The sequence below is a fragment of the Pseudomonas sp. ADAK7 genome, from assembly GCF_012935675.1.
In the GTDB taxonomy this organism is placed as follows: Bacteria; Pseudomonadota; Gammaproteobacteria; order Pseudomonadales; family Pseudomonadaceae; genus Aquipseudomonas.
The window spans coordinates 5549074-5606744 of sequence record NZ_CP052861.1 but is presented as its reverse complement, the minus strand read 5'-3'; the positions used below and the strand labels follow the sequence as shown (position 1 = coordinate 5606744).

General features: G+C 60.3%; 50 protein-coding genes, 2 tRNA genes and 3 pseudogenes (1 of these 55 running past the window's edge). 32 read left to right on the top strand and 23 right to left on the bottom strand.

The window, feature by feature from the left end; genetic code table 11:
- The 5 genes in view from HKK53_RS25790 to HKK53_RS25770 are tightly spaced (at most 53 nt apart) and all read left to right on the top strand, a layout consistent with a single transcriptional unit that may run on beyond the window.
- A protein-coding gene (locus HKK53_RS25790) for an NAD(P)/FAD-dependent oxidoreductase (protein WP_169373102.1) crosses the window boundary here: on the top strand, positions 1-727 show its 3' portion. Its footprint begins 521 nt before the window's first position; the window shows 727 of its 1248 coding nt (coding positions 522-1248); its start codon lies beyond the left edge, outside the window; its stop codon occupies positions 725-727.
- Positions 724-1539, top strand: a complete 816-nt coding sequence (locus HKK53_RS25785) for a DUF1365 domain-containing protein (protein ID WP_169373101.1) — start codon at positions 724-726, stop codon at positions 1537-1539. The genes HKK53_RS25790 and HKK53_RS25785 overlap by 4 nt, the downstream gene beginning before the upstream one ends.
- Entirely contained in the window at positions 1526-2797 is a 1272-nt protein-coding gene (locus HKK53_RS25780; protein ID WP_169373100.1) for an SAM-dependent methyltransferase, read from the top strand. The genes HKK53_RS25785 and HKK53_RS25780 overlap by 14 nt, the downstream gene beginning before the upstream one ends.
- Positions 2790-3293 (top strand): DUF2878 domain-containing protein, encoded by a 504-nt coding sequence (locus tag HKK53_RS25775; protein WP_169373099.1) that lies wholly within the window; start codon positions 2790-2792, stop codon positions 3291-3293. Before HKK53_RS25780 ends, HKK53_RS25775 begins: the two co-directional genes overlap by 8 nt.
- 53 nt (positions 3294-3346) lie before the next feature.
- On the top strand, positions 3347-3652 hold the full coding sequence (locus HKK53_RS25770) for a YkgJ family cysteine cluster protein (protein WP_169373098.1): 306 nt from the start codon (positions 3347-3349) through the stop codon (positions 3650-3652).
- 108 nt (positions 3653-3760) lie between these two features.
- On the opposite strand, the gene HKK53_RS25765 is transcribed toward HKK53_RS25770, so the two are convergent.
- The 6 genes from HKK53_RS25765 to hemA form a co-directional block, all read right to left on the bottom strand.
- Positions 3761-4279, bottom strand: a complete 519-nt coding sequence (locus HKK53_RS25765; protein ID WP_169373097.1) for an acyloxyacyl hydrolase — start codon at positions 4277-4279, stop codon at positions 3761-3763.
- A 122-nt stretch (positions 4280-4401) separates the two neighbouring features.
- Positions 4402-5193 carry a glutamate racemase gene (murI, locus tag HKK53_RS25760; RefSeq protein WP_169373096.1) on the bottom strand — a complete coding sequence of 264 codons (792 nt, stop codon included), beginning with the start codon at positions 5191-5193 and terminating at the stop codon, positions 4402-4404.
- Positions 5186-5941 carry a molybdopterin-synthase adenylyltransferase MoeB gene (locus tag HKK53_RS25755; protein WP_169373095.1) on the bottom strand — a complete coding sequence of 252 codons (756 nt, stop codon included), beginning with the start codon at positions 5939-5941 and terminating at the stop codon, positions 5186-5188. The genes murI and HKK53_RS25755 overlap by 8 nt, the downstream gene beginning before the upstream one ends.
- Positions 5935-6765 carry a peptide chain release factor N(5)-glutamine methyltransferase gene (gene prmC / locus HKK53_RS25750; protein WP_169373094.1) on the bottom strand — a complete coding sequence of 277 codons (831 nt, stop codon included), beginning with the start codon at positions 6763-6765 and terminating at the stop codon, positions 5935-5937. Before prmC ends, HKK53_RS25755 begins: the two co-directional genes overlap by 7 nt.
- Entirely contained in the window at positions 6766-7848 is a 1083-nt protein-coding gene (prfA, locus tag HKK53_RS25745; RefSeq protein ID WP_169373093.1) for a peptide chain release factor 1, read from the bottom strand. It lies immediately after the preceding gene.
- Positions 7845-9131, bottom strand: a complete 1287-nt coding sequence (gene hemA, locus HKK53_RS25740; protein WP_169373092.1) for a glutamyl-tRNA reductase — start codon at positions 9129-9131, stop codon at positions 7845-7847. The genes prfA and hemA overlap by 4 nt, the downstream gene beginning before the upstream one ends.
- A gap of 182 nt (positions 9132-9313) precedes the next feature.
- Between hemA and HKK53_RS25735 the strand changes: the two genes are divergently transcribed.
- The 9 genes from HKK53_RS25735 (at position 9314) to HKK53_RS25695 (ending at position 17569) form a co-directional block, all read left to right on the top strand.
- Positions 9314-11038, top strand: coding sequence for a tetratricopeptide repeat protein (locus HKK53_RS25735; RefSeq protein WP_169373091.1), 1725 nt, complete (start codon positions 9314-9316; stop codon positions 11036-11038).
- 4 nt (positions 11039-11042) lie between these two features.
- Positions 11043-11660 (top strand): lipoprotein insertase outer membrane protein LolB, encoded by a 618-nt coding sequence (gene lolB, locus HKK53_RS25730; RefSeq protein WP_169373090.1) that lies wholly within the window; start codon positions 11043-11045, stop codon positions 11658-11660.
- Positions 11661-11662: 2 nt separating this feature from the next.
- Entirely contained in the window at positions 11663-12514 is an 852-nt protein-coding gene (gene ispE / locus HKK53_RS25725; RefSeq protein WP_169374294.1) for a 4-(cytidine 5'-diphospho)-2-C-methyl-D-erythritol kinase, read from the top strand.
- A 36-nt stretch (positions 12515-12550) separates the two neighbouring features.
- Positions 12551-12625 (top strand) — tRNA-Gln (locus HKK53_RS25720).
- Between the two features lie 46 nt (positions 12626-12671).
- Positions 12672-13613 carry a ribose-phosphate pyrophosphokinase gene (locus HKK53_RS25715; RefSeq protein WP_003208392.1) on the top strand — a complete coding sequence of 314 codons (942 nt, stop codon included), beginning with the start codon at positions 12672-12674 and terminating at the stop codon, positions 13611-13613.
- 141 nt (positions 13614-13754) lie between these two features.
- Positions 13755-14357, top strand: a complete 603-nt coding sequence (locus HKK53_RS25710; RefSeq protein ID WP_169374293.1) for a 50S ribosomal protein L25/general stress protein Ctc — start codon at positions 13755-13757, stop codon at positions 14355-14357.
- 170 nt (positions 14358-14527) lie between these two features.
- Positions 14528-15112, top strand: a complete 585-nt coding sequence (gene pth, locus HKK53_RS25705) for an aminoacyl-tRNA hydrolase (RefSeq protein ID WP_008153430.1) — start codon at positions 14528-14530, stop codon at positions 15110-15112.
- 22 nt (positions 15113-15134) lie between these two features.
- Positions 15135-16235, top strand: coding sequence for a redox-regulated ATPase YchF (ychF, locus tag HKK53_RS25700; RefSeq protein WP_133840247.1), 1101 nt, complete (start codon positions 15135-15137; stop codon positions 16233-16235).
- 215 nt (positions 16236-16450) lie between these two features.
- Positions 16451-17569 carry a transketolase-like TK C-terminal-containing protein gene (locus HKK53_RS25695; protein ID WP_169373089.1) on the top strand — a complete coding sequence of 373 codons (1119 nt, stop codon included), beginning with the start codon at positions 16451-16453 and terminating at the stop codon, positions 17567-17569.
- 11 nt (positions 17570-17580) lie between these two features.
- Here HKK53_RS25695 and HKK53_RS25690 read toward each other — a convergent pair whose 3' ends face one another.
- Positions 17581-18033 (bottom strand): MarR family winged helix-turn-helix transcriptional regulator, encoded by a 453-nt coding sequence (locus tag HKK53_RS25690; RefSeq protein WP_169373088.1) that lies wholly within the window; start codon positions 18031-18033, stop codon positions 17581-17583.
- Between the two features lie 171 nt (positions 18034-18204).
- Here HKK53_RS25690 and aceE point away from each other — a divergent pair, with 171 nt between their 5' ends.
- Complete coding sequence (gene aceE / locus HKK53_RS25685; RefSeq protein ID WP_169373087.1) at positions 18205-20874, top strand: pyruvate dehydrogenase (acetyl-transferring), homodimeric type; 2670 nt, start codon at positions 18205-18207, stop codon at positions 20872-20874.
- A 75-nt stretch (positions 20875-20949) separates the two neighbouring features.
- Here the strand turns inward: aceE and HKK53_RS25680 are convergent, their stop codons facing one another.
- A complete protein-coding gene (locus HKK53_RS25680; protein ID WP_169373086.1) occupies positions 20950-22167 on the bottom strand; it encodes an MFS transporter in 1218 nt (405 codons plus the stop codon).
- 334 nt (positions 22168-22501) lie between these two features.
- Between HKK53_RS25680 and HKK53_RS25675 the strand changes: the two genes are divergently transcribed.
- Positions 22502-24559, top strand: a complete 2058-nt coding sequence (locus HKK53_RS25675; protein ID WP_169373085.1) for a methyl-accepting chemotaxis protein — start codon at positions 22502-22504, stop codon at positions 24557-24559.
- A gap of 116 nt (positions 24560-24675) precedes the next feature.
- Positions 24676-24752 (top strand) — tRNA-Met (locus HKK53_RS25670).
- Between the two features lie 66 nt (positions 24753-24818).
- Here HKK53_RS25670 and HKK53_RS25665 read toward each other — a convergent pair.
- A complete protein-coding gene (locus HKK53_RS25665; protein WP_169373084.1) occupies positions 24819-25928 on the bottom strand; it encodes a DUF2817 domain-containing protein in 1110 nt (369 codons plus the stop codon).
- 166 nt (positions 25929-26094) lie between these two features.
- Between HKK53_RS25665 and ggt the strand changes: the two genes are divergently transcribed.
- Positions 26095-27927, top strand: coding sequence for a gamma-glutamyltransferase (gene ggt / locus HKK53_RS25660; protein WP_169373083.1), 1833 nt, complete (start codon positions 26095-26097; stop codon positions 27925-27927).
- 140 nt (positions 27928-28067) lie between these two features.
- Here ggt and HKK53_RS25655 read toward each other — a convergent pair.
- Positions 28068-28252, bottom strand: a pseudogene (locus HKK53_RS25655) (gamma-glutamylcyclotransferase); the annotation flags it as partial.
- A gap of 26 nt (positions 28253-28278) precedes the next feature.
- Positions 28279-29373, bottom strand: coding sequence for a D-alanine--D-alanine ligase (ddlA, locus tag HKK53_RS25650; RefSeq protein WP_169373082.1), 1095 nt, complete (start codon positions 29371-29373; stop codon positions 28279-28281).
- Between the two features lie 108 nt (positions 29374-29481).
- Here ddlA and HKK53_RS25645 point away from each other — a divergent pair, with 108 nt between their 5' ends.
- Entirely contained in the window at positions 29482-30747 is a 1266-nt protein-coding gene (locus HKK53_RS25645) for an MFS transporter (RefSeq protein WP_442962273.1), read from the top strand.
- Here the strand turns inward: HKK53_RS25645 and HKK53_RS25640 are convergent, their stop codons facing one another.
- Complete coding sequence (locus tag HKK53_RS25640) at positions 30748-31389, bottom strand: LysE family translocator (protein WP_169373080.1); 642 nt, start codon at positions 31387-31389, stop codon at positions 30748-30750.
- 151 nt (positions 31390-31540) lie between these two features.
- Between HKK53_RS25640 and HKK53_RS25635 the strand changes: the two genes are divergently transcribed.
- The 3 genes from HKK53_RS25635 (at position 31541) to HKK53_RS25625 (ending at position 33435) form a co-directional block, all read left to right on the top strand.
- Positions 31541-32350, top strand: coding sequence for an AraC family transcriptional regulator (locus HKK53_RS25635; protein WP_169373079.1), 810 nt, complete (start codon positions 31541-31543; stop codon positions 32348-32350).
- Positions 32351-32426: 76 nt separating this feature from the next.
- Positions 32427-32795 carry a cupin domain-containing protein gene (locus tag HKK53_RS25630; RefSeq protein WP_169373078.1) on the top strand — a complete coding sequence of 123 codons (369 nt, stop codon included), beginning with the start codon at positions 32427-32429 and terminating at the stop codon, positions 32793-32795.
- A gap of 76 nt (positions 32796-32871) precedes the next feature.
- Entirely contained in the window at positions 32872-33435 is a 564-nt protein-coding gene (locus HKK53_RS25625; RefSeq protein ID WP_169373077.1) for a GNAT family N-acetyltransferase, read from the top strand.
- On the opposite strand, the gene HKK53_RS25620 is transcribed toward HKK53_RS25625, so the two are convergent.
- The 3 genes and pseudogenes from HKK53_RS25620 to HKK53_RS33060 all read right to left on the bottom strand — a co-directional run.
- On the bottom strand, positions 33432-34037 hold the full coding sequence (locus HKK53_RS25620; RefSeq protein ID WP_169373076.1) for a flavin reductase family protein: 606 nt from the start codon (positions 34035-34037) through the stop codon (positions 33432-33434). The two genes, HKK53_RS25625 and HKK53_RS25620, sit on opposite strands and share 4 nt — an antisense overlap.
- Before the next feature lie 54 nt (positions 34038-34091).
- Positions 34092-34520: pseudogene (locus HKK53_RS33065) on the bottom strand (methyl-accepting chemotaxis protein); the annotation flags it as partial.
- A 159-nt stretch (positions 34521-34679) separates the two neighbouring features.
- Positions 34680-35318 (bottom strand): annotated as a pseudogene (locus HKK53_RS33060) (PAS domain-containing protein); the annotation flags it as partial.
- 332 nt (positions 35319-35650) lie between these two features.
- On the opposite strand from HKK53_RS33060, the gene HKK53_RS25610 reads away from it, so the two are divergent.
- Positions 35651-37021: a GntT/GntP/DsdX family permease gene (locus HKK53_RS25610; RefSeq protein ID WP_169373074.1), complete on the top strand. Its 1371-nt coding sequence runs from the start codon at positions 35651-35653 to the stop codon at positions 37019-37021.
- 27 nt (positions 37022-37048) lie between these two features.
- Here HKK53_RS25610 and HKK53_RS25605 read toward each other — a convergent pair whose 3' ends face one another.
- Positions 37049-38362, bottom strand: a complete 1314-nt coding sequence (locus HKK53_RS25605) for an MFS transporter (RefSeq protein WP_169373073.1) — start codon at positions 38360-38362, stop codon at positions 37049-37051.
- A gap of 168 nt (positions 38363-38530) precedes the next feature.
- Here HKK53_RS25605 and panB point away from each other — a divergent pair, with 168 nt between their 5' ends.
- Entirely contained in the window at positions 38531-39349 is an 819-nt protein-coding gene (gene panB, locus HKK53_RS25600) for a 3-methyl-2-oxobutanoate hydroxymethyltransferase (RefSeq protein WP_169373072.1), read from the top strand.
- Here the strand turns inward: panB and HKK53_RS25595 are convergent.
- Positions 39334-40731 carry an aminotransferase-like domain-containing protein gene (locus HKK53_RS25595; protein WP_169373071.1) on the bottom strand — a complete coding sequence of 466 codons (1398 nt, stop codon included), beginning with the start codon at positions 40729-40731 and terminating at the stop codon, positions 39334-39336. The two genes, panB and HKK53_RS25595, sit on opposite strands and share 16 nt — an antisense overlap.
- Positions 40732-40913: 182 nt before the next feature.
- Here HKK53_RS25595 and HKK53_RS25590 point away from each other — a divergent pair, with 182 nt between their 5' ends.
- From HKK53_RS25590 to HKK53_RS25575, 4 genes are all read left to right on the top strand, one after another.
- Positions 40914-42332 (top strand): short-chain fatty acid transporter, encoded by a 1419-nt coding sequence (locus HKK53_RS25590; protein WP_169373070.1) that lies wholly within the window; start codon positions 40914-40916, stop codon positions 42330-42332.
- Between the two features lie 307 nt (positions 42333-42639).
- On the top strand, positions 42640-44337 hold the full coding sequence (locus HKK53_RS25585; RefSeq protein ID WP_169373069.1) for an acid phosphatase: 1698 nt from the start codon (positions 42640-42642) through the stop codon (positions 44335-44337).
- Positions 44338-44518: 181 nt separating this feature from the next.
- Positions 44519-45691, top strand: coding sequence for a hypothetical protein (locus HKK53_RS25580; RefSeq protein ID WP_169373068.1), 1173 nt, complete (start codon positions 44519-44521; stop codon positions 45689-45691).
- A gap of 181 nt (positions 45692-45872) precedes the next feature.
- The gene (locus tag HKK53_RS25575) at positions 45873-46397 is read left to right on the top strand and encodes an SET domain-containing protein-lysine N-methyltransferase (protein WP_169373067.1); all 525 of its coding nucleotides are present in this window, start codon (positions 45873-45875) and stop codon (positions 46395-46397) included.
- Between the two features lie 6 nt (positions 46398-46403).
- Here HKK53_RS25575 and can read toward each other — a convergent pair whose 3' ends face one another.
- Positions 46404-47048, bottom strand: coding sequence for a carbonate dehydratase (gene can / locus HKK53_RS25570; RefSeq protein ID WP_123514497.1), 645 nt, complete (start codon positions 47046-47048; stop codon positions 46404-46406).
- 152 nt (positions 47049-47200) lie between these two features.
- Here can and HKK53_RS25565 point away from each other — a divergent pair, with 152 nt between their 5' ends.
- Complete coding sequence (locus HKK53_RS25565) at positions 47201-47605, top strand: serine kinase/phosphatase (protein WP_169373066.1); 405 nt, start codon at positions 47201-47203, stop codon at positions 47603-47605.
- 125 nt (positions 47606-47730) lie between these two features.
- On the opposite strand, the gene rimI is transcribed toward HKK53_RS25565, so the two are convergent.
- Both rimI and HKK53_RS25555 read right to left on the bottom strand, forming a co-directional pair.
- Complete coding sequence (gene rimI / locus HKK53_RS25560) at positions 47731-48183, bottom strand: ribosomal protein S18-alanine N-acetyltransferase (protein ID WP_123410073.1); 453 nt, start codon at positions 48181-48183, stop codon at positions 47731-47733.
- Positions 48176-48916, bottom strand: coding sequence for an energy transducer TonB (locus HKK53_RS25555; protein ID WP_169374292.1), 741 nt, complete (start codon positions 48914-48916; stop codon positions 48176-48178). Before HKK53_RS25555 ends, rimI begins: the two co-directional genes overlap by 8 nt.
- Before the next feature lie 206 nt (positions 48917-49122).
- Here HKK53_RS25555 and mksB point away from each other — a divergent pair, with 206 nt between their 5' ends.
- The 3 genes from mksB to mksF are packed head-to-tail and all read left to right on the top strand — an operon-like array spanning position 49123 to position 53928.
- Entirely contained in the window at positions 49123-50400 is a 1278-nt protein-coding gene (gene mksB / locus HKK53_RS25550; RefSeq protein WP_169373065.1) for an Mks condensin complex protein MksB, read from the top strand.
- A complete protein-coding gene (gene mksE / locus HKK53_RS25545) occupies positions 50390-51091 on the top strand; it encodes an Mks condensin complex protein MksE (RefSeq protein ID WP_169373064.1) in 702 nt (233 codons plus the stop codon). The genes mksB and mksE overlap by 11 nt, the downstream gene beginning before the upstream one ends.
- A complete protein-coding gene (gene mksF / locus HKK53_RS25540) occupies positions 51088-53928 on the top strand; it encodes an Mks condensin complex protein MksF (protein ID WP_169373063.1) in 2841 nt (946 codons plus the stop codon). Before mksE ends, mksF begins: the two co-directional genes overlap by 4 nt.
- 71 nt (positions 53929-53999) lie before the next feature.
- Here mksF and HKK53_RS25535 read toward each other — a convergent pair whose 3' ends face one another.
- The 3 genes from HKK53_RS25535 to HKK53_RS25525 are packed head-to-tail and all read right to left on the bottom strand — an operon-like array spanning position 54000 to position 57565.
- Entirely contained in the window at positions 54000-56303 is a 2304-nt protein-coding gene (locus HKK53_RS25535; protein WP_169373062.1) for a PqiB family protein, read from the bottom strand.
- A complete protein-coding gene (locus HKK53_RS25530; protein ID WP_169373061.1) occupies positions 56296-56919 on the bottom strand; it encodes a paraquat-inducible protein A in 624 nt (207 codons plus the stop codon). The genes HKK53_RS25535 and HKK53_RS25530 overlap by 8 nt, the downstream gene beginning before the upstream one ends.
- A complete protein-coding gene (locus tag HKK53_RS25525; protein ID WP_169373060.1) occupies positions 56906-57565 on the bottom strand; it encodes a paraquat-inducible protein A in 660 nt (219 codons plus the stop codon). The genes HKK53_RS25530 and HKK53_RS25525 overlap by 14 nt, the downstream gene beginning before the upstream one ends.
- Between the last annotated feature and the right edge of the window lie 106 nt (positions 57566-57671).

The window sequence follows — 57671 nt, the reverse complement described above, 5'->3', positions numbered from 1 at the left end:
CATGGCCGACATGCTCGGTTTCCCGTTGCAGTTCTTCGTGCGGTTTTTCAAGCATCACGGGTTGTTGTCCGTCGGCAATCGTCCGCAGTGGTGTGTGATCGAGGGGGGTTCCAGCGCCTACATCGCGCCGCTGACCGCTTCCTTTAAAGAGAAGATTCGCCTCCAATGCCCAGTGACCCGCGTCGAACGCGAGGCCAACGGTGTGGTTATCCACAGCCCGGCCGGCAGCGAGCGCTTCGACAAAGTGGTGTTCGCCTGCCACAGCGATCAGGCCTTGAAGCTGTTGGCCGATCCCAGCGCTGCCGAACAGTCGATCCTCGGCGCCCTGCCCTACGCCGACAACGAAGTTGTGCTGCACACCGACACTCGCCTGCTGCCCAAGCAAAAACTCGCCTGGGCCAGTTGGAATTATCGACTCGGAAGCGCCGGGCACACGCGGGCCACCGTCACCTACGACATGAATATTCTGCAAGGCATCCAGAGCGAGACCACGTTCTGCGTCAGCCTCAACCAGAGCGCCGGCATCAGCCCGTTCAAGGTGCTCGCCAAATACACCTATGCCCATCCGCAATTCAGCCTCAAAGCCGTTGCCGCCCAGGAACGCTGGGAAGAGCTGAACGGTGCGCAGCACACGTATTATTGCGGCGCCTACTGGGCCAACGGCTTTCACGAAGACGGGGTGGTCAGTGCCTTGCGCGTTGCCCGGTCGCTGGGTGAAGCCTTGTGAACAGCGCCCTCTACAGCGGCTGGATCGCCCATCGGCGGTTTGCTCCGAGAGCCCATGAATTCCGCTACCGGATCGGCCTGCTGTACCTGGACCTCGACGAACAGCAAGCCGTGCTCGGTTTGTCACCGTTGTCGGGCAACAGCCGCTTCGCACCCTTTTCGTTTCGCGAAAGCGACTACCTGAAAGCCTTCACCGGCACCGGCCTGCGTTTAATCGACGCGGTGCGCCAGCAGGTCAGCCAGGTGATCGGCCATGAGCCCCAAGGCTCGATCTGCCTGCTGACCCAGGCCCGCAGTTGGGGCCTGGCGTTCAACCCGGTGAGTTTTTTCTATTGCCACGAAGCCGATGGCCAACTGGCGGCGATTCTCTGCGAAGTTACCAACACCCCGTGGCGCGAGCGTTATCACTACGTGTTGCCGGCCAAATCGGCCGAGGCGCGGCAAGGCCAACATCAGCATTTCGCCGTGGCCAAGGCGTTTCACGTGTCGCCGTTTCTGCCGCGGGACCTGGAATACCGCATGAGCTTCAGCCCCGCCGCGCACAAGCTGGGCGTGCACATGGCGGACTGGCAAGGCGAACTGAAACTGTTCGACGCCACGCTCAACCTGCAACGTGAATCGCTGGACCGCCACAGCCTGCACCGTTACTTGCGACGCTTCCCCTGGATGACCGCAAAAACCTGCCTGGCGATCTATTGGCAGGCCGTGCGACTGCTGCTCAAGCGCACACCCATTTTTGCTCATCAGGCTGCCGATGGCAGCTTCCAGACCGCCATCGATGTCCCTCAGGATCGCCGCCATGAAATCCTCTAGCGTTACGGCCAAAGCCAACCTGCTCAGCACCAACGGCTGGTCCGGCTCGCTGCTGCGCCGCGGCGTCTTGCGGCAACTGACGCACCTCAAACACGGGCAATTGGTGGTAATCGAGGATGGCGAACGGCAGGTCTTCGGCACGGCCGGCGGCCATCTACTGGGTGAGATTCATGTCCTTGATGCGGCGGTCTGGGGGCTGGTGGCGAGCAACGGTTCGATTGGTGCCGGCGAAGCATTCATCCACGGCTATTGGACCTCGCCAGACCTGACGGCAGTGGTCCGGGTGTTCGTCAGCAACCTTGAAGTGCTGGATGCACTGGAAGGTGGAATGGCCAAACTCGGCCGGCCGTTCGTGCAGGGCCTGCACTGGCTCAATCGCAATACGCGCAAGGGCTCGCAGAAGAATATCGCGGCTCATTACGACCTGGGCAATGACCTGTTCGAACAGTTTCTCGACCCGACGATGATGTATTCGGCGGCGCAATTTCTCAGCCCCGACGACACCCTGGAACAGGCGCAGCTGAACAAACTCGAACGGATTTGCCAGAAACTCGACCTCAAACCAAGCGATCACCTGCTGGAAATCGGCACCGGTTGGGGCAGCATGGCGCTCTACGCCGCGCAACATTACGGCTGCAAAGTCACCACCACCACGCTCTCAAAAGAGCAGTACGCCTTCACTGCACAACGGATCGAAGCCCTGGGTTTGCAAGATCAGGTGACGTTGCTGCTGTCGGATTACCGCGACCTCACCGGTCAGTACGACAAACTGGTTTCCATCGAGATGATCGAAGCGGTCGGCCATCGCTTCCTGCCGACCTATTTCAAGCAATGCGCACACCTGCTCAAAAGCAACGGCTTGATGCTGTTGCAGGCAATCACCATCCGCGAACAGCGCTACGAACAGGCCAAGACCAGTGTCGACTTTATCCAGCGCTACATCTTCCCCGGCGGTGCCTTGCCCTGTGTGCAGAAAATGCTGGAGATCGTCAGCCGCGACACTGACATGAACCTGCTGCACATGGAGGATTTCGGCCTGCACTACGCCCGGACCCTGCGCCTGTGGCATGAGAATTTTCGCCGCGCCCACGGTCGCTTGAGCGAATTGGGCTACGACGATTCATTCCTGCGGTTGTGGGAGTTTTACCTGTGCTACTGCGAGGGCGGCTTTCTGGAACGCACCATCGGCACCGCGCAATTGCTGCTCGCCAAGCCGGCGGCGATGCCGGCGCCCCTGCTCGGCCGATTCGATGCTTGAACGCCTGGCCAACGCTACGCTGTTTCAACTCGGCTGGTTCGCCTGCGTGGTGGGCGGCAACAGTCTGTGGCTGTTGGTGGCGTTGGCGGCGCTGGTGATTCATCTGCTGTGGATAAGTCGTTGGGCCGATGAAGGTCGGCTGATCCTCAGCGTGGTGTTGCTGGGCACCACGGTAGACAGTTCATTGCGCTGGCTGGGCGTGTTCGATTTCACCGACGTCGCACCGTTGATTCCGCTGTGGCTGATGCTGTTGTGGGCGCTACTGGCGACCACCTTGCGTCACTGCCTGATGTGGAGCGCCAACCCCTGGTGGTTGGCCAGCCTGTTGGGCGCGGTCGGCGGACCGCTGTCGTATTACGCCGGCAGCCGACTGGCCGGGGTGCATTTTCCCTACGGCCAACTGCCCACGTTGCTGGGCATCGGACTGCTCTGGGCGCTGCTGTTTCCTACGCTGCACTTCATGGCCCAGCGACTGGCGGCGGAACACCACGACTGAGCGTCCGTCAGGCCTTTCACACAGCAACGGCCCACTGCCTTACACTGCGCCCCATGAAAACCATACCCCACACGCAAATCGCCGATCCGGCGGTCACTTGCTCGACCTGCTCGGCCTGCTGCTGCCAGCTCGAAGTCATGCTGATCACCGAAACGGGCGTGCCCGAACGATTCATCGATACCGATGACTGGGGCGGGGAAGTCATGTTGCGTCTGGATGACGGCTGGTGCGCGGCGCTGGATCGCAACACGATGATGTGCACCATCTACGAAAAGCGTCCGCTGATTTGTCGGGAGTTCGAGACGGGCTCGCCGGAATGCATCGAAGAGCGGCAGGGGATTGTGTCGGTTTACCGGTAAAACTGTATTGACGCCATCGCGGGCAAGCCCCGCTCCTACAGGATTTCGTCGTTTTCATGATCGACACCAATCCTGTAGGAGCAAGGCTTGCCCGCGAAGCTTTTGACGTTACAACGGCATCGTGTAATGCAGCGCGTAGCTTTCCACGCCGTCGTTGTCACTGCTCAAACCGGCATTGGAATAGTGCGTCGCACGAATCCCGACTTCATGCCCGCCGGCAAAGCGCAGACCAAACCCGAAGCGGTCTTCGAATTGAAAAGCGCTGCCCAGTTTGTTGTCTTCAAGTTCGGTATGGGAAAACAGCGCCACACCAATCCCCGCCTCTATGTAAGGTTTGACGGTCTGGCCGGCAAACTCGTAAACAAACACCGGCGAGAACGACAGGCTGTTATTACTCGAGGTCTTGTCGCCTTCCCAATAGGTGTAGGCGCCACTCCAGTAACCGGTCAATCGACCGACGTCACTTTGCAGCCAGCTCTTGTCCCAATCGAATTGCATGCCCAACCGGTAGGTCATGGTCGAATCGCTGGTCTGACCGACCCCGAACTCCACGCCAGCCGCCTGTGCGGTCAAACTTTGCCCCATCAATGCGGCCGCAATCGCGGCCAAACAGAATAGTCGCTTCATTAGAAACATCCTTTTCCGAACGATTTCATGTGGTTTCTTTTTTGCTGCTCACAGACAGAGCTATAGAAGTCGACGTTTAATCAGAAGTTCACCCCAATTACTCGCTTGCCCCGGCTTTTTTTCTAGTACTTGAAGCTTTGCACAATGCCAGCCGAATTCCACAATACCGGCAGGATATTTCTGAAATGTTCCGGATCGGCACTCGTCCAGAATTGCGCGGCGCGAACAGGTCCATGGGCGAGCAATTCACGCTCGGCCAACAGACGTTGCAGTTGTCGCGCCACCGCGGCGCCCGTGTCGATCAGGCTGATATCCTCTGGGATCATCTGCCTAAGCAACGGCTTTAGAAAGGGGTAATGCGTGCAGCCGAGGATTATCGTATCGGCACCTGCGGCCAGCAGCGGCGCGACATAGCCGTGGAGCAGCTGGCGCAGGGTCGCGCTGTGCAGATCGCCGCTTTCAATCAGCTCCACCAGCCCGGGACAAGGCTGGGTGATCACCCGCACATCCGTGGCAAAGCGGTCGAGCAACGCGGCGAACTTGGCGCTCTGCAAGGTGCCGGTGGTGGCGAGGACGCCGACGACGCCACTGCGCGTAGCAGCGGCGGCCGGTTTGACCGCCGGCTCCATGCCGACGATGGGCCATTCGGGATAATCGCGGCGCAGATTGGCCACGCCGGCGACGGTGGCGGTGTTGCACGCCAGGACCAGGGCTTTGGCGCCCTGCTGCTGGAAAAAATCGGCGATGACACTGCAACGTTGCTGGATGAATTCCGGGGTTTTCTCGCCGTAGGGGATATTCCCGCAATCGGCGACGTACATCAGCGACTCGTTGGGCAGCAGACGCTGGATCTCGGCCAGCACCGAGAGCCCACCGACGCCGGAGTCGAACACGCCGATCGGCGCCTCACGCACGAGCAGTACCACAGACGCTGCAACCCGGATCACGCTTGACCCGCAATTCACGGAAGCGCGTGCCCAAGGCATCGATCAACAGCAAGCGCCCCACCAGCGGCTCGCCGAAACCGGCCAGCAACTTCAGGGCTTCGAGGGCTTGCAGGCTGCCGACCAGGCCCACCAGCGGGCCGATCACCCCGGCTTCGCTGCACGTCAGTTCGGCTTCGCTGCCGTGCCCGTACAAACAGTGGTAGCACGGGCTTTCCGGACGACGCGGGTCAAACACCGACAACTGCCCTTCCAGGCGAATTGCCGCGCCGCTGACCAGCGGTTTGCCAGCCACCACACACGCGGCGTTGACCGCTTCACGAGTGGAGAAATTGTCGGAGCAGTCCAGCACCAGATCCACCGCGGCCACCGCAGCAGCCAGGGAATCCTCGTCCAGCGCCGCACGATGGGCGACCAGTTGAATCTCGGGATTGATCGCGCTCAAACGGCGAATCGCCGAATCGACCTTGCTCACGCCGACGCTGTCGGTGTCGTGAATGATCTGGCGTTGCAGGTTGGTCAGGTCGACCGTGTCGAAGTCCGCCAGATGCAGCTCACCCACACCGGCCGCCGCCAGGTACAGCGCCACCGGCGAACCGAGGCCGCCGAGGCCGACGATCAGTACACGGCTTTGTTTGAGCCGCAATTGACCGTCGATGTCGACGTGCTGCAACAGAATCTGTCGGCTGTAGCGCAACAATTCCTGATCATTCAGCACGGCAGGCGCCCCAGGCTGATGCGTTCGTGACCGCCCAGGTCGGTGCGACTGTGGACTTGTTCAAAACCACGGGTCAGCAGCAAATCGCGCACCGCGTTGGCTTGATCGTAACCGTGTTCCAGCATCAACCAGCCACCGGCTTCAAGGTAATCCGGCGCCTGGGCGACGATCAAACGCAGGTCGTCGAGCCCATCGACACCGGCGACCAAGGCACTGGCCGGCTCGAAACGCACATCACCTTCCACCAGATGCGGATCGGCGGACGCGATGTACGGCGGGTTGCTGATGATCAGTTGAAAACGCTGGCCTTCCAGGGCGCTGAACCAATGGCTGCTCAGCACAGTGGCGTTGTTCAGGTGCAGACGCTGGCGATTGCGTTCGGCCAATGCCACGGCTTCGATCACGCGGTCCACCGCGGTGACTTTCCACGCCGGACGCTCACTGGCCAGGGCCAACGCAATCGCGCCGCTGCCGGTGCCGAGGTCGAGGACCTTGGCGGGTGTGGCAGGCAGCAATTCCAGTGCGGTTTCCACCAGCAACTCGGTGTCCGGTCGCGGAATCAGCGTGTGCGGTGCGACTTCCAGGTCAAGCTTCCAGAAACCTTGCTGGCCGAGGATGTAGGCCACCGGCTCACCACCGCGACGCCGTTGCAGGTAGCTGGCAAAGGTCAACGCCGCTTCGCTCGGCACGATGCGCTCGGGCCAGGTGTGCAGGAAGCTGCGGGACTTGCCCAAGGCAGCGGCCAGCAACAACTCGGCATCCAGGCGCGCCGTCGGCGAGTCGGGTAGATCGGCAGCACGCAACAAACTGGCAATGATCGTCATTTACTCACCTATCGCCGCCAATTGGTCGGCCTGGTATTCGGCCAACAACGGCTCGATCACGGCATCGACGCCCCCGGCGAGGATTTCGTCGAGGGAATACAGCGTCAGGTTGACCCGGTGGTCGGTGACCCGGCCCTGGGCAAAGTTGTAGGTGCGGATGCGCTCGGAGCGATCACCTGAACCCACCAGCAGTTTACGCTCGCTGGCGATGGCATTCGCCGCGGCAGTGGTCTGCTGGTCATTGAGCTTGGCCGACAGCCAGGACATCGCCCGGGCGCGGTTCTTGTGCTGGGAACGCTCTTCCTGGCACTCGACGACAATACCGGTCGGCAAGTGCGTGATGCGGATCGCCGAGTCGGTCTTGTTGACGTGCTGGCCGCCGGCCCCGGAGGACTTGTAGGTGTCGACGCGCAAGTCGGATGGGTTGATCTCGATGGCTTCCTGCTCGTCCGGCTCGGGCAACACGGCCACCGTGCACGCCGAGGTGTGGATGCGGCCCTGGGATTCGGTGGCCGGCACCCGTTGCACACGGTGCGCGCCGGATTCGAACTTCAGCTTGCCGTAGACACTGTCGCCTTCGACCCGAGCGATGACTTCTTTAAAGCCGCCGTGCTCGCCGATGTTCTCCGAGAGGATTTCCACCCGCCAGCCACGGCGCTCGGCGTAACGCGAATACATGCGAAACAGGTCGCCAGAGAAAATCGCCGCCTCGTCGCCGCCGGTGCCGGCACGGATTTCGAGGAACACGTTGCGTCCGTCGTTCGGATCCTTGGGCAGCAACATGCGTTGCAACCGGCCTTCGATTTCGATCAGCTGCTCTTTGGCTTCGCGCACTTCTTCCACGGCCATTTCGCGCATGTCCGGGTCGCTGTCCTTGAGCAGTGCCTGGGCGCCTTCGAGGTCGCCTTGCACTTTGAGCAGCTGTTTATAGGTTTCAACGATCGGTTCGACTTCCGCGTATTCCTTGGAATAGGCGCGGAATTTGGTCTGGTCGGAAATGACTTCGCCATCGCCAAGCAGAGCGGTCAATTCCTCGAAACGGTCCTGGAGGATGTCCAGCTTATTGAGCAGTGACGCTTTCATTGCGGTTTTTTATCCGAGCTATCCGACGAGCCCTCACCGAGGGCAAAGAGTTCCTGGGCCATGGCCAGCGCATCGAGGCGGCCTTCGGCAGTCAACTTTTTCAACTGCACGCTAGGGGCGTGCAGCAATTTGTTAGTCAGGCCGCGCGCCAGTTGCACCAGCACGTCTTCGGCGCTGCTGCCGTTGGCCAGCATACGCTGAGCCTTGAGCAATTCTTCGTCACGCATGCGTTCGCTTTGCTGACGATAGGCCTTGAGCACATCCACCGCCGCCAGTTCGCGCAGGCGCACCATGAAATCGTCGGCGCCGATCGCCACCATCTCTTCCGCCGCCTGGGCAGCGCCTTGGCGACTCTTGAGGTTTTCGGCGACCACTTCGTGGAGATCGTCGACGCTATAAAGGTAGACGTCGTCCAGCTCGCCGACTTCAGGCTCGATGTCCCGCGGGACGGCGATGTCGACCATGAAGATAGGTTTGTGCTTGCGCAACTTCAGGGCACTTTCCACCGCGCCTTTACCGAGGATCGGCAATTGGCTGGCGGTGGAGCTGATGACGATGTCGCTGCGCACCAGTTCGGCCGGGATGTCCGACAGTAATACCGCGTGGGCGCCGAACTGTTCGGCGAGGATGCTCGCGCGCTCCAGGGTGCGGTTGGCGACGACGATACGCTTTACACCCAACTCATGCAGATGGCGGGCGACCAGGGTGATGGTCTCGCCGGCGCCGATCAGCAAGGCCTGGCTGCGTTGCAAGTCACTGAAAATCTGCTTGGCCAGGCTGACGGCGGCAAACGCCACGGACACCGGGTTTTCGCCGATGGCGGTGTCGGTGCGCACCTGCTTGGCCGCGTTGAACGTCGCCTGGAACAACCGACCCAGCAGCGGACCGATGGTGCCGGCCTCACGCGCCACGGCGTAGGCCGACTTCATCTGGCCGAGAATCTGCGGTTCGCCCAACACCAGCGAATCGAGCCCGGAGGCGACGCGCATCATGTGACGAACTGCCGCATCATCTTCGTGCACATAAGCGCTCGCGCGCAGCTCTTCGAGGCTCAAATGATGATAATCGGCCAGCCAGCGCAGGATGATGTCCGCCGAAAGGTGGTCCTGCTCTATATAAAGCTCACTGCGATTGCAGGTGGAAAGGATCGCAGCTTCGCGGCTGTCGGTGAGTCGGCAGAGCTGTTGCAAGGCCTCCACCAACTGCTCAGGGGTAAAGGCCACGCGCTCGCGGACGTCTACTGAAGCAGTCTTGTGGTTAATACCGAGTGCAAGAAAGGCCATTCAAGGTCGCTGATGGTGACGTGAAGCCGGCAATTGTCCTACTTCGACACAGACAGAACAACTACCGCTGACTATTGTCCCAATCACTTGCCTCTATAAAGGCATCAATTGAGACTCGGTTATGTTTGGCCGAAGGCTTGTGTCATGATGATCCGACCGCAGGTTAGTCGTCCTTCTCCTATATGAATAGATCTTCCGCGTTGCTCCTCGCTTTTGTCTTCCTCAGCGGCTGCCAGGCTATGGCGCCCGTTTCGTCGGACGGCACGCCGCCGACTGAAGACAGCACTCCGGCCCCTGAAAAGCCCAAGGTCTACAGTTCCTTCAGCGAAGAAACCGTCTTCAGTCTGTTGAGTGCCGAACTGGCTGGCCAACGCAATCGTTTCGACATTGCGCTGGACAACTACGTGACCCAGGCCATCAACACCCAGGATCCGGGCATCTCCGAGCGGGCCTTCCGCATCGCCGAATACCTGGGCGCCGATCAGGCTGCCTTGGATACCGCGCTGATCTGGGCGAGAAACGCCCCGGACGACCTCGAAGCGCAACGGGCCGCCGCCGTGCAACTGGCGCGCGCAGGGCGTTATGACGACTCCATGGTCTATATGGAAAAAGTCCTGCTGGGCAAAGGCGACACGCATTTCGACTTTCTCGCCCTGTCTGCGGCTGACACCGATCAGGACACGCGCAACGGCCTGATGAAAAGTTTTGACCGTTTGTTGCAGCGTCATCCGAAGAACAGCCAGCTGATTTTCGGCAAGGCTTTGCTGATGCAACAGGACGGCGACTCGAAAGGCGCGCTGACCCTGCTGGAAGACAATCCGCCGGACGCCGGCGAAATCGCTCCGATCCTGCTGCGCGCGCGCCTGCTGCAAACGCTCAATCGTGGCGATGAAGCCCTGCCGCTGCTGCAAAAAAGCATCAAGAAATACCCGGACGACAAACGCCTGCGCCTGACTTACGCCCGCATGCTGGTCGAACAGGACCGCATGGATGATGCCAAGGTCGAGTTCTCCAGCCTGGTTCAGCAGTACCCGGAAGACGACGAGTTGCGTTATTCGTTGGCGCTGGTGTGCCTGGAAGCCAAGGCCTGGGACGAGGCCAAGGGTTACCTGGAAGACCTGATCGCCCGGGAAAGCCATGTCGACTCGGCGCACCTGAACCTCGGCCGGATCGCTGAAGAGCGCAACGACCCGCAAGGCGCACTGATCGAATACGCCCAGGTCGGCCCCGGCAACGATTACCTGCCGGCGCAATTGCGCCAGGCCGATATCCTGATGAACAACGGCAAGACCGCCGAGGCCCAGAGCAAACTGGTGGCCGAGCGCGACGCCCAACCTGACTACGCGATTCAGTTGTACCTGATCGAAGCCGAGACCCTGTCGGCCAACAACCAGGGCGACAAGGCCTGGGGTGTCCTGCAGAAAGCCTTGCTGCAATACCCGGACGATCTGAACCTGCTCTACACCCGGGCCATGCTCGCGGAAAAACGCAATGACCTGGCGCAGATGGAAAAAGACCTGCGCCTGATCATCAAGCGCGACCCGGACAATGCCATGGCGCTGAATGCCCTCGGCTATACCCTGTCCGACCGCACCACCCGTTATGAAGAAGCCAAGGCCCTGATCGAACACGCGCACAAGCTCAATCCGGAAGACCCGGCGGTCCTCGACAGCCTCGGCTGGGTGAATTTCCGCCTGGGCAATCTCGATGAAGCCGAGCGCTTGCTGCGCCAGGCCCTGGAGCGTTTCCCCGATCAGGAAGTCGCCGCTCACCTGGGCGAAGTCCTGTGGGCCAACGGCAAACAACGGGAAGCCAAGCAAATCTGGGGCAAGTTCCTCAAGGACCAACCCGACAGCCCTACCCTGCGCGGCACCATCAAGCGCCTGACCGGATCAGAGACTCTTTAAGATTATGTTTTTGCGCCACGTTATCGTTTTCAGCTTCATCGCCCTGCTCGCCGGTTGCGCGGGCTTCGGCGCTCGCGAGTCAGTCCAGGGCCAGGGCAACCCGGCTCAATGGAACGTGTACAAACAGCAGATGACCGCCCTCGACGGCTGGCAGATCAACGGCAAGATCGGCATTCGCGCGCCCAAGGATTCGGGGAGCGGCACGTTGTTCTGGCTGCAGCGACAGGATTACTACGACATCCGCCTCTCCGGCCCCCTGGGTCGCGGCGCTGCTCGCTTGACCGGTCGCCCGGGCAAAGTATCGCTGGAGGTCGCCAATCAGGGTCGCTACGACGCTACGACGCCAGAAGCACTGCTCGAAGAACAGCTGGGCTGGAAACTGCCGGTGTCCAATCTGGCCTGGTGGGTTCGCGGGCTCCCGGCCCCGGACAGCAAAAGTCGCCTGACTCTGGACGCCGACAGCCGCCTGGCCAATCTTGAACAGGATGGTTGGCAAGTCGAATACTTGAGTTATGCCGAAAAAAGCGGCTATTGGTTGCCCGAGCGGATCAAACTGCACGGCACCGACCTTGATGTCACGCTGGTGATCAAGGAATGGCAGCCACGCAAACTGGGGCAGTGAATATGACGGCTCCGCGCTTGACGCTGCCCTCGCCGGCCAAACTCAATCTGATGCTGCACATTCTGGGTCGCCGTGAAGACGGTTACCACGAGTTGCAGACGATTTTTCAGTTTCTCGATTATGGTGATGAAATCACCTTCGCCGTGCGCGATGACGGTGTGATTCGTTTGCACACTGAATTTGACGGCGTACCTCACGACAGCAATCTGATTGTTCGAGCGGCAAAAAAACTTCAGGAGCAATCCGGTTGTGCGCTCGGCATCGACATCTGGATCGAAAAAATACTGCCCATGGGTGGCGGCATTGGCGGCGGCAGTTCAAATGCCGCGACGACCTTGCTCGGCCTCAATCACCTGTGGCAGCTGGGCTGGGATGAGGATCGACTGGCCGTGCTGGGCCTGACGCTGGGCGCCGACGTCCCGGTTTTCGTCCGTGGCCACGCGGCTTTTGCCGAGGGTGTCGGGGAGAAACTGACCCCCGTAGACCCCGAAGAACCGTGGTATCTCGTGCTCGTACCGCAAGTATCTGTAAGTACAGCAGAAATTTTTTCAGATCCTTTGTTGACACGTAACTCTTCTCCCATTAAAGTGCGCCCCGTTCCCAAGGGAAACAGTCGAAATGACTGCTTGCCGGTAGTAGCAAGGCGTTATCCAGAGGTACGTAACGCATTGAATTTGTTAGGTAAATTTACCGAAGCAAAACTCACCGGCACTGGAAGTTGTGTGTTTGGGGGCTTCCCAAGCAAAGCTGAAGCTGATAAAGTCTCGGCCCTTCTTACAGAGACCCTTACAGGGTTTGTAGCAAAGGGAAGCAACGTTTCGATGTTGCATCGCAAGCTGCAAAAACTGCTCTAAAGGAATCGATTACTGGGTAATCGTTGCAACAGATACAGGGGCGTCGCCAAGCGGTAAGGCAGCAGGTTTTGATCCTGCCATGCGTTGGTTCGAATCCAGCCGCCCCTGCCATTTTCCTATACTCATCCAGGTTACCCTCAGCCTTCAGGTACTGCGCGTGTCCAAGATGATGGTCTTTACGGGGAACGCTAACCCCGATCTGGCTCGGCGTGTTGTACGTCAGCTGCATATCCCTCTCGGTGACATCTCTGTCGGTAAGTTTTCCGACGGCGAAATTACTGCCGAGATCAATGAAAACGTCCGCGGTAAAGATGTCTTCATTATTCAGCCGACTTGCGCTCCGACCAACGATAACCTGATGGAACTGGTAGTGATGGCTGATGCCTTCCGCCGCTCCTCGGCTACTCGTATCACTGCTGTTATTCCTTACTTTGGTTATGCCCGTCAGGATCGCCGTCCGCGTTCCGCACGTGTGGCTATCAGCGCGAAAGTCGTTGCTGACATGCTTACCGTAGTCGGCATCGATCGTGTTCTCACGGTTGATTTGCATGCTGACCAAATCCAGGGTTTCTTCGATATTCCGGTAGATAACATCTACGGCTCCCCGGTATTGGTGGATGACATTGAAGATCAGCGCTTCGAAAACCTGATGATCGTGTCCCCGGACATTGGTGGCGTCGTGCGTGCACGTGCTGTTGCCAAATCCTTGGGCGTGGATCTCGGGATCATCGACAAACGCCGTGAGAAAGCCAATCACTCTGAAGTGATGCATATCATCGGTGATGTCGAAGGGCGTACCTGTATTCTGGTCGATGACATGGTCGATACCGCCGGCACTTTGTGTCACGCGGCCAAGGCCCTGAAAGAGCATGGCGCTGCCAAGGTTTTCGCCTACTGCACACACCCTGTGCTGTCCGGTCGGGCGATCGAAAACATCGAAAATTCCATGCTGGACGAACTGGTGGTGACTAACACCATCCCGTTGTCCGCTGCTGCTCAAGCCTGCTCGCGTATCCGTCAACTGGATATCGCGCCGGTAGTTGCCGAGGCGGTCCGCCGCATCAGCAATGAAGAATCGATCAGCGCGATGTTCCGCTAAGGGCCCTGCCCTTCTCGAATGTCTCGTTGACGAAAAGCGCCCCGCCCCGGCATTCCTGTCGGGGCGGGGCTTTTTTGCCCATATCGCCTTTAGCGCTGGTCGCAACCGCTGGGGCGAATGTGGTTATTTTGGAGATACAACATGAACGATTTTACTCTGAATGCTGAAGTGCGTTCCGACCTGGGGAAAGGTGCGAGCCGCCGCCTGCGTCGTCTCGCAAGCCTGGTACCAGCTGTAGTTTACGGTGGCGAAAAAGCCCCTGAATCCATCAGCATGCTGGCTAAAGAAGTTGCCAAACTGCTCGAAAACGAAGCGGCTTACAGCCACATCATCGAGCTGAACGTTGGCGGCACCAAGCAAAACGTAATCATCAAAGCCCTGCAGCGTCACCCGGCCAAAGGCCACGTGTTGCACGCTGACTTCGTACGCGTCGTAGCTGGCCAGAAACTGACCGCTATCGTGCCTGTACACTTTGTTGGTGAAGAAGCTCCGATCAAGAAAGGCGGCGAAGTTTCGCACGTTGTTTCGGAAATCGAAGTGACCTGTCTGCCAAAAGACCTGCCTGAATTCATCGAAGTCGACCTGGCTGACGCCGAAATCGGCGCGATCATTCACTTGTCCGACCTCAAAGCCCCTAAAGGCGTTGAGTTTGTTGCTCTGGCACACGGCGATGACAAGGCTGTTGCCAACGTCCACGCTCCACGTGTTGCTCCAGAAGCTACCGAAGAAGGCGCAGCAGAGTAATTCACTCTGTGAAGCCGGAGTGATCAAGTAACATCGCGGACTGGAACGTAGCGAGAAAGCGGGCGAGAACGCGGAGTTTACATAATGGTAAATGAGCACTTGTCGTCCACTTTCGCCGCACTCCCTGATTGCGGCGATGTTATCCACCACTCCAAGGAAGGGCCCCTATCGTGACTGCCATCAAACTGATCGTTGGCCTGGGAAATCCAGGCGCTGAATACGAACAGACCCGGCATAACGCAGGGGCCCTTTTTGTTGAGCGCATCGCGAACGCGCAAGGCGTAAACCTTGTGGCCGATCGCAAATATTTCGGCCTGACCGGGCGTTATTCGCACCAGGGTCAGGATGTTCGTCTGCTGATTCCCACCACGTACATGAACCGTAGCGGCCAGGCCGTGGCGGCACTCGCCGGTTTCTTCCGCATCACGCCTGAAGAAATCCTCGTGGCGCATGACGAACTCGATTTGCCTCCGGGCGTTGCCAAGCTCAAGCAGGGCGGCGGCCATGGCGGTCACAACGGGTTGCGCGACATCATCGCGCAACTGGGCAATCAGAATACCTTTCATCGCTTGCGGCTTGGCATTGGCCACCCGGGCGTTGCCAGTATGGTTTCAAATTTCGTCCTGGGTCGTGCGCCACGCGCCGAACAGGAAAAACTCGATGCCAGCATCGACTTTGCCCTCGGCGTGCTGCCGGATATCCTCGCCGGGGAATGGAACCGCGCGATGAAAAACCTGCACAGCCAGAAGGCCTGACTCTAATCCGAGGGGATACACCATGGGATTCAATTGCGGCATCGTCGGCCTGCCTAACGTCGGCAAGTCCACCCTGTTCAACGCCTTGACCAAATCCGGGATCGCGGCCGAGAACTTCCCCTTCTGCACCATCGAGCCGAACACCGGTATCGTACCGATGCCGGATCCACGTCTGGAAGCCCTGGCAGCCATCGTCAATCCGAAGCGCATCCTGCCGACCACCATGGAATTCGTCGACATCGCAGGCCTGGTGGCTGGCGCGTCGAAAGGTGAAGGCCTGGGCAACAAGTTCCTCGCCAACATCCGTGAAACCGATGCCATCGCCCACGTGGTCCGCTGCTTCGAAGACGAGAACGTGATTCACGTCTCCAACAGCGTCGACCCGAAACGCGACATCGAGATCATCGACCTGGAACTGATCTTCGCTGACCTCGACAGCTGCGAGAAGCAACTGCAGAAAGTCGCGCGCAACGCCAAGGGCGGCGACAAGGATGCAGTGGTCCAGAAAGGCCTGCTGGAGCAGTTGATCGCTCACTTCACCCTCGGCAAGCCTGCGCGCACCTTGATGAAGACCATGAACGCCGACGACAAAGCGGTGATTCGCGGTTTCCACCTGCTGACCACCAAGCCGGTCATGTACATCGCCAACGTCGCTGAAGACGGTTTCGAGAACAACCCGCTGCTGGACATCGTCAAGGCCATCGCCGAAGAAGAAGGCGCCATGGTGGTTCCGGTCTGCAACAAGATCGAAGCCGAAATCGCCGAGCTGGACGACGGTGAAGAGAAAGACATGTTCCTCGAAGCCCTGGGCCTCGAAGAGCCTGGCCTGAACCGCGTGATCCGCGCCGGCTACGAGATGCTGCACCTGCAGACCTACTTCACCGCCGGTGTCGAAGAAGTCCGCGCCTGGACCGTGCGCGTCGGTGCCACCGCACCACAAGCCGCTGGCGTGATCCACACCGACTTCGAAAAAGGCTTCATCCGCGCCGAAGTCATCGCCTACGACGACTTCATCCAGTACAAGGGCGAAGCCGGCACCAAAGAAGCCGGGAAATGGCGTCTGGAAGGCAAGGACTACATCGTCAAAGATGGCGACGTGATGCACTTCCGTTTCAACGTTTAACGGTGACCGTGGTTTAACACGGACTCGATAGACTGAAAAATCCCCGTGATCATTCGATGACACGGGGATTTTTTTCGCCTGAAGATCGGCATTTCTCTCCGTAGCAACACGAAACCAGTGGCTCGATTGCCCACCTAAATGTCATTGCATTTGCAATCACATTGACGCGTGCAGTATGGTGCAACGACGACGGCCCGCACGGAGCGACTTGAAATATGATCGGTTTTTCCAGTTTCAGCACGACCCGGGAGACCGGCCTGGCCGCCCAGGCCTGCATCGAAAAAATTCAGGTGCTCGCCGATCAGTCCTATGCAGAATGCACTTCACCGCTCTACACCATGATCGACATTGCCGATCGCCTGGAAGGAGATCCGCATACGGCGAAGAATGTCTGGGTGGTGCGCGCCAACCAGACACTGGCGGCTGAAACAGCGCACACACGCATCAGCGCCTGGCCATTACGCTTCAGCCCACAGGCCTGCGCCAGCGAAAAACCTATGTTGTATCTGACCAGTTCCGCGACATCGGCAGAGCTTTGCGCAGTGTCGAGCGAATCGGCTCAGCGCGGGATTGTCTGCAACGACATTGAAACGCTGTCCACGGTTTGGCCAAAGGGCGCTCACCCCTGGGTTCCTCTGTGGCTGGCCGCAAACCCGCAATGTTTGCCATTCGACCCCGCCAGTGGCGCCGAGGCCCGCGCCATAGCCATTGCTGCTTTGCGAAGCCTGTATGTCGAGGGCAGCCATGGCTTTTATTACATGGCGCTGCACGATGAAGCCACTGACTTCACCGGTCCCATGAGCAGCCAAAGCGCGAGCCAGGCACTCAAAGGCATGTACAAAATCTGCGAAATCGAGGGCAACGCCGGGCAGCCCAAGGTGCGCCTGCTGGGCGCGGGGCTTGCCCTGCGCGCGGTGATTTCAGCGGCGCGAATGCTGCGCGAGGATTGGGGCGTGGCCAGCGAACTGTGGAGTTGCCCCAGCTACACACGCCTGGCGAGGGATGCCGATAGCGCACAACGCTGGAGTCGAATGCATCCGGGCGTGCCCCGGCGCTCCTCGCATCTGTGCGAATGCCTGAATGCCGAGGATTCCCCAGTCATTGCAGTGACTGGTTATGCACAGCATGTGGCCGAGCAGATCGGTGCGCACATCACCTCGCGTTTCGTGGCGCTCGGTGCCGACTCGACCGTCTGCCTGCCGGCCGAACCGACGTCGGGCCAAACGGTGGATAAACGCTGGATTGTCACCTTGGCGCTGCAAGCCCTGGCCCGGGAAGACAAGGTCCCCCAAGCGTTTGTCGAGCAGGCGATGCAGCGTTATCAGTTGCAATGAACCCTACAGCCTTACCCCGTCCGAGCACTGTTTCGAGCGGCACTGGCCGCGCGTTCCAGGGCTTCACTGAAGAAGCGTTGTTGCGCATCGTCGAATTGCGCCAGAAACAACTCATCGACGGCGCCTTCGTAAATCAGCCACATCTTTTTGCGCAACACTTTGCCGCTCTCGGTGATGGCGGCATAGGCACCCCGGCCGTCATCGCTGGCACGGCTGCGCTCGACCAGACCCTCCGCCTCAAGACGATCGATCAGACGTGTGAGGTTGTAGCGTTCGATGGCCATTACATCGGCCAGTTCATTCATGCGTCGGGTGCCATTGGGGCCGCTTTCCAAGCCCCACAACGCATCGTACCAAGCGTAAACAGGGAGCCCGGCCGCGGCCAGGCGGCGCTCGATTTCCCGTATCAGGCACCGATGCGCCCTGACGAATCTGAACCAGGTATCCGGCTCGGTTGAAGACATGCTGCACCCTTCCAATGAAATCGATTTAGTTGCAATTGTAACGCGCAGCACGATAAATTCCGCACATGGTTGCAATTGCAACTACATGCATGCCGAGGGATTGGCGCCAACTGCTCCCCTCGCCAAGTACCGAACGCGCGGTGCTCCCGCTGCACTTTCCAGGAGACGACGATGGCACAACAATCCATGTTTCTCGACGAGGATCCACAAGAAACTCGCGAATGGCTCGAATCCATTGAATCGGTTCTGAGCGTCGAAGGCCGCCCTCGAGCCCATTACCTGATCGACCAGTTGCTGGACTTCGATGTTGCCCAACATGGCGACTTTTACGGGCGAGTCACCACGCCCTACGTGAACACCGTTGCGGTGGACCGCCAGCAACCCTATCCCGGCGATCTGATCGTGGAACGACGGATCAACGCCTACATCCGCTGGAATGCCCTGGCCATGGTGCTGCGCGCCGGCAAGCACTCGAACGTGGGCGGACACATTGCCTCCTATGCCTCGGCCGCCGTCCTCTATGACGTCGGTTTCGAACATTTCTTCCGTGGCCGAACCGAGCAGTTCGGGGGCGACATGGTGTACATCCAGGGCCACTCCTCGCCGGGTATTTACGGCCGCGCCTACCTTGAGGGTCGCCTGAGCGAGGAACAACTGGATAACTTCCGCCGCGAGACGGATCGTGATGGCGTGTCGTCCTATCCTCACCCTCGGCTGATGCCCGACTTCTGGCAGTTCCCCACCGTATCCATGGGTCTGGGGCCGATCACCGCGGCTTATCAGGCGCGCTTCATGCGCTATCTCGAGGATCGCGGCCTGAAGGAACACCAGGGTCGCAAAGTCTGGGCATTCCTGGGCGACGGAGAGATGGATCAACCGGAATCCCTGGCGGCGATTTCCCTGGCGGGCCGGGAAAAACTCGACAACATCATCTTCGTCGTCAACTGCAACTTGCAGCGCCTCGACGGTCCGGTGCGCGGCAACGCCAAAGTGATCCAGGAATTCGAAAGCCTGTACCGCGCAGCCGGCTGGAATGTAATCAAGGTTATCTGGGGTGGTGGCTGGGATGCCTTGCTGGACAAGGACAAAAGCGGCCTGCTGCGCCAGCGCATGATGGAATGCGTCGACGGCGAATATCAAAACTACAAATCCCAGAACGGTGCCTACGTACGCGAACATTTCTTCGGCAAATACCCCGAGCTGCTGGCGCTGGTCAGCGACCTCAGCGACGATGAAATCTGGAAGCTTTCCCGCGGCGGTCACGACCCGGAAAAAGTCTACAACGCCTACGCCGCCGCCATGCGCCACACCGGCGGGCCAAGCGTTATTCTGGCCAAGACCGTCAAAGGGTTTGGCATGGGTGAAGCGGGTGAAGGCCAGAACATCAACCACCAACTGAAGAAGATGGGCGAGGATGCGATCAGAGCCTTCCGCGATCGCTTCTCGCTGGAAATCACTGACGATCAATTGAGTGAAATGCCTTATCTCAAGCCTGCCGAGGACAGCGTCGAAGCGCGCTATCTGCAGGCCCGGCGCACTCATCTGGGTGGCTACATTCCAGAACGCGTCAGTGTCGCGCAGCCGCTGCAGATCCCGCCATTATCGATAATGGGCACCCAGCTCAAAGGGACTGGCCAGCGTGAGATCTCCACCACCATGGCGTTCGTGCGAATCCTTGGGACCCTGCTCAAGGACCCGAATATCGGCAAAGTGATCGTGCCCATCGTCCCCGACGAATCCCGCACCTTCGGCATGGAAAGCCTGTTCCGCCAGATCGGCATTCACTCCCACGTCGGCCAACTGTATACCCCTCAGGATGCCGGCCAACTGAGTTATTACAAAGAGGCCCGGGACGGGCAGATCATGCAGGAAGGCCTGAACGAATCCGGCGCGATCTCCTCCTGGATAGCGGCCAGCACGTCGTACAGCAACCACGGCGTGACGATGGTGCCCTTCTACATTTTCTATTCGATGTTCGGCTTCCAGCGAGTCGGCGACCTTGCCTGGGCCGCCGGTGATGCTCGGGCCCGGGGCTTTCTGCTCGGCGCTACCTCAGGTCGTACCACCCTGATGGGCGAAGGGTTGCAACACGATGATGGCCACAGCCATGTGCTGTCTTCGACCGTGCCGTGCTGCTTATCCTACGATCCGACCTACGCCTACGAACTGGCCGTGATCATCCAGGACGGCATGCGCCGCATGTATGTCGACAACGAGGACATCTATTACTACATCACGCTGCTCAACGAAAACTACGCGCACCCGGACATGCCGGAAGGTGCCGAACAAGGCATTCTCAAGGGGATGTACCCGCTCTCGGCCAGCGGCACCCCGGCCGAAGGCAAGCATGTGCAACTGATGGGCTGCGGTTCGATCCTGTTGGAAGTCATCGCCGCCGCGCAATTGCTGGAGACGGATTTCGGCGTCAGCAGCGAGGTATGGAGCGTGACGAGCCTGACCGAACTGCGTCGGGAAGGTCAGGAAGTCGAGCGCTGGAACCTGCTGCACCCGCAAGAGACGCAACGCATCGGACATGTTGAACGTTGCTTGCAGGACAAGCCAGGCCCGGTGGTGGTCGCGACCGACTACATGAAGATATTCGCCGACCAGATCCGGCCGTTCGTTCCCAAGCGGCGCTTCGTCGCGCTGGGCACCGATGGCTTCGGGCAGTCGGATACGCGCGAATCACTGCGCAAGTTTTTCGAGGTCGATCGGCACTTTATTGCGGTAGCCGCGTTGAAAGCGTTGGCCGATGAAGGCACGTTACCGAGGGAAAAAGTGGCCGAAGCCATTGCCCTGTACGGGATCGATCCGGAGAAACAGAATCCCGCCAAAGTCTGACAGCACTCACCCGCCCAAGAAAAAGCCGCGTTTGATACGCGGCTTTTTTGTGCCTGACGTCACCTGTAGAAGCGGTCAGGGCTTCTTGGTTCTCGGCAGGAAGATCGCCAACACCCCGAACAGCGGCAGGAACGAACACAGGAAGTACACGTATTCAATCCCGCGGACGTCCGCCAGATGCCCCAGCAGCGCCGCGCCAATCCCGCCAAAACCGAACATCAGGCCGAAGAACACCCCGGCAATCATCCCGACATTGCCCGGCACCAACTCCTGCGCGTAGACCACGATCGCGGAGAACGCCGAGGCCAGGATGAAGCCGATCACCACGCTCAGAATACTGGTCCAGAACAGGTCGACATGGGGCAGGATCAGGGTGAACGGCGCAACCCCGAGGATCGAGAACCAGATCACCGCCTTACGCCCGATCTTGTCGCCAATCGGCCCACCGAAGAAGGTCCCCGCCGCCACCGCACCGAGGAACAGGAACAGGTGCAGCTGTGAACTGGCCACCGACAGGTCGAATTTCTCGATCAGGTAGAAGGTGAAATAACTGGTGAAACTGGCCATGTAGAAATACTTGGAGAACACCAGCAAGCCCAGTACCACCAGTGCGCCGATCACCCGGTTTTTCGACAGACCGTGAGTTGCCGCCTGACCTTGCTTGAGCTTGAACAGGTTCAAGTGATTGGCGTACCAGCGGCTGATGCGGTACAGCACGAACAGCGCAAACACCGCGAACAGCCCGAACCACGCGACATGCCCCTGACCGTAGGGAATGATGATCGCCGCAGCCAGCAAAGGGCCGAACGCCGAGCCGGCGTTACCACCGACCTGAAAGGTCGATTGCGCCAGGCCGAAACGCCCGCCCGACGCCAGTCGCGCCACGCGCGAAGCTTCCGGGTGAAAGGTCGAGGAGCCAATTCCGATCAACCCCGCCGCCAGCAGAATCATCGGAAAACTGCCCACCTCTGACATCATCAAGATGCCGATCAATGTGCACACCGTCCCGGCGGGCAACAGCCACGGCTTGGGATGGCGATCGGTGTAGTAACCGACCCAGGGTTGCAGCAACGAAGCCGTCAGTTGGAACGTCAGGGTAATCAGGCCGACCTGGGTAAAGGTCAGGCCATAATTGGCCTTGAGCATCGGATAAATCGACGGCAGCACCGACTGAATCAGGTCGTTGATCAAATGCGCCAGCGCTACGGCGCCGATGATGCGCATGACTAAAGGACTGCTTTGCGGAGTCGCGGATGCCGGCGTACTGCCGGTCTGGGCATTGCTGATAGCCATGGGAATTTCCGTACTACAGAGGGGTGCACACGGGCAGGTGCGCCAATGTGCCATTTTTCAGTGCAACAGCGCCATCCCCTTAGCCTGCTAACGACTTCGACATTCATCCGAAGAGTGGGTGATAGCGCAACGCCATGGTCTAAATCTTGCCTTGTTTATCCCCTTCAACGCGGCCCCCTTACAAAGGGGATCGAGAATGGGAAGTTTCGCTACAGAGTCGGCCTACAGAGCTGGCGAGGGTGAACTTTCGAGGCCTTTTAAAAGGGCACGAGTCGCGGTCGCAACGGCCACGACGCACGCCAATGGTGCGTGGTGTCCAGAGGAGTCATGGGGCATGCAGGCTTTTTTATCACCGGGGATCGGGCTGCTGGGGCGTTTTGGCTTCGCGCGCAAATTTCAGTTGCTGTTTTTGCTGTTTATCCTGCCGCTGGCCGGCAGCCTGTGGATGATCGGCCAGGATTATCGGGACAAACTGCAGCTCATTTCCGGCGAACGTGCCGGGGTTCGGCAATTACTGGCTCTGGATGCGCTGGACAATCTGCTCGCCGCCCAGCGTGACCGCGCGGCCCGTTGGCGCGCCACCGAAACCAATCGCCAGCCGACCCCGGCCACCATCGCCGCCATGGGCGCGTTTGACGCCGTGCAGCCCGCCGTCGCCCAAGCCACCACGGACTTGGGCAACGCGTTGAAAACCGAAGGCGCCGAGGGTGAAACCCTGACCCGCTATCAAGCCCTGCAAACCGCCCTCAACGGCCTCGATTCGAAAAGCCTGAGCAGCGTCGGCTGGTGGCCGGACGGTTACGATCGCTTCACCAACGCCTTGAGCGCCCTGCAAGCGTTGCGCGAACAGATCGCCATGGACAACCGCCTGACCCTGGCGCCGTGGCTGGAAACCTATTTGCTGACGCAGATTTCTACCCAGCACGCGCCGGACCTGATTGAGCGAGTCGGACGGCTTGCCGCGGTCGGCCAGGCGTCAGTGGTGTCAGGCCAGTTCACCTTGCAGAGCCGACTGCAACTGCGGGATCTGCGTGGTCGCATCGGTGATGCCCGGGAGCAGCTTGTGAAAACGGCTAGCCTGCTCGAAGCACGCCTGCCCAGCGCCCTGCAAACCTGGGCCGGGCAATACCATGACAGCCTCAAGCATCTCGATGGCACCTTGAAGGTCCTCGATGATGGCGTGTTCGGCGGCAGCATCAACCTCAAGCCGGAAGACTTCGAACGCAACCTCGATGCGCTGCTCACCGACCTCGCTTCACTGCGCCAGCAATCGCTGGTGTCGCTGGATCAACGCCTGGATTACTACCACACCTCGGCCATCCGCCAATTCATCCTGGTGGCGACGATCTTTGGTTGCCTGCTGTTGGCCGCGCTGTACCTGTTCGTGTGCTTGCAGGCCTCGATCCGCCGCAGCGCCAGCGGCATCACGGTGCTGGCCGAAGCCTTGCGTGACGGCAACCTGAGCCTGCAAGTGCCGGTGCAGGGTCGCGACGAACTGGCGGCGATCAGCACCGCGCTCAACGTCGCCGTTGTGCAGTTGCGCAATAGTTTGCTCGGGGTCGATCACGAGACTTTGCAGTTGAGCAACGCCGTGCGCACCCTCAACGATCACTCCAGCGGCGCGCTGGGTGAAGTCGAGGCCCAGCAAATCCAGATCAGCCAGATCGCCGCCGCAGCCACGCAATTGGCTGCCACCTCGCAAGGGGTCGCCCAGAGCTGCGAACAGGCGTCCGGCAGCGCCCAGCACACCCAGCGCATCGCCGCCGACAGCAGCCGCGACAGCCAACGCACGACGGCGAGCATTCAGCAACTCAATCAGCGGCTCAACGACACGGCGGCGGCCTTGGGCCGGGTCAGTGAACAAGGGCAACAGATTCAATTGGTGGTCGACACCATTCGCGGCGTCGCCGAGCAGACCAACCTGTTGGCGCTCAACGCGGCCATCGAAGCGGCTCGTGCCGGTGAGCAGGGTCGCGGGTTTGCCGTGGTGGCGGATGAAGTACGCAGTCTGTCCCAGCGCACCCAGTCTTCCACCGCGCAGATCGCCAGCACCGTCGACAGCCTGCGCAGCACGGTGAATGAAGCAGTGACCCTGATGGAAGCCGCTTGCGGCCAGGCTCAGACCGACGCGCAAGCCGTCACGGGCCTGGGCGCACGCCTGGGGGAAATCGCCAGTGCCGTGCAAAGCGTTACCGACACCCTGGCGCAAATCGCCACCGCCGTCGAAGAGCAAGCAAGCACGGCGGATGAAGTCAGCGGCAATATCCAGCAGGTCGATCAGGCCGCCGTCAGGTTGCTGGAAGGCGCGCGGGCCGTGAACCTCGCGGCAGACACCTTGAGCCAGGGCAGCAAGGCCTTGAGCGCGAATACCGGGAGATTTCAGCTCAGTTGATGCCCTGCCCTGCCCCGTTTTTTCGGGCCAGGACGATAACCGGTTGAAAGTGTGGAGAAATATTTTAAATTTACGCTTGACGCATCTGCGTTCCAGGTGAATAATGCGCGCCACTTGGCTACATAGCTCAGTTGGTTAGAGCATAGCATTCATAATGCTGGGGTCCGGGGTTCAAGTCCCTGTGTAGCCACCAAGTACTAAAAACGGCTTACCGAAAGGTAGGCCGTTTTTTTATGCCTCGAGAAAAGTGCCGATCAAATCAGGCACGTAACGTCGACAATGCAGACAAGCCGCGTTCCCAAATCTGCCAGGTGCGCAGCCAGACCATGGCCTGCCAGTCACTGTCGGCGGGATAGAACTGCTCCAGCAGATTGAGTTTGATCCCGCGCCCAACGGCATCACTCGGATTGCCATGCAGATGCAGCCAGTGGTCATCGCGCAAATGCCGATGAACCTCCGCCCCCGGATACGTCCCGCACTCGATCACAAACGGCATCAGCCGCACCTGTGGCAAAGCATTGAGCAACGCCTGCGACGTATAACCCGTCGCGGTCGCCGCTACCCCGGTTTCGCTCGTGGTGTTGGCGCCGGTGTGCAAGGTGTAGAGCCATGGGCCGTAAATCGCTTGCGCATCTTCCAGGGCCGGGTACGCCGCTTCGGTAATGGTCAGCAGCATCGGATGACCGTACTCCCCCGCCCCGGTGTGCAAGTCGAAGCACATCGCGACGTCGGCGTGAGCAACGTGCTTCTGAATGATCTGGTGCAACGTGCAGTTCGACCAGCTCGGTGCCAGGCCGCCATAGAACAAACCGTCCGCGTGACTGTGCTGCCCGCCCTCGACAATCGACATCACCGCCGGCCAGCCATGTTCATTGATCTGCGCCTCGAGCAAGGCATCGGCGCGATCACGCTCGGGGCCGTGCAACTCCGTGCAGGCATAGATTTCATGCAGCAACCCGTAGGCTTGGTTATCCGGCAGCGGTCGCTCGAAGTTCAGGTGATTGCGGTTCAGATCGATGTTGTCTTCGTTGACCCGACGCAGCCACGCCGTGCCCCACGGGTTGATCAGATGGATCATCACCACTGCGACATCCGCCGGCAGCGAACGCTTGCCCAAATCCTGCAGCCATTTGATCTGACATCCCGAGCCGTAGAAGCCTTCAACCCCATGGGTGCCGCTCAGCGCGATCAACAGGCGCTTGGCGTGGGGATCGCCGAGCACCGCGACATCGGTGCTCAACGATTCACCGAACGGCCCTTTAAGCGGATGCGGATACTCGGTCAACGTCGCCCCGGCTGCAGTGGCCGCCGCGAGAAATTGTTCACGTTGCCCACGGTAACTTGGCTGGGTAGGAAACTCGCTCTGCATGTGTGCCTCTTGTTGGTTTTCTGGCCGCTGTATTGCCTTCGACCCTACAGAAAACTCGCCCACTGATGAAGGACAAAAGTGTCGTGGCTGTCGGACGAGGTTTACGTCGTACCCTGTCGGCCGATAAAGTCTGCGGATCTTTTATCCCACGGACGGAGTGCCCCGCGTGTTCTCAGCCTTCCCATTGAGCCGCTATCGCCTGTCAGCCCTGTCGCTGATCGCTACCGCATTAACCCTCGCCGCCTGTAACGCCCCGCCCACTTCAACCTTGCCCCTGGCGCCAGAAGCCGCCTCGGGGTATCGCACCGACCTGCAAACCCGCTACGCCTCGAAACACATGGCGGCCGCGGCCAATCCGCTGGCGGCCGAGGCCGGGCGGGAGATGCTGCGTCAGGGCGGTTCGGCCATTGATGCGGCCATTGCGATGCAAGCGGTGTTGACCCTGGTGGAACCGCAATCGTCGGGCATCGGCGGTGGTGCGCTGATCGTGCTGTGGGACGGAAAAGCTGTGCGCACGTATGACGGTCGGGAAACGGCTCCGTCCGGCGCCACCGAGAAACTTTTCCTGCAAGCCGATGGCACACCGATGCCGTTCACCCAGGCGCAAATCGGTGGTCGCTCAGTAGGGACGCCGGGGGTGTTGCGGGCCCTTGAATTGGCCCATCAGAAACACGGACGCCTGCCCTGGGCGAAGCTGTTCGAGCCGGCGATCAAACTTGCGGAAAATGGCTTTGCGATCTCACCACGTTTGCATCAGTTGATTGCATCTGACTCGTCGATGCAGCGTTCGCCGGACATGATGGCGTACTTCCTGAATGCCGATGGCAGCCCGAAAGCCGTCGGTACGCCACTGAAGAATCCGGCGCTGGCCGCGGTGCTGAAACGCATCGCGCAGGAAGGTCCCGACGCGTTGTACAAAGGGCCGGTTGCCGAAGAAATCGTCGCCAAGGTTCAGGGTCATAAAAACCCGGGCAGCCTGTCGCTGAACGATCTTCAAGGTTACAAGGCCAAGGAGCGCGCGCCGCTGTGCACCGACTACAAACGCTGGCAGGTCTGCGGCATGCCGCCACCGTCGTCGGGCGGGATTGCCGTGGCGCAGATCCTCGGCACCTTGCAGGCCCTGGAAACCCGCGACCCGCGCTTTGCCCTGGCGCCGCTCAAACCGCTGAAGACGGACAAACCGGCAGGCATCGAGCCAGCGCCAGAAGCCGTGCACCTGATCTCCGAAGCCGAACGCCTGGCCTACGCCGACCGCGCGCAGTACGTGGCCGACACCGACTTCGTGCCAGTGCCGGTCAAAGGCCTGGTCGACCCGACCTACCTGGCCAGCCGCGCCGCGCTGATCGGTGACCGCAGCATGGGCTCGGCTAAACCCGGCACACCGCCGGGCATTCAAGTCGCCTACGCACCGGACCGCTCGCCCCTGCGCATCTCCACTTCGCAAGTGGTGGCGGTCGATGACGAAGGCGGCGCAGTGTCCATGACCACCACCGTCGAATCCGCATTCGGCTCGCACCTGATGGTCCAGGGCTTCATGCTTAATAACCAGATGACCGACTTCTCATTCATCCCCGAAGAGAACGGGCAGAAAGTCGCCAACCGCGTCGAACCCGGCAAACGCCCACGCTCATCCATGGCGCCGACCCTGATCTTCGACCGCCAGAGCGGCGAATTCCTCGCCACCGTCGGCTCCCCCGGCGGCTCGCAGATCATCGAATACGTCGCCAAATCCACCATCGGCCTGCTCGACTGGAACCTCGACCCGCAAGCCGCCATCAGCCTGCCCAACTTCGGCAGCCGCAACGGCCCGACCGAACTGGAACAGGGGCAGTTCAGTCCGGCGTTGATTCAGGCGTTGAAGGACAAAGGGCATGTGGTAAATGAGATTGATATGACCAGCGGGACCCAGGCGATTGTTCGGGTCAAGGATGCGCAGGGGAAAGCTTCGTTGGCGGGAGGGGCGGATCCGCGGCGTGAGGGGGAGGCGTTGGGGGATTGAGTCGTACGCTGAAATGAGAAAAGGCTTACCGGGAGGTAGGCCTTTTTTAGACTTAGCAGGAAGAAGAAGTAGAGATAATTTTTATATCCACTTCAAAGTAACCCGCTAGTCAGAGCATATCGAGCACCTCTTTAGAGACGCAGAATCGGGTGATGGGTCTTGCCGCTGGGGGCCAGCACTTCGGGTCGGTGATTTCCACCCAGGATTGCTCATACCCCGGCATCGCATCGGCGCTGCCGCTCAGTTCGCGGCCGAAGTTGGCCAGTTGCACGGCTGTGTCCTGCAAGGTGCTGTAGGAAAACAGGTAAACAGTTGCAGCCGTCATCGATACATCCTTGAGTGAATATTTGCCTAGCGACTGATCTTCAACGCCTGCCGCGCCTGATGCTTTTCCAGCGCCAGGTCGATCAAGCGGCTGACCAGTTCGCTGTAAGTCATGCCGGTGGCCTGCCACAGTTTGGGGTACATGCTGATGCGGGTGAAGCCGGGCAGCGAGTTGATCTCGTTGATCAGCACTTCACCACTGTCGGTCAGGAACACATCGACCCGCGCCAACCCGGAACAACCGAGCACCTGGAACGCCTCGACGGCCAACGCGCGAATGCGTTCGCTTGCTTCAACACTGATGTTGGCCGGTACCACCACTTGGGCGGCCTGGTCGTCGATGTATTTGCTGTCGTAGGAATAGAAGCCACTGCTCACCACGATCTCGCCACAACCACTGGCGATCGGCTGATCATTGCCGAGCACCGCGCATTCGATCTCGCGACCGCTGACGGCGGATTCGATCAGCACTTTTTCGTCAAAGCCCAGGGCCAGTGCAACCGCGGCCACGTATTCGGCTTCGTCGGTGACTTTGCTCACGCCCACCGAAGAGCCCTGGTTCGCCGGTTTGACGAACAGCGGAAGACCGAGTTTGCCTTGGACTTCCGCAAATCCGGTGCGCGCGGCGCTGGCACGGTTCAACGTCACGAAGGGCGTGACCGCAATCCCGGCATCACGCAGCAAGCGTTTGCTGATGTCCTTGTCCATGCACACCGCCGAACCCAGCACATCGGAGCCGACAAACGGCAAATCCGCCATGCGCAGCAAACCTTGCAGGCAGCCGTCTTCGCCGAGGGTGCCGTGGACGATCGGGAAGATCACGTCGACATGGCCCAGCAATTCCGGGCTCGAAGTTTCGACCAATTGCTGGCTGGCCTTGCCCGGCACCACCGCCAGTTCGCGATTGGATTGATTGAGGGCGATCAGCGCCGGGTTTTCCTGGTTCAGCAGGAAATTCGAGGGATCGTTGAGGTGCCAGTGGCCCTGTTTGTCGATGCCGATCAGCACCGGTTCGAAGCGCGAACGGTCCAGTGCATCGACGATGTTTTTCGCCGATTGCAGCGACACTTCGTGCTCCGCCGAACGACCGCCAAAAATAATTCCTACCCGCAGCTTGCTCATTGCCTGGCCTCCTGGTGAACGTGCTGTTTGATACCACGGCAATGCCGATGAGTTAAAGGCTGAAACTTCGCGCCGTCTGCACAAGTCATTGCTAATACTCATCCCGTCATGCCGAGGCCGCCCTTGAACGCTCCGACCGATCGTCGCAACAGCCTCTCACTGGACGGGCTCAACTTCTTTCTCGCCGACGTGCGCGACGGGCTCGGGCCGTACCTGGCGATCTATTTGCTCGCGGTGCATCACTGGGACCCGGCCAGCATTGGCCTGGTGATGACCCTGGCCGGGATCGCCGCGTTGCTGACCCAGACTCCGGCCGGGGCGCTGATCGACCGAACCCGTCGCAAGCGCGGGGTGATCATCGTCGCGGCGCTGCTGGTGACGTTGAGTTGCCTGGTATTGCCCTTCATTACTTCGTTCACCCTGGTGGCCCTGACCCAAGCCTTGAGCGCCGCCGCAGCCTCGATATTCGCCCCAGCGATCTCCGCGATTTCGCTGGGCATCACCGGGCCTCGAGCCTTTACCCGCCGCACCGGACGCAATGAAACCTTCAACCACGCCGGCAATGCTGCCGCGGCGTTGCTGGCCGGTGGTTTTGCCTATTTGTTCGGCCCGGTGGCGGTGTTTTACCTGATGGCGGTGATGGCGCTGGCCAGCGTGATTGCCATCAGCTTCATTGCGCCGCAAGCCATCGATCACGACGTTGCCCGAGGCTTCGATCCGCAAGGCCCGGCCCATGGCGAACAGCCCTCCGGCCTGAACGTTTTGCTGCACAACCGGCCACTGCTGGTGTTCGGCATTTGCTGCGGGCTGTTCCACTTGGCGAATGCGGCGATGTTGCCGCTGGTGAGCCAGAAATTGTCCCTGGTGAATTTGCAGATGGCCACGCCGCTGACGTCCGCCTGCATCGTCGCTGCACAATTGGTGATGGTGCCGGTGGCGTTGCTGGTGGGATGGAAAGCGGACGTGTGGGGACGCAAACCGTTGCTGCTTGCCGGCTTCCTGATCCTGCCGTTGCGCGGAGTGCTTTATACCCTGTCGGATGATCCGTACTGGCTGGTGGCGGTGCAGTTGCTCGACGGTGTCGGTGCCGGGATCTTCGGCGCCTTGTTTCCGGTGGTGATCAAGGACCTGACCCAAGGCACCGGCCGTTTCAACGTAAGCCTGGGCGCGCTGTCGACGGTGTTTGGGCTTGGCGCCGCACTGAGCAACGGATTGGCCGGGCTGGTGGTTCAGCAGGCCGGCTACAGCGCGGCATTCCTGACCTTGGCGGCGGTGGCGGGAGCAGCGTTTGTATTGCTCGTGGTGGCCATGCCCGAGACGTTGAATCGGGCGCCCGCCGTTGCCGATCAATCTGCGGCCACGGCGCTGACCTGATCAGCGATTGGCCACCAGATGCGCACCAAACAGCAGGTAGCAACCGCCGGCAAAACGGTCCAGCCACTGGCGCGATCGCTCATAAACGCTGGCAAACCGACGGCTGGCAAACAGCAGCGCCACGCTGCAATACCAAGTGAACGACAGGCTCGCCATGGTCAACACCGCCAGGGCCAGCAACATCGGTGGCGGTGAGGCCGGCATGGCCGTGGCGAAAATCGTCGCAACGAACAGCGCCGACTTGGGATTGGTCATGTTGCCCAAAAAGCCCCGGCCATAGGCTGACAGCAGCGTCCGCCCTGCCCCGTTGAGCGAGTTGTTTGCCCCCGCCACCGTCGCCGGTTTGCGCTTGAACTGCTTCAAGCCCAGATAGATCAGGTAACAGCCACCGGCAATCTTGAACGTCAGGTAAAGCGTCGGCGCCGCGCTGAACAGCGACTTGATGCCCAAACCACCGGCCAATCCCCACAACACCGTGCCCGTGGCGACGCCCAGCGCGGACATCACGCCGTGCCGCCGGGAACAACTGGCCGCCAATTGCGCGATGTTGAAGAAGTTGGGCCCCGGCGTTACGACTGCGACCGTCCACAAAAGGGCCAGTGACAATAACGGTGCGGCGTAACTCAAGTGGCTCAGTTCCATTGGAGGGATCGCCTTCGTGGCATAGGAGAATTTCGTACCTTGCAACATTCTGTGGCATTTTTCTACTCGTCGCTGTAACGCCATCCCTCAGCAGACAGACCCGTTGCCCCTGGGTTAACGTGTTCTGAACCGAGTTCAAGACAACGCCACCATGGCCAAGCACACGCCACCCAACGACTGGTTCCACCGCGCGCCCAACAGCGGCGGGCTGGAGCGTATCGAGGCGTTTTTTGCCGGCCATGGCTACGACCTGCATCGTCACGACACCTATGCCATCGGCCGCACCCTGGGCGGGGTGCAGAGCTTTCAGTACCGAGGCGGCTGGCGTCACAGCCTGCCGGGCGGGACTTTGGTGCTGCACCCGGACGAACTGCACAATGGCGAGGCCGGCACCGACAGCGGTTTCCACTATCGAATGATGTACATCGAGCCAGCGCTGATCCAGCAGATACTCGGCGGTCAGCCGTTGCCGTTCATCAAGACCGGCCTGTCCACCGATCCACGTTTGTTCGCTGCCACCGATGTGCTGATGCGCAGCCTGGATGACCCGCTCGACCCACTGGAAGAACAGGATGCGTTGTTCGATCTGGTGCACGCCTTAAGCACTGTCTCCGGCGCGCCCGACAAACGCCAGCGCTTCGACTATGTGGCGGCGGAACGTGCCCGGGAGTTCATGCACAGTGCCCTGGACCGCAGCGTGACCCTGGAGGAACTGGCGCAGCACAGCGGGCGGGATCGCTGGAGTCTGTCGCGGGATTTCCGCCTGCTGTTCGGCACCAGCCCTTATCGCTACCTGACCATGCGGCGCCTGGACCTGGTCCGCGCGTTATTGATTCAGGGCCAGTCGCTGGTCAGCGCCGCCCTCACCGCCGGCTTCACCGATCAGAGCCACATGACCCGCCAGTTCAGCAAAACCTACGGTTTGTCACCGGCGCGCTGGATGAAAATGCACCGCCGCTGAAGCACGCACAATCGTTCAAGAATCACGCCGATACGCTGGTTATCGTGGGCTCGGAATCAATCCGGAGAACCACCTGATGAACACGTTCAAAAGCCTGAACTTCTTGCAGAAAATCGAGCTGATCGACCAGCACTGGTCACCCCGGGTCATCGCTGAAATGAACGACTATCAGTTCAAAGTGGTGAAGTTGCTGGGGGATTTCATATGGCACGATCACCTCGACACCGACGAAACCTTCATCGTCCTCGAAGGGCAATTGCGCATCGACTTTCGCGACGGCCATGTGCTGATTTCGGCCGGCGAAATGTACGTCGTGCCCAAGGGCGTCGAGCACAAGCCGTCAGCGGAACAGGAAGTGAAATTGCTGCTGATCGAACCCAAGGGCGTGGTGAACACTGGCAGCGAAGGCGGTGAACGCACGGCGGCAAATGATCTGTGGATTTGAAAAACAGCGCAAATGCGCAGACTGTGGCCGTCGCGATCACTTGACCGACTTCCCGGTCGACGAATAAGGACATTCCATGAGCGACTTCCCGACCCTTGAAACCCCGCGTCTGCTGTTACGTGAAATCGTCACGGCCGACGCCCCTGCCGTGCTGGGGATTCACGGCGATGAGCAGGCCATGCGCTGGTTTGGCATGGACCCGCTTACCGATATCGCCCAAGCCCAGGCATTGGTCGAGACGTTCGCCGAATTGCGCACTCTGCCCAATCCCGGTATCCGCTGGGGCATCCAGTCCCAGGAACACCATGACTTGCTCGGCAATTGCGGCCTGTTCAAATGGAACAAACTGTGGAAAAGCTGCTCACTGGGTTTCGCGCTGGGGCAGTCGGCCTGGGGCAAGGGCATCATGTCCGAAGCACTGCACACCACGCTGGCCTGGGGGTTCGAACAGATGCAGCTCAATCGGATCGAAGCCACGGTCCACCCGGAAAACCAAGCGTGCTTGAAGTTGCTCGAACGCTTGGGTTTCGTCCAGGAAGGTCGTCTGCGCCAGGCAGGTTTCTGGCTAGGGGAACATCACGATTTGCTGCAACTGTCGTTGTTGCGCGCAGACTTTGAAGCGCCGCTCAGTGCGACTTAGTCCGACTCGCGCAGGGTCTTGCCGTCCACTGGGTCACCGATCTTCAGGAAGTGCCCACCGGCAACATGGTGCAAGGTGCGCAACGCATCTTGCTCCTCGAAGTGCCAGCGGCCATCGCTGAACACGCGTTCATCGGCCTGGGCGGCAATCACTTCGGCCAGGAACAGGTCGTATTGCTGATGATTGTGCGGCTCCGGCAGCAGCCGGCACTCCAGCCACGCGACGCAACCGTCCAGCATCGGCGCATCAATCAGTTCAGCGCTGAAGGTCGGCAAGCCGAAAGCCTGGAACTTGTCCTGGCCTTTTTCCTGGGAGATTTCCAGGCCCGACGTCGAGCCCACGGTTTGCACGATATCGGCCTGGGCGGCGCAGGGCACGTTCACCACGAACGTACCCGAGGCTTCCAGCAGTTGTCGGGTCCAGGTGGACTTGTCCAGCACCACCGCGATTTTCGGCGGTTCAAAATCCAGCGGCATGGCCCAGGCCGCCGCCATGATATTGCGCTGGCCGTCGTGGGCCGCACTGACCAGCACGGTCGGCCCGTGATTGAGCAGGCGATAGGCCTTGGGCAACGGAACCGGACGGCGATGGGAAACGGTCATGGGTGTCTGCTCCGGAGGAAAACGCCGATTGTAGCGGGATCCGGAAGGCAAACATCAAGTCGCCAATTGATTGGCAAACTGCCCGACCGCGTTCACCACTTTCTGCGCGCCATCACGAATCTCGACGATCACCGTGCCCGCCTCCGCCGCCAGCGCCAGGCCTTGTTCCGCCTGGAGCTTGCCGTCGGTCATCAGGCTGACGGCGTTGCGCGCCATGTCCTGGTTCTGACGCACCACGCCGACAATTTCATCGGTGGCCTGGCTGGTGCGTGACGCCAGTTGCCGCACTTCGTCCGCCACCACCGCAAACCCCCGACCCTGCTCACCGGCCCGCGCCGCTTCGATGGCCGCGTTGAGCGCCAACAGGTTGGTTTGCTCGGCAATGCCACTGATGGTCTTGACGATGGTGCCGATCACCAACGATTGCTCATTCAAGGCTTCAATGCCTTCACCGGCGGTTTGCATGTGTCTGGCCAGGTCGCGCATCACGTCCACGGCCTGAGTCACCACGGCCGTGCCGCGCTGGGCGCAGTTGTCGGTCTGGATCGACGTGCTGTAGGCAATGTTGGCGGCGTCGGCGACGGCTTGTTCCTGATTGACCTGATCGGTAATCACCGTGGCGAACTTCACCACTTTGTAGAGCTTGTTGTTGGCGTCGACCACCGGGTTATAGGACGCCTCCAGCCAGACCACACGACCGTGGCTGTCGATGCGTTTGAAACGGTCGGCGACAAACTCGCCATTGTTCAGGCGGCGCCAGAAGTTCTGATACTCGGCGCTGTTGTACTCCTCAGGTGTACAGAAGGTACGGTGATGTTTGCCCTGAATCTGCGCCAGGCTGTAACCCATGCCGTTGAGGAAGCGCTCGTTGGCGCTCAGCACGTTGCCATTGAGGTCGAACTCGATCACCGCCGTCGAACGCACCAGCGCACCGATCAGGTTTTCGTGTTCACGAGACGCTTCGATGGTGCGGGTCAGGTCGCTGGAATAAATCGAGAAATGCTTGATCCGCCCGTCCGCCGAGCGCACCGGCTGCAGGATTGAACGCAACCACGCCTCGGCACCATTGCCGCGCAACAAACGCACGGTACCGGCGAAATGCTCGCCGCGAGTCAGCGCGTTTTTGAAGCGCCGATGAAATTCGTCGGACTTCACATGCGCCGGCACGATGTCTTCGATGTGCCGGCCGATCAGGTCGTTGCTCTTGTAGAGCATCTCGCCGAGAAAATTCTGATTGACCGATTGCACCCGCCCATCGGGATCGAGGGTCAGGGCCAGCATCTCGCTATCCAGGCTTTCCTTCACTTGCAGGAGGCTGGAGAGTTCTTCGCGAAGAGCGGACAGCTCCTGCTTCAAGCGTTTGTTGAACATGGGAAAGCACCGATGGGCTAGGAAAGAAAGCGGGATGCAGCCTAGCCATCGGCCTTGGGGATATTTTCTGAAGAGTGGTTGAGGGTTGTCCTACAAAAATAATGGCGAGGTGCCATTTGCCAACAGAAGCCCTATGCGAGCCGCTTACAAAACCCACCGCTCTAGCCCGGCCACATCAGGTATCCTCCGACTAAATTGCAACAACATGTTGCAACGGTATCGACCCGATAAGGAGTTCCGTTTTGGAGTTATCGACTGCTGCCTGGATGGTCCACGACACTCGCTTGATCCTTTGCTGCCTGCTGGCGATTGCCACGATTATCGTGTTGATCAGCGCCACCAAACTCCCGCCGTTTCTGTCGATTCTGATCGGCACTTTCATCGCCGGTGTCGGTGCCGGTTTACCGCCCGAGGACGTGGCCAAGGCATTCAGCAAAGGTGCCGGGGCGATTCTTGGTGAGGCGGGGATCATCATTGCCCTGGGGTCGATGCTCGGGGCGTTGATGGCCGAGTCCGGGGCTGCCGATCGCATTGCCTCGACCTTGCTCGGGCTGGGCAAAGGCAAGTCGTTGCCGTGGGTCATGGCGCTGGTGGCGATGGTGATTGGCCTGCCGCTGTTTTTCGAAGTGGGTCTGGTGATGATGGTGCCGATCATTTTCGTCATGGCGCGCCGTTCGGGTCAGCCGTTGCTGAAGATCGCCATTCCGGCGCTGGCCGGGATGACCACGTTGCACGCCTTGATGCCGCCGCATCCGGGTCCGCTGATTGCGGTCAGCGCGTTGCACGCCGACCTCGGGCTGACCATGTTGCTGGGCTTCAGCATCGCGATTCCGGCGGTGATTCTGGCCGGTCCGCTGTACGGCAATTGGCTGTCCAAGCGCATGCACGTTGAAGAGCCGGCGGAACTCGGCGCGCTGTTCAGCGCCCCGCCCAAGGCCCCGCGCCTACCGAGCTTCGGCATGTCGTTGCTGATTATTCTGTTGCCGGTGTTGCTGATGCTCGGCAGCACCTTGGCGAAAGTCGCCATGAGCCCTGAAAGCACCGCAGCCCTGACGCTGAAATTTCTCGGCGAGCCACTGGTGGCGTTGGGCATTGCGGTGATGGCGGCGGTGATCTGCCTCGGCTGGGCCAATGGCATGCGCCGCGAAGAAGTCGGCGGCACATTGCGCAAAAGCCTGGCGCCGATTGCGGTGTTGCTGCTGACCATCGGCGCCGGGGGTGGCTTGAAGCAAACGTTGCTTGATGCCGGTGTCAGCCAGACCATCAGTAAAGTCGCCGAAGGTGCGCACATGCCGTACTTGCTGCTGGCCTGGTTGATCGCCGTGGCGTTGCGCCAGGCTACCGGCTCGGCCACGGTCGCGACGACGACCACGGCGGGGATCCTGGCACCGATGATGGCGGGCCTGGCGGCGACGCAAAGCTCATTGGTGGCGTTGGCGATTGGCGCCGGCTCCGTGTTTTTCTGCCACGTGAACGACGCTGGATTCTGGATGGTCCGCGAGTACTTTGGCTTGCAGCTCAAGCAGACGATCTGGGTCTGGTCGATCCTGCAAACCATCGTGTCGGTGGTGGGGTTGGTGGGGACATTGTTGTGGTGGCATTGGTTGACTTGATGGCCGCCGCGCCCGTCCCCGAGATAGCTACAGGCAGGGCGCCACGGAAGGGCTCCCGACCTTGGGCATGCGCGCGCCAAAATACGCCGCGCTGCTCACGCCCACCGCGCCCATCACCGCACAGAAAATCACACAGATCCACGGACTCCACGGCATCAGACCGATCAACAGCAGCGGTGTGATACTCGCCCAGGCGGCGTAGGCAATGTTGTAGGTGAAGGAGATCCCCGAGACGCGAATCCGTGCCGGGAACAGGCTGACCATCACCGACGGCACCGCGCCGACCACGCCGCAACTGAGACCGGCAATCGCATAGGCCAGGCCGATCCAGTCGCCGCCGATGATCAGGCAGGTATAGAGCACACCGATGCCCAATGGCAGCAGCAAGCTATAGAGCATTACCGTGCGCCAGGCGCCAATACGATCGACCAGCAAACCGGCGAGCACGCAACCGATGTTCAGGAACACGATGCCCAACGCGCTCAGGGCAAAGGTATGGCTGGCGGTCATGCCGAAGGTTTTTTGCATCATGGTCGGGGTGATGACCACGAACACCACCACCGCCGACGTCAGCACACAGGTGAGGATCATTGCCGGCAGCATCGCCAGGCGATGTTCGCGCAGTACCGTGCGCAGCGGCAGCTCGACGGCTTCATCGCGGCGAGCCTGCATCGCCATGAACACCGGGGTTTCACTGAGCCAGCGACGCAGCCAGACACCGATCACGCCAAACACGCCACCGAGCAGGAACGGATAGCGCCAAGCGTAATCAAGGATTTCTGCCGGGGTGAAGGCCTGGGCCAGGAAGGTCGCGGTCAACGCGCCGATCAAGTAACCAAACGTCAGCCCGGCCTGGAGGAATCCGAGCGCATAACCGCGATGCCCGGCCGGCGCGTGCTCGGCGACGAACACCCAGGCGCTCGGCACTTCCCCGCCCACCGCCGCGCCCTGGAGGATGCGCAGGACCAGCAGCAGTAACGGTGCGAAATAGCCGATTTGTGCGTAGGTCGGCATGATCCCGATCAGCAGGCACGGCAGCGCCATCATCAGGATGCTCAGGCTGAAGACTTTCTTGCGCCCCAGTTTGTCGGCGAAGTGCGCCATCAGAATCCCGCCCAGCGGCCGCGCCAGGTAACCGGTGACGAAAATCCCGAAACTTTGCAGCAAGCGCAGCCATTCGGGCATTTCCGGCGGGAAGAACAGCTGACTGAGGGTCAGGGCGAAAAACACGAAAATGATGAAATCGTAGATTTCCAGTGCCCCACCGAGTGCCGCAAGGCTCAAGGTCTTGTAGTCCGAACGGGTGAACGGCGCCGGGCGCGTTTCGGTATTGGCAGTCATGAAAAGAACTCTGGCACGGGCAAAAACCAAGGCGCACATGGTCTACGCAAATGCGCCGGTGGACAAGCCGATCAGGTTTCTGGGTTGGTTTTCAGCCACGCTCTGTGCATTGAATTCAGCGTCACGACACCAATAATCGGGCACTTTCCAACCCACAGGAAAGCCGCCATGATCAGCCATACCCGCAGTAAACGCCTGACCGTTCCCCAGTTGGTGGCGATGAAAGGCCAGCAGAAAATCGTCTCGCTGACCGCTTATACCCGCTCGATGGCCGAGTTGATGGACCCGTTTGTCGATTTCATATTGATCGGTGATTCCACCGCCATGGTCGGCTATGGCCGCACCTCGACCCTGGACATGAGCCTGGAAGAAATCATCGGCCATACCCGCGCGGTGGTGGCCAGCACCCGGTTGGCCTGCGTGATTGCCGACATGCCGTTCGGCAGTTATCAGGAATCGCCGCAGCAGGCCTACCGCAATTGCGCCGAAGTGCTGGCCCGCACCGGTTGCGATGCGCTCAAGCTCGAAGGCGGCAAGGCCCTGGCCAGCACCGTGGAATTCCTGGTGCAGCGCGGCATTCCGGTGATGGCGCATATCGGCCTGATGCCGCAGTACGTCAACGTCATGGGCGGCTTCAAGGCCCAGGGCCTGAACGACACGACCGCCGCGGCCATCGAAGAAGATGCTCGCGCGCACCTCGCCGCCGGCGCGTTCAGCCTGTTGCTGGAAGGGGTGGCCGAACCGCTGGCCCGGCGCATCAGCGATATCTCGGCGATGCCGACCATCGGCATCGGCGCTTCACCGGCCTGCGACGGGCAAGTGCTGGTGACCGAGGATATCCTGGGCCTGGGCGGCGAATATGTGCCGCGCTTCGTCAAACCCTATGCGGATGTCGGCGCACTGATCAGCCAGGCGTTCGAATGTTTCGCCGATGAAGTGCGCAACGGCCAGTTTCCACAGATGCAGCATTGCTACGGCGTAAGCTGACGCTCCTGGTCTATGGCCTCGGCCAGGGTCTTCACGGCCAGGCCGATGTCCTTGCTCCAGTCCACGGTGTAGCTCAGGCGCAGGCAATTGCGCCACAAACCCTGTTGACTGAACATCTCGCCGGGGGCAATCACGATGCCTTTGGCCAACAGGCGCTCGAACACCCGGCGCATGTCCACCGGGTACACCGACTGCGCCCACAATGTTGCGCCCCCCGCCGCTGCCACCACGTTGAACTGGTCGGCGGCGTGCTCCTGGAGCAGGCGGGTCATCTGCGTCATGCGCTCCTGGAGCAGACCGCGCAACACCTGCGCGTGCCGATCGATTCGCCGCGAGCCATACAAACGCGCCAGCGCTTTTTGCCGGATCGGCGACAGGCGAAAAGCACGGTCGAGGCACTGGCGCTGCATCGCGGCGTCCTGACCTCGGATCAACACATAACCGAACGGTGCTTCCGAACCGATGACTTTATCGAAGGTGGAAAACACCACCAGCCGCTCGGGGTCGGCGAAATCCCGGTAGCGCGACTGTTCGGGCAGGAAACCGAACTCGCCATAACTGTCGTTTTCGAACAGCCAGATATGCCGCGCCCTCAACCAATCGCATAACTGTTGTTTGTCGGCGGCCGGCATCAGGCTGCCGTGGGGCATGCTCACGGTCGATGAGAACACCGCCAGCGCTACGGTTTCACGCTGCAACAGGTCGTGAACCTGCTGCAGGTCAAAGCGGCCATCGATTTGCAGCGGTACCTCGATCACCCGGATATCCGCCGCGTGCAACTGCCGCAATATCGCCCAGGAACACGGCGACTCGACCAACGCCACAGTCCCTCGCAGGTTCAGCGCGGCCAATGACATGTCCAGCACACTGCGCAGGTCGGCGCCGATGAACACCTGTTCCGGCCGCCAGTAGTGCGCGGTCGAACGGGTGTAGCGCTCAGCCAACACCGTGCGTAATTCGATCTCGCCGAATGGCTGATACAACGGCACCGCCGAACGCGGGTATTGGCGCGACAGTTCGCGCTCGGTCATCAACAACGGGTTTTCCAGCGACAGCAACATCGACGGCGCATCACTGCTCAGCGCCAGCATGCCGGGCTGGCGTGCGTAGGCGTAAACGTTGTCGAGCAGGTTGGCGGCCGGTGTCGGCAGTTGCGTCGAGCCGGCGCGGCAGAAGTACCCGAGCTTGGGCCGGGAAAAGACGCGGCCCTCATCTTCAAGCAAGGCGTACGCACACTTGGTGGTGGATACCGAGACATTCAGGCGCAACGCCAACTGGCGCAATGACGGCAGTTTCCACTCGCCCTCGGTCCGGGTCGAGTCGATCAACTCGACCAGGTAGCGATACACGGCCTGATAAGCGAAGGTGCTGTCCTTGTTCAAACGCAGTCATTCCTTGAGTTGGGTACGGCGCAGCATCCTCCCATGACGCACGGGACGCAATGTGCGCCAAACCCTAAAACAGCCCCGCAAAAAAACTGCGATTGATTTACTGTTGGCACCTGACCAGACGGGCCTTTGCGGCCCGGAACATCACAATAATCATAAAAATCCGAGGTACTCCCGTGGCCGCTGATATCGACGATAGCCGCTATGCCCGCTTTGCCCTGCGCTGCTCAGGTTTTGCCGAACGCTGGTTCCCTGATTCCTGGGTGTTCGCCGCCCTGGCGGTGATCATCGTGGCCCTGGCGACCCTGGCCATGGGCGCCAAACCCACCGACGCCGCCATGGCCTTCGGTGACGGGTTCTGGAGTTTGATTCCGTTCACCATGCAAATGGCGTTCGTGGTGATTGGCGGTTATGTGGTCGCCAGTTCGCCGCCAGCGGTGAAGCTGATCGATCGCCTGGCGCGGATCCCGAAAAACGGTCGCTCCGCCGTGGCCTGGGTCGCATTGATTTCGATGGTCGCCTCGTTGCTGAACTGGGGTTTGTCGCTGGTTTTCGGTGGTTTGCTGGTGCGCGCCCTCGCCCGCCGCACCGATCTGAAAATGGATTACCGCGCCGCCGGTGCCGCTGCGTATCTGGGCCTGGGCGCCGTTTGGGCGTTGGGGTTGTCGTCGTCCGCCGCGCAATTGCAGGCCAACCCGGCCAGTTTGCCGCCGTCGATTCTGTCGATCACCGGCGTCATCCCGTTCACTCAAACGATCTTTCTCTGGCAGTCCGGCGTGCTGCTGCTGGCGCTGATCGTGGTCTCGCTGATCATCGCCTACGCCACCGCCCCCGGCCCGAACAGCGCGCGCGATGCCAAGGCTTGCGGGATCGACCCGAGTTTCAACCTGCCACCGCTGCAACCGCGCACCCGCCCCGGCGAATGGCTGGAACACAGCCCGTTACTGACGATTCTGCTGGTACTGTTGGCCGGCGGCTGGCTGTTCCATGAGTTCTCGACCAAACCGGCGATCAGCGCGATCTCCGGGCTGAACACCTACAACTTCCTCTTCATCATGCTCGGCGCCCTGTTGCACTGGCGCCCGCGCAGCTTCCTCGACGCGGTGTCCCGCGCGGTGCCGACCACCACCGGCGTGCTGATCCAGTTCCCGCTGTACGGCTCGATTGCCGCGCTGATGACCACCGTCAAAGGCACCGATGCCCAGACCCTGGCCCACCACATCTCGACCTTCTTCGTACAAATCGCCTCCCACGACACCTACGCGCTGTTGATGGGCGTGTACTCGGCGATTCTCGGCTTTTTCATCCCGTCCGGCGGCGGTAAATGGATCATCGAAGCGCCGTACGTGATGCAAGTGGCCACTGATCTCAACTATCACTTGGGCTGGGCCGTGCAGATCTACAACGCCGCCGAAGCCCTGCCGAACCTGATCAACCCGTTCTACATGCTGCCGCTGCTGGGCGTACTCGGGTTGAAGGCGCGGGACTTGATCGGGTTTTCGTTCGTGCAGTTATTGGTGCATACGCCGCTGGTGCTGTTTCTGCTGTGGGCGTTGGGGACGACGCTGGTTTATACGGCGCCGGTGATGCCTTAAATGTTGTCAGGCGTTCATCGGTTCTGCGATGAACGCCGCTTTTGTGGCGAGGGCGCTTGCTCCCGCTCGGCTGCGAAGCAGTCGTAACCCGGCCACCTCGTTTCTCCTGAAACAACTCGCTGGCCAGTCTCAGGGCCGCTTCGCGCGCCAGCGGGAGCAAGCTCCCTCGCCTCAGTTTCCATACCGGTCATGCAACTGCAGATCGGATCCAACTTCGTGTAACCTCCCCGTCACATCGCGCTGCTAGCGTCCCGCCGAAACATATCGCAACAAATTGCCACAATTCTGCAAGAAAACAGGAGCTGGAATGAACGACGAAAAAGATGGAAACGACATCCCCTCCCCTGAAACCGATCAACCCGCCGATACCAGTCGCCGCCGCTTTCTCGGTGGTGTTGCGGTATTGGGTGTCGGGGCGACCCTGAGCGCCTGCGGCACTAAAGACAACGAGCCCGGCAAACCGGTCGAGCGTCCGCTGACACCCGCCGAGCTGGATAAAGCCCTGCACGAAAACGTGAAAAACGTGGTGGTGATCTACGGTGAAAACCGCAGTTTCAACAACTTGTTTGCGGATTTCCCGGGGATCGAAAAACCGCTGTCGGCCCTCAAGCCTGAGGATTACCAGCAACGGGACCGCGACGGCAGCCTGCTCTCGACCCTGCCACCGGTTTGGGGCGGTTTGAATCAGGTTGGCCCGCAAACCCTCGATGGCGTGATCTATCCCGCTGGCACGCAATTCCAGGAACACTTGCCCAATATCCCCTACGCCCTCAAAGGCCCGCAAGGCGAAGACTTGCCGCTGAGCCTGGTGACCCGCGATCTGTGGCATGTGTTCTATCAGAATCAGATGCAAATCAATGGTGGCAAGAATGACCGTTTTGTCGCCTGGGCCGACTCCGGAGGCCTGACTTTCGGCCACTACGCCCAAACCCGCTATTCATTGCGCTTGTGGGATGTCGCCCGGGAATTCGTGCTCTGCGATAACTTCTTCCAGGGCGCTTTCGGCGGCTCGTATCTGAACCATCAATACCTGATCAGCGCGCAGGTGCCGTTCTACCCCGATGCCGCAAACTCGATCGCCAAGCCACAGATCGCCACGCTGCAAAGCGATGACCCGACCGACAACCGTCTCAAGCCATTGGACGCCTCGCCCGCCAGCGCCATGACCGGCCCGCCGCAGTTCGGCCCAAGCCTGCTGACACCTGATGGCTACGCGGTGAACACCATGGCGCCACCGTACTGGCCGACCTGGATTCGCGACCCCGAGCGCCCGGACTACGCCAAGCCGTTGCCTAGCGTGCTGGTGCCGCAAACCCATGAACACATCGGCGACAAGCTGTCGAAAAAGAACGTCGACTGGGCCTGGTACGGCGGCGCCTGGCAAGCGACGATCGATGAGTACAAGGATTCGGGGGCCATTCCGAAAATCCCGAATTTCCAGTACCACCATCAGCCGTTCAACTACTTCAAGCGCCAAGGCCCGGAAAACCCGGCCGAGCGCGCCAAGCGTCTGCGCGACGGTGGCCTGGGCGATGAGTCGAGCACCAACAAGTTCCTGGCCGACGCCGAGGCCGGCAAGCTGCCGGCGGTGACGTTCTACAAACCCCAGGGCAACCTGAACATGCACGCCGGGTACGCCGACATCGCCTCGGGTGACCGGCATATCGTTCGCGCGCTGAAAGTGCTGCAGCAAAGTCCACAATGGAAAAACATGGTGGTGGTGATCACCGTCGACGAAAACGGCGGCTGGTGGGACCACGTGGCACCGCCCAAGGGTGATCGCTGGGGCCCGGGAACACGGATTCCGGCGCTGGTGATTTCGCCGTTTTCGCGCAAGGGCACGGTGGATCACACGGTGTATGACACCGCTTCGATCCTGCGGCTGATCACGCGCACCTTTGGCCTGGAAACCCTCGACGGGATCAAAATGCGTGATGACGCGATGATTGCCCGTGGGCAAAAGCCGATGGGGGATTTGACCAATGCCCTGCATTTTTCGGGTTGATTGATAGCAAGATCAAAAGATCGCAGCTTTCGGCAGTTCCTACAGGGCGTGTACCCGCGCAAATGTAGGCGTTGTCGCAGGCTGCGATCTTTTTTGCATCGACACTGGACCGCCCGACACATCTGGTTTCAGTATGTACCCGCCCCCGACTACGAGGGCCCACGCTGAAAAGGATCTGAGCATGTTCAAACTCGCAGGACTTACCCTCGCCGCCCTCACCCTGAGTGCCGCCGCCCACGCCGATGTCGATCTCAAGCTGGGCAGCACCGAGCGCGTCACCCGCCTCTTCGCCTACCCCAACAATTGCAACGTGATCTGCTTCCGCAACTGGACGCTGGAGCAGACCGTCGAGCATTACCTGACCCAGAGCGTGCAGCGCGATGGTTACAGCGCCGCGAAAGTCCGGGTGAAAACCGATAACCATCAGCTCTATGCCGAAATCACTGGCGTCCCTAAGGGTTATGACAAACCCCTGGCGGCTTTATTGGATGCCGGGGATCTGGCGTACAACGGCGCGAAAAAGCTCAACATTGATGGCAAATGGGCTTATAGCTGGTACCTGTTCCTGCCGTTGGGCATGGCCCTGGAAAACCGCAAAAGTGTCGAATTGCTGCACTTCCCGCCGGATTATTCGCTGACCCAGGCCCAGGATTATCTGGAATCAGCCACCACCGATCGCTGGGCCACGCTGCTGGTCGATAACGGCATTCCCGCCGCCCAGACCCCGGCCTACCAGACCATCATCGACATCGCGCCGATTGCCGCGCCGTCCAGCGCCGGCAAGGACCTGGAAGGTGTCTACGACTACTTCAAGGACTACCAGACGACCATGGTCAAGGAAGTCAGCCAGAACGCCAAAGGCGCCGCGTTGCCGATGGTCGCCTTCGGTGCGCCGGTACGTAACTGGATCAAGGCGCAATACGGCGTGACTGTGGGTGTGCTGGGCCTGGCCACGATCAGCCCGAGTGCCGGGGTGAAAGTGCCGGTATTGGGTTCCAACCATCCGAGCTACATCTGGTACGCCGCCGACCCGGACAGTTACACCGGCCCCGATGCCCAGGCCAAGGCTGATGCCGCCGGTCTGACCGTCATGGGCCAGGATTTGAGCGCCGCTTGCTGGCAGGCGGGGATGGGCAGCAAGCCGGGCAGCGATCCATCGGCCCAGCTGAAAAGCTGCACCCAGACCTGGCAAGTGACCCAGAAAGCAAAGACCTGCGAGTTGTTCTACACCTCGATCCGCAACCTGACGCCGGCCGACGCAGCGGCCAAGTGCGCCACCCCGCCGGTCAAATCACAGCTGCAACAGCTGCAAGCCCCGGCCCCTGCGCCGGCGGTCCCTGCTCCGCACCTCTGAAACGCTGAAAGACTTTTGCGCGTGAGCCAATGCTGACGCGCAAAAGCGTCTATTTCTCCTGTCAGTTCTGACAGTAGACCGAGTATCTGATTTGCGAGAGGCTTGAGGCATACCCAGTGTTGCAGGGCTGACAGGACGTCAGCTGTCTGGAAGTCGCAGCACCCTGTCGACAAGGATCGTTATGAAAGCCCAAGCGCTGCATGAATCCCGTAAGCCACCCACGGACGGCATCTACCCTTTCACAGAGTTGCCCGTTCGCCTTGGATTTCCTGCCAAGGCCGATTTCGACATCATCTACGATGCCCATGGCTCGCCCCGAGCCGTCGCGGCACGCCGGTCATTTCCCCGCATCAGCCGCATTTGCCGCGCTTCAGGGCATTTGCTGCCTTATCGCTGTCGGCATACACGGCAACTGGCACCCGGCATCCACGTCTACGACCCGCGCTTTTGCGGGCTGCTGCGTCACTCCTGCGACCCGAACGTATTTCTCGACATGAGCGAGCTGTGGTTATGGGCGCTGAAGGACATCAACAGCGGCGACCGCCTGACCATGGATTACGCGAGTACCGAAGACAAACTGCGGCGCCAGTTCGCTTGTCAGTGCGGCTCGGCAGAGTGTCGCGGCTGGATCACCGGCTACGATGAACCGCCGAACGCCGACGGCCAGTTGTTTTTGCAACACTGGCGTCGGCGAAGCCTGTGCTGAGCGGCGTTACAACGCCCCAACCGGACGCAAGCGATACTGCGGCGGCAGTTGCTCGAAACCGCTGATGGTGGCGTTCAGGCTTTTCCAGCGACCGTCCTTGATGCCGTAGATGCAACCGTGGATCGACAGGCTCTGCCCACGATGCCAGGCGTTTTGCACAATACTGGTGTGGCCGACGTTGGCCACTTGCTGGACCACGTTCAGCTCGCAGAGGCGGTCGACCCGTTCTTCTTCGGTGGGCAACTTGGCCAGCTCTTCGCGCTTTTCATAATAGAGATCGCGAATCGAGCGCAGCCAGCCATCAATCAGGCCCAACTGGCGGTCCTGCATCGATGCCCGCACGCCGCCACAGCCGTAGTGGCCAGTGACCAGGATGTGTTTGACCTTGAGCACATCCACCGCGTACTGAATCACCGACAGGCAATTGAGGTCGGTGTGCAGCACCACGTTGGCCACGTTACGGTGCACAAACAGGTCGCCGGGCAGCATCCCTACGATCTCGTTCGCCGGCACCCGGGCGTCGGAGCAACCGATCCACAGGTATTCCGGGGTTTGCTGGCGGGCCAGTTTGGCGAAGAAATCAGGATCTTCTTTGGTGATCGCGTCAGCCCAGCGTTCGTTGTTATCAATCAGATCTTGTAATTCGTTCATGCAATGAAGCCTCAAGAATGGTGCGCAGCTTTGACAGACGACCGCCCGTCGGGGTCACGCGCGTGATGTGGATAGCCGGTCTTCCAGGTCGGCGGAATTCTCAGGAGTCCAGTGGGTCCACCCTAGTAAGGCCCACAGTATGAGGAATTGCCATGACTGAATCACGACGTCCGTATGATGCGGTGCAACCCGAGCCCATCGACGACAATGAAGACCGCATGGGCTCGATGCATGAGCTGGATTTCGACGAGGAAGAACCGAGCGCCAAAATCGGTGACGAGCTGCCGGAAAATGAACGCGAACGCCTGATGCCCAAGGAGCGAGTGCGCGAAGCCGGCATGACCGGGGCCTCGACCGATGACCATGAGTCCACCGACGATGACATGAGCCCGGAAACCCTGATTCGCGAAGACGGCTCGCGGGATGCCCACGAAGCGGGCGAAGGCGATCAGGCCGACTGGGATTTGAGCATCGTCGATGAAGACGACATTGGCGGGGGTAATGGTCTGGATGAGGCAGAGTTGGCAAAGCGCGATCCGATTGACGGCAATCGTTGATCTTTAGCGCCTGATCTGACGCCTTCGCGGACAAGCCTTGCTCCTACAGGTATTTCGTCGGACACCCAGTCGGTGAACGCCACGAAACCTGTAGGAGCAAGGCTTGCCCGCGAAGCTTTTAAATCTCAATCGACCAGGGTACAGGCCATGACGACGGCATCTTCCCGGCCGCCTACCGCCGGGTAGTAATCCCGGCGCCGACCAATCTCGTTAAACCCATATCGCTCATACAGCTTGAAGGCCCCACGGTTACTGTCGCGCACTTCCAGGAAACATTCCCGCGCCTTGGCGTCATACGCCCGGGACATCAAATGCTCCAGCAACGTCAAACCCAGGCCTCGGCCCTGATTCTCCGGTTTGACGGTGATGTTCAGCAGGTGCGCTTCATCAAGAATGATCTGCACCACCCCGTGGCCAACCTGCTGCGAACCTTCGAACATCAGCCAGATCTGGTACTTGCCCAGGCCGTCGAGAAAAATCCCGCGGGTCCACGGATGGCTATAGGCCGCGTATTCGATCTTCAGTACAGCGTCCATGTCCGCCTCGGTCATCGGGCGGAACGATACAGCGTCACTCATTCGATTCTTTCCAGCGCGCCATCAGCCGACGCATGGCTTGCCAGACATCAGCCTTACGCTGTGGCTCTTCCATTAATAATTCCAGGCCCGGCAGGGCCCAGACCGAGCCCAGGCCTTCGACCTGGAGTTCACGGTTGAAGGATTCGGCGTTCGCTTCACCGGCAAACCGCACCGCCGGCAGGCCGATCAGCCATAGACACACGCACGGGGCGTCTTCGAGCCGGGCCGAAAGAAAGCCCTGGACGAAGTCGCGCGCCGCTTCCGGGCCCTGGTCCATGGTGCCGCGGACCAACAGCGGCCAGCGCACCGGCTCGCCGACAATCTGCGGGCTGTCCGGCAGACCGGCGGCACGCAGCATGTCCTTGAGCAACATGTAGGCGGGATCGCGGGTCTGGAAGGTTTCGCCTGTGGGTAACTCCACCAGCAGCAGGCAACGCCCGGCCCGCAGCAATTGCAGGGCAAAACGCGGCGGCGGCACGACGGGCGCCTTGGTCACCACCGGTGCGGCTTCTTCTTCGGCCTTGGCGTTGGTGCGCGTGCTGGCCAGCGATGGCCGCGGCACCTCAATTTTCACCCGCTCGGCGGGTTTGACCACCGGTTCTACGGGTGCCTCAGCCACGGTCGCCGGCACCACCGGGGCGACGACCAACGGCTCTGGTGCCTCCAGCAGTTCGGGGCGCGAGGGCGCGGCAAAGGGCAATTCGGTGCGCGGCAGCCAGTTGACCACCTGCATGGCGGTCAAATAAGCGCGGCGACGGGACTCGATAAGCAAAGGTCGGCCACTTGTGGATAACTAAAGTGCGCTGATTCTACCGCCCTTCGCTCAAGATCGCCCGCTGTTGATCGATAGAAAGCCTACTGTCCGTCCCGCGAGTGAATCGCAACGGGTCTGATGCAGTACAATCGCTGCTTTTATTCGACAACCAGCCGGCCATCCCGATGATCGAACCCAAGCGCGTCTTGCGCGCCCTCGCTGAACACTGGGCACTTCTGGAGCCACTGTGCGAGCACTTCGACCAAGGCACCCTAAGCCTCAACGAACTGCGTTCACAGCTGGCCGCCCAGCAACTGGACAGTACCCCGCAGGACATCACCAGCCTGCTGGACGTGTGGATTCGCCTCGACATTCTGGTGCCCGTGGCGAAAAGCCCGAACCGTTTCGAGCTCAATGCGCAGATCCACGACTTTCTCGCCTACCTGCGCCGTGAGCACCGCCTGGGCCTGTGCCTGGAAATCGAAGCGTATCTGCGCCATCTCGAACGGCTGGCCGGTTACATCCAGGACGCCTTCGACATCCGCGACGGCCACGACCTGGCGCGCCAATTGCGTCTGCTCGACATGCGCGTACGCGATGTCCTGAAGAAACTCGCCAACGACGAACAGGCCCTGGTGGCCGTCGCCGAGCGCGCAAAAACCAGCGACCGGCAGATCCCGCTGCGTCAGCGCTATGCCGAAGTGCTGGCGACCTGGGACGAATACGTCGAGCCGATGATTCAACTGGTGAACGCCGACGGCGCCTTTGAACAAGGCGTGCGCAAGGTCGAGAACGTTCTGTTGAAGATGCTCACCGAACAGCAGCGCCTCGGCCATCTGGTCGACGACGACATGCTGCTGCGCACCCACGCGCGCATCCTCGAAATGCAGACCAGCGCCCAGCTCACCTTGCGTCACGCCCGGGAATTGCTGCTGCCGTTGCGTGAAGAAGCGCGCCGTCACAATGCCGTGACCCGTGGCGCGGCGCTGGCTCTGTCGGCCATCCGTCGCAAAGGCATCGATGCAGTGCCGCAAGCCGCGATGCCGATGTTCACGCGACCGCAAAGCACCTTCCTCGGTAGCGCCAGTCAGGTTGAAGCCTACGTGTATGCCCTGGCCCGTTTCGAGCCAAAACCGGCGCGCTTCCCCAAGGCCCACAAGACCCAGAAAGGCGAAGCCCCGCGCGCGCCACGCACGGTTCGGGAAATGCTCGAACGCTGCGAAGACGCACTGCCGATGCCGGACCTGATGACCTGGCTGCTGGAGCAGGAACCGGACGGCGCCACCGACGAATTGCTGTATTGGTTCTCGCGCCTGTCGCGGGAAAAACGCTTCAAACGCGAGCGTCTGGAACGCCGTGATTACCACACTCATGAGCATCAGGTCAGCCTGCGCTCCTTCGCCCTGCTCTTGGCCCGCGACACCGCCGCCGAGGATTCTGCGAGCATCCCAAATGCATCTTGATCTAAACGAACTGTCCCAGCTGGCGCCGATCTTTCGCGAGCTGTTCAAGGGCTACCACGTCAGCCGCCGCGATCCGGAGCTGTACGCGCAACTGTCGAACTTCCAGGACCAGTACCGCACGCTGTTCCGGGCGTTGGGCTATGAACTGGTTTGCGACACCCGTGGTTTCTACTATTTCGTGCCGGACCTCGCCGCTGCGGCGGTGAACAAGACTGCACAACGCCTGGCGCTGTTCACTTTCATCCTCGTCGAGCACCTGGCCGACCAGGGTCGCGACCCGGTGGCCGTGCTTGATGGTGGCAGCCTTGGCCGCGATGAGTTGCCGTCGTTGCTGGAGAAGTACCGCGACCTGTTTATCCAGGCCGAGGTGCAGACCGTCGAAGAGCTCGAAGAAAAAATCATGCGCCGCATGACTCAACTCGGTTTCGCCGGTGAAGAAAACGGCATCTACCGTTTCCTGCCGCCGATGCACCGTTTCCTCGATGTCTGCCTGTCGGTCCAACAAGACCGCGATCTGGCGGCCAGCCTGCACAGCGTCTTGCCGTTGCCGGTTCCAGTACTGATCGATGACGACAGCGATGAAAAGCTGCTGCAAACCGACGATCCGCTAGACCTCAGTGACTTCGAAGAAGAAAGCGAAGAAGACGCCATGGCCCGCGCCATTGCCGAAGAACAGGAGACCGACGCATGAGTAAGGAACGCTACGGCATTCGCCGCTTCGCCCTTTTGAACACCGCCGGTTACAGCCTCGGCCTGTTCCCGTTGGAAGAACCGTTGTCGGTCTACGGCGCGAACAACCTCGGCAAATCCGCTTCGATCAACGCCTTGCAGTTCCCGATCCTGGCGCGCATGTCGGACATGAGTTTCGGCAAGTACAGCCTGGAACAATCCCGGCGCTTCTACTTCGCCTCGGACACCAGTTACATCCTGGTCGAAGTCTCCCTGCCCCACGGCCCGCACGTGATCGGCGTGGTCGGTCGTGGCCCGGGCGGTGGTTTCGGTCACCAGTTCTTTGCCTACGCCGGCAAACTCGACCTGGCCCACTACCAGAAAAACGACACCTGCCTGCGCCAGAAAGAGCTGTTCACCAACCTTGAGCGCGAAGGCCTGAAAGCGTACGAACTCAAGCCCGATGAACTGCGGCGTTTGCTGGTTGGCGGTCACACCTCGATTCCGTTGGACCTGACCCTGATCCCGCTGCGCTCCACCAGCGAACAAAGCCTCAAGACCTTCCGCGCGTTGTTCATCAACCTGCTGCACATGCGCGAAATCACCGCGGCCAAGCTCAAGCAGCTGTTCCTCGATGCCTTCGAACACAGCCTGCGTTCCGGTAGCGTCGATTACATCGCCGCGTGCGAAGAAGCGTTCCGCGATGTACGACGCATGGAGCAGGACTACAACTCGCTGGTCACCGCCGGCCCGCTGGTTGAAGCCCTTGCCTCAGGCGTAGCCCAGCGCAACATCCTGCGTGGCAAGTTGCATCGCATCTCGCCGCTGCTCGACTCCTTGCTCGGCACCTGGTCGGATTACGCCAGTGCGCGCAAGGAAGAGCTGACCATTCAGGCCGAGCACTACCGCAACGAGCAGGACGCCCTGCAAAACGATCAGCGTGGCGGCACCCAGGAGCTGATGCGCCTGGAGCGGGAAATCACCGGCATCCAGCGCTGGCTCGGCGAGTTGTCGGTGCTCAAGCATCGCTTCGCCTTGGTCACCGACGTCAAAGTCCTGGAGCAGCAACTGCTGGCGGCCAAGGATGCTCACGATGAATTGGCCGGCGCGTTGGCGCAGTCGCGGCAGTTCAGCGCTGAGGATCTGGAAGAACGTCTGCGGGATCTGGAAAAACGCCTGAAGTCGGTGAAACAGCAACTCGATCACGCTGACAACAACAGCTACGCGCGTCTGCGTGAAGAGTTCTCGCAACAGGACGTCGAGCGCCTGATGCGCCTGTTCAACAGCGCACTGTTCAGCCTGCCGCTGGGCGAGCACGGGATTACGCTGGACGAGGATGGTCAATGGGTCAAATCCCTGGAGCTGATCCTCGATGGCTTTAAAGGCGAGCGTTTCGAAGTACCGGGTCTGGCCATCGATATCTCGCACATTGAGCCGCCAGCCCTGCAAGCCCTGGCTGACCGCGCCGCGTTGCGTGATCAGAAAGAGCGCTTGGAAAAAGAACTCAAGCAACTGAAAACCCAAGCCGCCGTGGTTGCTGACCGCGCAGCGAGCAAAACCCAGACCGAAGCGCTGTACCAGCAAGTGCTGGACGCGCAGAAAGCCCTGGAAGATTTCCGTCGCGCACAAACCCTGAGCGCCGAGGAAGACGACAAGCTTGAGCAACTGGCGCAGATGGAAGCGGCGCAGGAAGAGTTGAAGCGTTCCAGCGACGCCTTCACCGAACGCGTCCAGCAACTGTCGGCCAAGTTGCAATTGGTCGGCCGGCAGATCGGCGACATGGAAGCCAAGCAACGCACTCTCGACGACGCCCTGCGCCGCCGTCAGTTGTTGCCGGCAGACCTGCCGTTCGGCACACCGTTCATGGACCCGATCGACGACTCCATGGACAACCTGCTGCCGCTGCTCAACGACTACCAGGACAGCTGGCAGGGATTGCAGCGCAGCGACGGACAGATCGAGGCGCTGTATGCGCAGGTGCGCCTCAAAGGCGTGGCCAAGTTCGACAGCGAAGACGATATGGAGCGTCGACTGCAATTGCTGATCAACGCGTACGCGCACCGTACCGACGAAGCGCTGACCCTCGGCAAGGCGCGTCGTGCCGCGGTTACGGATATCGCCCGGACCCTGCGCAACATCCGCAGCGACTACGACAGCCTCGAGCATCAATTGGCGCTGTTCAACCGCGAGATCAACAAGCGTCAGGTGTCCAACCTGCAGAGCTTCCGCATCGTCCTCGCGCCGAACAAGGAAGCGCTCAAGCACATCGACCAGATCATCCACAGCGCCGGGCAGTACGAGGAAGGCGAAACCCTTTCCGTGTTCGACCTGAGCCAAAGTGCCGATCAGGACAACAAGAACGAAGAAGCCAAGGAATACCTGGCGCGGCTGGTGGCGGCGAACCACAACCAGCTCGGGCTCAAGGACTTGTTCGAGCTGGCGTTCGAGATTACCAAGGTCAACGGTCAGCCAGTGATCCACACCGACATCGATGGCGCGGCGTCCAACGGCACCACCATGACCATCAAGGCGCTGACCAACATGTACTTGTTGCTGCACCTGATGGACCGCGACCAGGCCGGTCGCGTGCGCCTGCCGTACTACCTCGATGAGGCGGCGGACATCGATGAGAAGAACCAGGCAGCGCTGCTGGAAACCAGCCTGCAACTGGGCTTCGTGCCGATCCTGGCGAGTGTGAAGCCGCAGGTCTGCGCCAGTGTGGCGATTGACCTGGAAGGTGGCAGCGGCCCGAACGGGATCTATATCGATGAGGCGGACTGGAAGTACATTCGTCGTCACGATGAAGTGAAGGCGACTGTCAACGTTGAAGCGGACGAGCCGGAGTTGGATGCGGTTTGATTTGAACCGTTAGATACGAAAAAGGCCGCGATCCAATGGATCGCGGCCTTTTTCATATCTGTTGCCCGGGGTTATTTGCCGAGAGAAATCTTCGGCGCCCAGGTCAGCCATTCATCTTCAAACTTGTCGAACAGCGGGAACGTCTGCTCTGGTCGGGCCGGGGTGCCCATGCGTTCGCCGTCCGGTGTGGCGAAAGCGATGCCGCCCTGGATCAGGGTCTCCAGCGATTCGGTCCGCACTGTCGCGCCTTTGAACAGGCCGAAGTCCAGACCAAAACCGCTGGTGTTCCAGAACCGCGTGCCACTGCGCACCAATGGCGCGTACTTCGGCTCGATCAGGATGTGCACCAACACACGATCCGCTGTCGAGCCCAACTCATAACCCGTCACCTTGCCCACAGTAATTTCGCGATAAGTCACCGGCACGCCGGTTTTCAGCGAACCACGGCGGGCTGCGCTCAATACCAGACTCAACCCGGCTTCAACTTTGGCGGATTCCGGCGGATTGGCCAACGCTACAAAGTTCTTCTGCGGACCGAGGTTTTTCGCCGCCGGTTGCACTTCGATGTATTGGCCGGTGACCAGGGTTTCGAGGTTCGAGGTCTTGATCAACCCCAGCTCAGGCTTGACCACCCAGAACTGACTGCCCACCCGCGCAATACGTTCCGGCACTTCGGTAATCCGTGCGGTCAGCATCACCGACTGCAAGTCATCGGTCAGGTCGACATCTTCGATCTTACCGACGTCCAGACCTTTGAAGCGGATTGGCGTGCCAGTACGCAAACCATCGGCGCGATCGACTTTGATGGTGACCACCGCGCCTTTCTGGTTCGCATCGTCATGACTCGGGAACAGACGGAAACGCGGGATCTTCTTTTGCAGCGGCGCCTTGGCTTCCGGGGTTTCGAAAGCGATACCGCCGGCCATCAGGCTTTGCAGCGATTCACTTTTAACCTGGATGCCTCCGGTCAGCCCGCCGCTGAGGGTGATGCCGCTGGCATTCCAGAACCGCGACGAGGCATTGACCAACCCTTCGTATTCTTTCTCGATATGAACGCCGATCACCAATTGTTTCTTGGTCTTGGAGAACTGATAACTCTGGACCGAACCGACCTTGACCTGCTTATAGAGCACCGGGCTGCCGACTTCCAGGGAACCGAGGTTCTCGGTGAACAGCACCATGTGCAGGCCCGGTGAACGCAAGTCCAGCGGCGGCGCCTTGGCCCGCGCCACGAACTCGCGTTGCGGCGCACTGCCCTTGTCGCCCGGGCGAATAGCGATGTAGTTACCTTTGACCAAGGCTTCCAGACCGGTGATGCCTGCCAGGGAAATCGACGGCTTGACCACCCAGAACTGCGTGCCGGTGACCAGGTAATCCTCGGCCAATGGATCAAGGGTCAACTCTGCGGTAGCGGCGGACAGGTCCGGGTCAATCTTCAGCGCCTTCAGGTTGCCGACCTGGATGCCTTTGTACATCACTGGCGTACGACCAGCCTGCAGGCCTTCGAAATCGCTGAGTTTGACCTTGACCCGAATACCGGCGGCGGCTGCATCGAAGTCTTCATAGAGACGGAATGGAAGACTCGGATCGGTAGGCGGGCTGTCCTTGCGGTTTTCCGGCGTGGCAAACGCAATACCGCCGGCGACGATGCTGGCCAAGGATTCGCTGCGGATTTTTACACCCGACAGATTGGCGTCGATGCTGATGCCGCTGGAGTTCCAGAAGCGCGTGTGTTTGCGCACCAGGCTGGCGTAGGTCGGCTCGATGAACACTTTGAGCTCGACCGTGCTTTGGTCTTCAGACAGCAGGTAGCTTTTGACCTGGCCGACCTTGATCTGCTTGTAGAACACCGGGCTGCCGCGGTTCAACGAACCCAGGCGATCAGCCTTGATGGTCAGGTGCAGACCGGGCTTGGAGTCCGACAGCGGCGGCTCTTCGGCCAGTGCCTTGAACTTGCGGGTCGGCTCGCCTTCACCAGGGCTGATGGCCACGTAGTTACCCGACACCAGGGTTTCCAGGCCGGTGATACCGGCCAGGCTCACGCTCGGCTTGACCAGCCAGAAACGGGTACTGGTCTTGAGGTACTGCTCTACGTCCTTGTTCATCTCGACTGTGGCGATCACCCCTTTGGAGCTGCCTTCATCATCGAGCTTCAGGGTCTTCACCTTACCGACCGACATGCCTTTGTAGACCACTTCGGTCTTGTTGGCCTGAATGCCTTCGCCACTCTCGAAGCGCACCTGAATCTCGATACCGGTTTCGTTGTAGGCACGCCAGCCGAGCCAGCCGCCGATGATCAGGGCGATCAGTGGCAGGACCCAGATAGCTGACCAGTTCGAGGCCGGTCGGGTTTTCGCTGTAGGCAAATCAGTCATGGTCGTCGTCCGACTCCGTGTTATCCCAAATCAGTCGGGGATCGAAAGTAACTGCGGCAAGCATCGTCAGAATCACCACACTGGCGAAGGCGATGGCGCCAAGATTGGCTTCGACGCTGGCAAGCCGTCCGAAATTGACGACCGCCACCAGAATGGCGATCACAAAGATATCCAGCATCGACCAACGGCCGATGAACTCGATGAAGCGGTACATCACGATTCGTTGGCGTGCCGACAGTGGCTGGCGCCGCTGCACCGAAAACAGCAGCAATGCGATACCGACGAGTTTGAACGTTGGTACCAGAATGCTGGCGATAAAAACCACGGCTGCGATCGGAATCATGCCGTGCTGAACCAGTTGGATCACACCGGACATGATGGTGCTGGGATCGCCCTTGCCCAAGGAGCTGACGGTCATGATCGGCAGCACATTGGCCGGAATGTAGAGAATCGCGGCGGTGACCAGCAACGCCCAGGTGCGCATCAAACTGTTCGGCCGTCGGGCATGGACCAGCGCACCGCAACGGGTGCAGACCTGCTCGTCGGTGTCGGCGTCTTGCTTGTTCAACTCATGACATTCGATACAAATCAGAATGCCTGCATCAATCGCCCGCATGGGCATCTTCTCCTGACAAAGCCTGCCAGATCTGGTGAGGCGACATCACAACCTCCAACCACACCTGGACCAACAACAAACTGATGAAGCACGCCAAGCCAAGACCGACGGTGATGGCTGCCATATCTGCCAGCTTGACGATCGCGACCAATACGCCCATGAGGTAAACCTCAAGCATTCCCCAGTCCCGCAGATGGTGGTAAATGCGGTAGAGCAACAATCCGTAGCTACGCCCGATATCGAAGCGAATGCTCAGGAGCACCAGCAACTGACAGAGCAACTTGAGCAGCGGGATTCCCATGCTGCACAGGAACACCACGACCGAGACACCTTGCATGCCGGTGTTGAACAGGCCGACAACGCCGGTCCAGACAGTGTCTTGCGACGATTGCCCGAGTAGATTGAGTTGCATGATGGGCAAAAAGTTCGCCGGCACATACAGTAACAATGCGGCGATGACCAAGGCGAGGCTGCGCTGAACGACATTGTGCCGATGAGCGTAGAGCTCGTAACCGCAGCGCGGACAGAGGGCTTTCTCGCCATGGGCGAGTTCGGGCTTGCGCATCAGCAGGTCGCACTCATGACACGCCACCAAGTCGTCCAGCGGTAAATCTGACAGCCCTGGGGCGTCAACCGAATCTGGCATAAAAGGCTCTTGCTCCGAAAAAGATGGACCTATTCTAGTGTTCTGCATCGAAAATAACTGTGCAAATTTGTGCGGCTGTCTTAGCTCACTTTCTCGCGGTCAAAAC

Excerpts from the sequence above, each read along its gene's own strand:
- HKK53_RS25780 (WP_169373100.1), top strand. The coding sequence starts at position 1,526 with ATGAAATCCTCTAGCGTTACGGCCAAAGCCAACCTGCTCAGCACCAAC.
- HKK53_RS25775 (WP_169373099.1), top strand. The coding sequence starts at position 2,790 with ATGCTTGAACGCCTGGCCAACGCTACGCTGTTTCAACTCGGCTGGTTC.
- HKK53_RS25770 (WP_169373098.1), top strand. The coding sequence starts at position 3,347 with ATGAAAACCATACCCCACACGCAAATCGCCGATCCGGCGGTCACTTGC.
- HKK53_RS25765 (WP_169373097.1), bottom strand. The coding sequence starts at position 4,279 with ATGAAGCGACTATTCTGTTTGGCCGCGATTGCGGCCGCATTGATGGGG.
- prmC (WP_169373094.1), bottom strand. The coding sequence starts at position 6,765 with ATGACGATCATTGCCAGTTTGTTGCGTGCTGCCGATCTACCCGACTCG.
- prfA (WP_169373093.1), bottom strand. The coding sequence starts at position 7,848 with ATGAAAGCGTCACTGCTCAATAAGCTGGACATCCTCCAGGACCGTTTC.
- hemA (WP_169373092.1), bottom strand. The coding sequence starts at position 9,131 with ATGGCCTTTCTTGCACTCGGTATTAACCACAAGACTGCTTCAGTAGAC.
- HKK53_RS25735 (WP_169373091.1), top strand. The coding sequence starts at position 9,314 with ATGAATAGATCTTCCGCGTTGCTCCTCGCTTTTGTCTTCCTCAGCGGC.
- lolB (WP_169373090.1), top strand. The coding sequence starts at position 11,043 with ATGTTTTTGCGCCACGTTATCGTTTTCAGCTTCATCGCCCTGCTCGCC.
- ispE (WP_169374294.1), top strand. The coding sequence starts at position 11,663 with ATGACGGCTCCGCGCTTGACGCTGCCCTCGCCGGCCAAACTCAATCTG.
- HKK53_RS25710 (WP_169374293.1), top strand. The coding sequence starts at position 13,755 with ATGAACGATTTTACTCTGAATGCTGAAGTGCGTTCCGACCTGGGGAAA.
- ychF (WP_133840247.1), top strand. The coding sequence starts at position 15,135 with ATGGGATTCAATTGCGGCATCGTCGGCCTGCCTAACGTCGGCAAGTCC.
- HKK53_RS25695 (WP_169373089.1), top strand. The coding sequence starts at position 16,451 with ATGATCGGTTTTTCCAGTTTCAGCACGACCCGGGAGACCGGCCTGGCC.
- HKK53_RS25690 (WP_169373088.1), bottom strand. The coding sequence starts at position 18,033 with ATGTCTTCAACCGAGCCGGATACCTGGTTCAGATTCGTCAGGGCGCAT.
- aceE (WP_169373087.1), top strand. The coding sequence starts at position 18,205 with ATGGCACAACAATCCATGTTTCTCGACGAGGATCCACAAGAAACTCGC.
- HKK53_RS25680 (WP_169373086.1), bottom strand. The coding sequence starts at position 22,167 with ATGGCTATCAGCAATGCCCAGACCGGCAGTACGCCGGCATCCGCGACT.
- HKK53_RS25675 (WP_169373085.1), top strand. The coding sequence starts at position 22,502 with ATGCAGGCTTTTTTATCACCGGGGATCGGGCTGCTGGGGCGTTTTGGC.
- HKK53_RS25665 (WP_169373084.1), bottom strand. The coding sequence starts at position 25,928 with ATGCAGAGCGAGTTTCCTACCCAGCCAAGTTACCGTGGGCAACGTGAA.
- ddlA (WP_169373082.1), bottom strand. The coding sequence starts at position 29,373 with ATGAGCAAGCTGCGGGTAGGAATTATTTTTGGCGGTCGTTCGGCGGAG.
- HKK53_RS25645 (WP_442962273.1), top strand. The coding sequence starts at position 29,482 with ATGCCGAGGCCGCCCTTGAACGCTCCGACCGATCGTCGCAACAGCCTC.
- HKK53_RS25640 (WP_169373080.1), bottom strand. The coding sequence starts at position 31,389 with ATGGAACTGAGCCACTTGAGTTACGCCGCACCGTTATTGTCACTGGCC.
- HKK53_RS25635 (WP_169373079.1), top strand. The coding sequence starts at position 31,541 with ATGGCCAAGCACACGCCACCCAACGACTGGTTCCACCGCGCGCCCAAC.
- HKK53_RS25630 (WP_169373078.1), top strand. The coding sequence starts at position 32,427 with ATGAACACGTTCAAAAGCCTGAACTTCTTGCAGAAAATCGAGCTGATC.
- HKK53_RS25625 (WP_169373077.1), top strand. The coding sequence starts at position 32,872 with ATGAGCGACTTCCCGACCCTTGAAACCCCGCGTCTGCTGTTACGTGAA.
- HKK53_RS25620 (WP_169373076.1), bottom strand. The coding sequence starts at position 34,037 with ATGACCGTTTCCCATCGCCGTCCGGTTCCGTTGCCCAAGGCCTATCGC.
- HKK53_RS25605 (WP_169373073.1), bottom strand. The coding sequence starts at position 38,362 with ATGACTGCCAATACCGAAACGCGCCCGGCGCCGTTCACCCGTTCGGAC.
- panB (WP_169373072.1), top strand. The coding sequence starts at position 38,531 with ATGATCAGCCATACCCGCAGTAAACGCCTGACCGTTCCCCAGTTGGTG.
- HKK53_RS25585 (WP_169373069.1), top strand. The coding sequence starts at position 42,640 with ATGAACGACGAAAAAGATGGAAACGACATCCCCTCCCCTGAAACCGAT.
- HKK53_RS25580 (WP_169373068.1), top strand. The coding sequence starts at position 44,519 with ATGTTCAAACTCGCAGGACTTACCCTCGCCGCCCTCACCCTGAGTGCC.
- HKK53_RS25575 (WP_169373067.1), top strand. The coding sequence starts at position 45,873 with ATGAAAGCCCAAGCGCTGCATGAATCCCGTAAGCCACCCACGGACGGC.
- can (WP_123514497.1), bottom strand. The coding sequence starts at position 47,048 with ATGAACGAATTACAAGATCTGATTGATAACAACGAACGCTGGGCTGAC.
- HKK53_RS25565 (WP_169373066.1), top strand. The coding sequence starts at position 47,201 with ATGACTGAATCACGACGTCCGTATGATGCGGTGCAACCCGAGCCCATC.
- rimI (WP_123410073.1), bottom strand. The coding sequence starts at position 48,183 with ATGAGTGACGCTGTATCGTTCCGCCCGATGACCGAGGCGGACATGGAC.
- HKK53_RS25555 (WP_169374292.1), bottom strand. The coding sequence starts at position 48,916 with ATGCAGGTGGTCAACTGGCTGCCGCGCACCGAATTGCCCTTTGCCGCG.
- mksB (WP_169373065.1), top strand. The coding sequence starts at position 49,123 with ATGATCGAACCCAAGCGCGTCTTGCGCGCCCTCGCTGAACACTGGGCA.
- mksE (WP_169373064.1), top strand. The coding sequence starts at position 50,390 with ATGCATCTTGATCTAAACGAACTGTCCCAGCTGGCGCCGATCTTTCGC.
- mksF (WP_169373063.1), top strand. The coding sequence starts at position 51,088 with ATGAGTAAGGAACGCTACGGCATTCGCCGCTTCGCCCTTTTGAACACC.
- HKK53_RS25535 (WP_169373062.1), bottom strand. The coding sequence starts at position 56,303 with ATGACTGATTTGCCTACAGCGAAAACCCGACCGGCCTCGAACTGGTCA.
- HKK53_RS25530 (WP_169373061.1), bottom strand. The coding sequence starts at position 56,919 with ATGCGGGCGATTGATGCAGGCATTCTGATTTGTATCGAATGTCATGAG.
- HKK53_RS25525 (WP_169373060.1), bottom strand. The coding sequence starts at position 57,565 with ATGCCAGATTCGGTTGACGCCCCAGGGCTGTCAGATTTACCGCTGGAC.